Annotated in this window: 54 protein-coding genes and 1 tRNA gene; 33 read left to right on the top strand and 22 right to left on the bottom strand. The window is 65.9% G+C overall.

Annotated features, from left to right (window positions below; translation table 11 throughout):
• The first annotated feature begins 52 nt into the window (after positions 1-52).
• On the top strand, positions 53-649 hold the full coding sequence (locus tag BST40_RS08395; protein WP_180276483.1) for an alpha-ketoglutarate-dependent dioxygenase AlkB family protein: 597 nt from the start codon (positions 53-55) through the stop codon (positions 647-649).
• Positions 650-658: 9 nt separating this feature from the next.
• Here the strand turns inward: BST40_RS08395 and BST40_RS08390 are convergent, their stop codons facing one another.
• From BST40_RS08390 to BST40_RS08380, 3 genes are read right to left on the bottom strand one after another with little or no spacing between them, the layout of a single operon-like run.
• Positions 659-1,312: a DUF5642 family protein gene (locus BST40_RS08390; RefSeq protein WP_075549286.1), complete on the bottom strand. Its 654-nt coding sequence runs from the start codon at positions 1,310-1,312 to the stop codon at positions 659-661.
• A gap of 27 nt (positions 1,313-1,339) precedes the next feature.
• Positions 1,340-2,017, bottom strand: coding sequence for a DUF5642 family protein (locus BST40_RS08385; protein WP_075549229.1), 678 nt, complete (start codon positions 2,015-2,017; stop codon positions 1,340-1,342).
• 5 nt (positions 2,018-2,022) lie between these two features.
• Positions 2,023-3,024: a GNAT family N-acetyltransferase gene (locus BST40_RS08380; RefSeq protein ID WP_089025064.1), complete on the bottom strand. Its 1,002-nt coding sequence runs from the start codon at positions 3,022-3,024 to the stop codon at positions 2,023-2,025.
• 138 nt (positions 3,025-3,162) lie between these two features.
• Between BST40_RS08380 and BST40_RS08375 the strand changes: the two genes are divergently transcribed.
• The gene (locus BST40_RS08375; protein ID WP_075549227.1) at positions 3,163-3,909 is read left to right on the top strand and encodes a class I SAM-dependent methyltransferase; all 747 of its coding nucleotides are present in this window, start codon (positions 3,163-3,165) and stop codon (positions 3,907-3,909) included.
• Positions 3,910-4,208: 299 nt separating this feature from the next.
• Entirely contained in the window at positions 4,209-5,786 is a 1,578-nt protein-coding gene (locus BST40_RS08370; protein ID WP_244174319.1) for a phospholipase C, read from the top strand.
• 7 nt (positions 5,787-5,793) lie between these two features.
• Here BST40_RS08370 and BST40_RS08365 read toward each other — a convergent pair whose 3' ends face one another.
• On the bottom strand, positions 5,794-6,045 hold the full coding sequence (locus BST40_RS08365) for a hypothetical protein (protein WP_075549225.1): 252 nt from the start codon (positions 6,043-6,045) through the stop codon (positions 5,794-5,796).
• A gap of 205 nt (positions 6,046-6,250) precedes the next feature.
• Here BST40_RS08365 and BST40_RS08360 point away from each other — a divergent pair, with 205 nt between their 5' ends.
• From BST40_RS08360 to BST40_RS08310, 11 genes are all read left to right on the top strand, one after another.
• Positions 6,251-6,763 (top strand): hypothetical protein, encoded by a 513-nt coding sequence (locus tag BST40_RS08360; protein ID WP_075549224.1) that lies wholly within the window; start codon positions 6,251-6,253, stop codon positions 6,761-6,763.
• A gap of 100 nt (positions 6,764-6,863) precedes the next feature.
• Complete coding sequence (locus tag BST40_RS08355) at positions 6,864-7,490, top strand: TetR/AcrR family transcriptional regulator (protein WP_075549285.1); 627 nt, start codon at positions 6,864-6,866, stop codon at positions 7,488-7,490.
• Positions 7,487-8,311, top strand: a complete 825-nt coding sequence (locus tag BST40_RS08350) for a hypothetical protein (protein ID WP_075549223.1) — start codon at positions 7,487-7,489, stop codon at positions 8,309-8,311. The genes BST40_RS08355 and BST40_RS08350 overlap by 4 nt, the downstream gene beginning before the upstream one ends.
• Positions 8,312-8,567: 256 nt before the next feature.
• The gene (locus BST40_RS08345) at positions 8,568-8,996 is read left to right on the top strand and encodes a DUF5313 domain-containing protein (protein WP_075549222.1); all 429 of its coding nucleotides are present in this window, start codon (positions 8,568-8,570) and stop codon (positions 8,994-8,996) included.
• 453 nt (positions 8,997-9,449) lie between these two features.
• A complete protein-coding gene (locus BST40_RS08340; RefSeq protein ID WP_083153985.1) occupies positions 9,450-10,604 on the top strand; it encodes a PPE family protein in 1,155 nt (384 codons plus the stop codon).
• A 68-nt stretch (positions 10,605-10,672) separates the two neighbouring features.
• Positions 10,673-11,539, top strand: coding sequence for a WecB/TagA/CpsF family glycosyltransferase (locus tag BST40_RS08335; protein ID WP_232336920.1), 867 nt, complete (start codon positions 10,673-10,675; stop codon positions 11,537-11,539).
• Entirely contained in the window at positions 11,508-13,061 is a 1,554-nt protein-coding gene (locus tag BST40_RS08330) for a sugar transferase (RefSeq protein WP_082275622.1), read from the top strand. The genes BST40_RS08335 and BST40_RS08330 overlap by 32 nt, the downstream gene beginning before the upstream one ends.
• Positions 13,062-13,074: 13 nt before the next feature.
• A complete protein-coding gene (locus BST40_RS08325) occupies positions 13,075-14,538 on the top strand; it encodes a flippase (RefSeq protein ID WP_083153983.1) in 1,464 nt (487 codons plus the stop codon).
• Between the two features lie 124 nt (positions 14,539-14,662).
• Positions 14,663-15,220 carry a serine acetyltransferase gene (locus tag BST40_RS08320; RefSeq protein WP_075549282.1) on the top strand — a complete coding sequence of 186 codons (558 nt, stop codon included), beginning with the start codon at positions 14,663-14,665 and terminating at the stop codon, positions 15,218-15,220.
• Positions 15,221-15,347: 127 nt separating this feature from the next.
• Positions 15,348-17,348, top strand: a complete 2,001-nt coding sequence (locus tag BST40_RS08315; protein ID WP_083044278.1) for a glycosyltransferase — start codon at positions 15,348-15,350, stop codon at positions 17,346-17,348.
• Entirely contained in the window at positions 17,345-18,397 is a 1,053-nt protein-coding gene (locus tag BST40_RS08310; RefSeq protein WP_075549218.1) for a glycosyltransferase, read from the top strand. Before BST40_RS08315 ends, BST40_RS08310 begins: the two co-directional genes overlap by 4 nt.
• A gap of 19 nt (positions 18,398-18,416) precedes the next feature.
• On the opposite strand, the gene BST40_RS08305 is transcribed toward BST40_RS08310, so the two are convergent.
• Both BST40_RS08305 and BST40_RS08300 read right to left on the bottom strand, forming a co-directional pair.
• Positions 18,417-19,373, bottom strand: a complete 957-nt coding sequence (locus BST40_RS08305) for a class I SAM-dependent methyltransferase (protein ID WP_232336919.1) — start codon at positions 19,371-19,373, stop codon at positions 18,417-18,419.
• 13 nt (positions 19,374-19,386) lie between these two features.
• Positions 19,387-21,387 carry a hypothetical protein gene (locus BST40_RS08300; RefSeq protein ID WP_083153982.1) on the bottom strand — a complete coding sequence of 667 codons (2,001 nt, stop codon included), beginning with the start codon at positions 21,385-21,387 and terminating at the stop codon, positions 19,387-19,389.
• 670 nt (positions 21,388-22,057) lie between these two features.
• On the opposite strand from BST40_RS08300, the gene BST40_RS08295 reads away from it, so the two are divergent.
• A complete protein-coding gene (locus BST40_RS08295) occupies positions 22,058-23,080 on the top strand; it encodes a glycosyltransferase family 4 protein (RefSeq protein ID WP_082275621.1) in 1,023 nt (340 codons plus the stop codon).
• A 4-nt stretch (positions 23,081-23,084) separates the two neighbouring features.
• Here BST40_RS08295 and BST40_RS08290 read toward each other — a convergent pair whose 3' ends face one another.
• The gene (locus BST40_RS08290; protein WP_083044275.1) at positions 23,085-24,155 is read right to left on the bottom strand and encodes a polysaccharide deacetylase family protein; all 1,071 of its coding nucleotides are present in this window, start codon (positions 24,153-24,155) and stop codon (positions 23,085-23,087) included.
• Positions 24,156-24,406: 251 nt separating this feature from the next.
• Between BST40_RS08290 and BST40_RS08285 the strand changes: the two genes are divergently transcribed.
• Both BST40_RS08285 and BST40_RS08280 read left to right on the top strand, forming a co-directional pair.
• Positions 24,407-25,513 carry an FkbM family methyltransferase gene (locus BST40_RS08285; RefSeq protein WP_244174317.1) on the top strand — a complete coding sequence of 369 codons (1,107 nt, stop codon included), beginning with the start codon at positions 24,407-24,409 and terminating at the stop codon, positions 25,511-25,513.
• 87 nt (positions 25,514-25,600) lie between these two features.
• A complete protein-coding gene (locus BST40_RS08280; RefSeq protein WP_176357450.1) occupies positions 25,601-26,347 on the top strand; it encodes a class I SAM-dependent methyltransferase in 747 nt (248 codons plus the stop codon).
• 30 nt (positions 26,348-26,377) lie between these two features.
• Here BST40_RS08280 and BST40_RS08275 read toward each other — a convergent pair whose 3' ends face one another.
• The 5 genes from BST40_RS08275 to BST40_RS08255 form a co-directional block, all read right to left on the bottom strand.
• Positions 26,378-26,884, bottom strand: a complete 507-nt coding sequence (locus BST40_RS08275; RefSeq protein WP_240316685.1) for a class I SAM-dependent methyltransferase — start codon at positions 26,882-26,884, stop codon at positions 26,378-26,380.
• Between the two features lie 338 nt (positions 26,885-27,222).
• Complete coding sequence (locus BST40_RS08270; RefSeq protein ID WP_232336917.1) at positions 27,223-27,981, bottom strand: class I SAM-dependent methyltransferase; 759 nt, start codon at positions 27,979-27,981, stop codon at positions 27,223-27,225.
• A gap of 76 nt (positions 27,982-28,057) precedes the next feature.
• Positions 28,058-29,155 (bottom strand): glycosyltransferase family 4 protein, encoded by a 1,098-nt coding sequence (locus BST40_RS08265; RefSeq protein ID WP_232336916.1) that lies wholly within the window; start codon positions 29,153-29,155, stop codon positions 28,058-28,060.
• 20 nt (positions 29,156-29,175) lie between these two features.
• A complete protein-coding gene (locus BST40_RS08260; RefSeq protein ID WP_075549212.1) occupies positions 29,176-30,648 on the bottom strand; it encodes an O-antigen ligase family protein in 1,473 nt (490 codons plus the stop codon).
• On the bottom strand, positions 30,645-32,027 hold the full coding sequence (locus BST40_RS08255) for a tyrosine-protein kinase domain-containing protein (protein WP_075549211.1): 1,383 nt from the start codon (positions 32,025-32,027) through the stop codon (positions 30,645-30,647). Before BST40_RS08255 ends, BST40_RS08260 begins: the two co-directional genes overlap by 4 nt.
• Positions 32,028-32,366: 339 nt before the next feature.
• Here BST40_RS08255 and BST40_RS08250 point away from each other — a divergent pair, with 339 nt between their 5' ends.
• A complete protein-coding gene (locus BST40_RS08250) occupies positions 32,367-33,161 on the top strand; it encodes an FkbM family methyltransferase (protein ID WP_075549277.1) in 795 nt (264 codons plus the stop codon).
• A 13-nt stretch (positions 33,162-33,174) separates the two neighbouring features.
• On the opposite strand, the gene BST40_RS08245 is transcribed toward BST40_RS08250, so the two are convergent.
• From BST40_RS08245 to BST40_RS08225, 5 genes are all read right to left on the bottom strand, one after another.
• Positions 33,175-33,247 (bottom strand) — tRNA-Ala (locus BST40_RS08245).
• 52 nt (positions 33,248-33,299) lie between these two features.
• Positions 33,300-34,451: a divisome protein SepX/GlpR gene (gene sepX / locus BST40_RS08240; protein WP_075549210.1), complete on the bottom strand. Its 1,152-nt coding sequence runs from the start codon at positions 34,449-34,451 to the stop codon at positions 33,300-33,302.
• A gap of 199 nt (positions 34,452-34,650) precedes the next feature.
• A complete protein-coding gene (locus BST40_RS08235; protein ID WP_082275620.1) occupies positions 34,651-35,304 on the bottom strand; it encodes a GNAT family N-acetyltransferase in 654 nt (217 codons plus the stop codon).
• Between the two features lie 21 nt (positions 35,305-35,325).
• On the bottom strand, positions 35,326-36,615 hold the full coding sequence (gene glp, locus BST40_RS08230) for a molybdotransferase-like divisome protein Glp (protein WP_083044273.1): 1,290 nt from the start codon (positions 36,613-36,615) through the stop codon (positions 35,326-35,328).
• A gap of 85 nt (positions 36,616-36,700) precedes the next feature.
• Positions 36,701-37,609, bottom strand: a complete 909-nt coding sequence (locus BST40_RS08225; protein WP_063471203.1) for a UTP--glucose-1-phosphate uridylyltransferase — start codon at positions 37,607-37,609, stop codon at positions 36,701-36,703.
• A 77-nt stretch (positions 37,610-37,686) separates the two neighbouring features.
• Here BST40_RS08225 and BST40_RS08220 point away from each other — a divergent pair, with 77 nt between their 5' ends.
• The 4 genes from BST40_RS08220 (at position 37,687) to mscL (ending at position 39,970) form a co-directional block, all read left to right on the top strand.
• Complete coding sequence (locus BST40_RS08220; RefSeq protein ID WP_083153991.1) at positions 37,687-38,283, top strand: 5-formyltetrahydrofolate cyclo-ligase; 597 nt, start codon at positions 37,687-37,689, stop codon at positions 38,281-38,283.
• 69 nt (positions 38,284-38,352) lie between these two features.
• On the top strand, positions 38,353-38,664 hold the full coding sequence (locus BST40_RS08215; protein ID WP_083044272.1) for an FmdB family zinc ribbon protein: 312 nt from the start codon (positions 38,353-38,355) through the stop codon (positions 38,662-38,664).
• A 65-nt stretch (positions 38,665-38,729) separates the two neighbouring features.
• Positions 38,730-39,395, top strand: a complete 666-nt coding sequence (locus BST40_RS08210) for an SAF domain-containing protein (protein ID WP_083044458.1) — start codon at positions 38,730-38,732, stop codon at positions 39,393-39,395.
• Between the two features lie 116 nt (positions 39,396-39,511).
• Positions 39,512-39,970: a large-conductance mechanosensitive channel protein MscL gene (mscL, locus tag BST40_RS08205; protein ID WP_075549206.1), complete on the top strand. Its 459-nt coding sequence runs from the start codon at positions 39,512-39,514 to the stop codon at positions 39,968-39,970.
• Positions 39,971-39,991: 21 nt separating this feature from the next.
• Here the strand turns inward: mscL and BST40_RS08200 are convergent, their stop codons facing one another.
• The 5 genes from BST40_RS08200 to rpmF form a co-directional block, all read right to left on the bottom strand.
• On the bottom strand, positions 39,992-40,537 hold the full coding sequence (locus BST40_RS08200) for a MogA/MoaB family molybdenum cofactor biosynthesis protein (protein WP_075549205.1): 546 nt from the start codon (positions 40,535-40,537) through the stop codon (positions 39,992-39,994).
• Complete coding sequence (locus BST40_RS08195; protein WP_083153980.1) at positions 40,537-41,976, bottom strand: S1C family serine protease; 1,440 nt, start codon at positions 41,974-41,976, stop codon at positions 40,537-40,539. The genes BST40_RS08200 and BST40_RS08195 overlap by 1 nt, the downstream gene beginning before the upstream one ends.
• A gap of 95 nt (positions 41,977-42,071) precedes the next feature.
• On the bottom strand, positions 42,072-43,628 hold the full coding sequence (locus BST40_RS08185) for a HAMP domain-containing sensor histidine kinase (RefSeq protein ID WP_075549203.1): 1,557 nt from the start codon (positions 43,626-43,628) through the stop codon (positions 42,072-42,074).
• Entirely contained in the window at positions 43,628-44,314 is a 687-nt protein-coding gene (gene mprA / locus BST40_RS08180; RefSeq protein WP_075549274.1) for a two-component system response regulator MprA, read from the bottom strand. The genes BST40_RS08185 and mprA overlap by 1 nt, the downstream gene beginning before the upstream one ends.
• A gap of 107 nt (positions 44,315-44,421) precedes the next feature.
• The gene (rpmF, locus tag BST40_RS08175) at positions 44,422-44,595 is read right to left on the bottom strand and encodes a 50S ribosomal protein L32 (RefSeq protein WP_036409829.1); all 174 of its coding nucleotides are present in this window, start codon (positions 44,593-44,595) and stop codon (positions 44,422-44,424) included.
• A 293-nt stretch (positions 44,596-44,888) separates the two neighbouring features.
• Here rpmF and BST40_RS08170 point away from each other — a divergent pair, with 293 nt between their 5' ends.
• The 11 genes from BST40_RS08170 to BST40_RS08120 all read left to right on the top strand — a co-directional run.
• Positions 44,889-46,580 carry an acyclic terpene utilization AtuA family protein gene (locus BST40_RS08170; RefSeq protein WP_089025067.1) on the top strand — a complete coding sequence of 564 codons (1,692 nt, stop codon included), beginning with the start codon at positions 44,889-44,891 and terminating at the stop codon, positions 46,578-46,580.
• Positions 46,577-47,725, top strand: coding sequence for an acyl-CoA dehydrogenase family protein (locus BST40_RS08165; RefSeq protein ID WP_075549201.1), 1,149 nt, complete (start codon positions 46,577-46,579; stop codon positions 47,723-47,725). The genes BST40_RS08170 and BST40_RS08165 overlap by 4 nt, the downstream gene beginning before the upstream one ends.
• Positions 47,722-49,317, top strand: a complete 1,596-nt coding sequence (locus BST40_RS08160) for an acyl-CoA carboxylase subunit beta (protein WP_075549200.1) — start codon at positions 47,722-47,724, stop codon at positions 49,315-49,317. The genes BST40_RS08165 and BST40_RS08160 overlap by 4 nt, the downstream gene beginning before the upstream one ends.
• Before the next feature lie 5 nt (positions 49,318-49,322).
• Positions 49,323-51,308 (top strand): acetyl/propionyl/methylcrotonyl-CoA carboxylase subunit alpha, encoded by a 1,986-nt coding sequence (locus tag BST40_RS08155; protein WP_075549273.1) that lies wholly within the window; start codon positions 49,323-49,325, stop codon positions 51,306-51,308.
• On the top strand, positions 51,305-52,471 hold the full coding sequence (locus tag BST40_RS08150; protein ID WP_075549199.1) for an acyl-CoA dehydrogenase family protein: 1,167 nt from the start codon (positions 51,305-51,307) through the stop codon (positions 52,469-52,471). The genes BST40_RS08155 and BST40_RS08150 overlap by 4 nt, the downstream gene beginning before the upstream one ends.
• A complete protein-coding gene (locus BST40_RS08145; protein WP_083153977.1) occupies positions 52,471-53,328 on the top strand; it encodes an enoyl-CoA hydratase family protein in 858 nt (285 codons plus the stop codon). The genes BST40_RS08150 and BST40_RS08145 overlap by 1 nt, the downstream gene beginning before the upstream one ends.
• 102 nt (positions 53,329-53,430) lie before the next feature.
• A complete protein-coding gene (locus BST40_RS08140) occupies positions 53,431-54,033 on the top strand; it encodes a DUF1707 SHOCT-like domain-containing protein (protein ID WP_083153976.1) in 603 nt (200 codons plus the stop codon).
• A gap of 90 nt (positions 54,034-54,123) precedes the next feature.
• Positions 54,124-54,468: a hypothetical protein gene (locus tag BST40_RS08135; RefSeq protein ID WP_089025063.1), complete on the top strand. Its 345-nt coding sequence runs from the start codon at positions 54,124-54,126 to the stop codon at positions 54,466-54,468.
• The gene (locus BST40_RS08130; protein WP_082275619.1) at positions 54,449-56,143 is read left to right on the top strand and encodes an alpha/beta hydrolase; all 1,695 of its coding nucleotides are present in this window, start codon (positions 54,449-54,451) and stop codon (positions 56,141-56,143) included. Before BST40_RS08135 ends, BST40_RS08130 begins: the two co-directional genes overlap by 20 nt.
• Entirely contained in the window at positions 56,140-56,811 is a 672-nt protein-coding gene (locus BST40_RS08125; RefSeq protein WP_075549196.1) for an LppA family lipoprotein, read from the top strand. Before BST40_RS08130 ends, BST40_RS08125 begins: the two co-directional genes overlap by 4 nt.
• A 235-nt stretch (positions 56,812-57,046) precedes the next feature.
• Positions 57,047-57,671: LppA family lipoprotein (locus BST40_RS08120; RefSeq protein WP_083153989.1), on the top strand; the 625-nt coding region annotated here is incomplete at its 3' end.

The raw sequence follows: 57,671 nt of genomic DNA, 5'->3' as shown, positions 1-57,671 counted from the left end.
GGCAGGCGTCTCATACCCACTCCTCGAACTGGTGTGCGATAAACTTGCGGTCGTGGCGTTCGCGGTTCAGGGCTCACTGTTCGAGCACAACGAGCGAAGACAACTCGGCAACGGCGCCTTCATCGACATCCGCGCGGGCTGGCTCCACGGTGGCGACGACCTGCTCGCGGCGCTGCTGAGCACGGTGCCGTGGCGCTCCGAACGGCGCCAGATGTACGACCGGGTGGTCGACGTGCCGCGGCTGGTGAGTTTTCACGACCTGACGGTCGAGAACCCGCCGCATCCGCAACTCGCGCGGATTCGCCGGCGCCTCAACGACATCTACGGCGGTGAACTGGGTGAGCCGTTCACCACCGTCGGGCTGTGCTACTACCGGGACGGCTCCGACAGCGTCGCCTGGCACGGCGACACCATCGGCCGCAGCAGCACCGAGGACACCATGGTGGCGATCGTCAGCCTCGGCGCGACCCGGGTCTTCGCGCTGCGGCCGCGCGGCGGCGGAACCTCGTTGCGCTTCCCGCTGGCGCACGGCGACCTGCTGGTGATGGGCGGATCGTGTCAACGCACCTGGGAGCATTCGGTGCCCAAGACGTCGGCGCCGACCGGTCCGCGGGTCAGCATCCAGTTCCGGCCCCGCGACGTGCGCTAGCGGCCGCTGTCAACCCCGGATCGCGGCCACCGCCTTGACCAGCAGGTCGCGGGCACGCTGGACATCGACCGGCGCAACCGGCTGATTCGGAATCACCAGCGGGTTGGCGATCACGTTGACCTGGTAGTAGCCGAACTGCGCAGAGTAGTCGTAAAGTTCGCCGGTGCGGGTCGACCCGTCGACCAGGGCCTGCAGCACGCGATGCACGCCCAGCGTCTGGGCGCCGTCGATGTGCGGCGCGGCAACCACCTCGATGCCGCCTCGCACCTGTGCGCCGGAGAAGGCGATCCGGCCGCATTCTTTACCCGGGTCGTTGAACGGCAGCTGCTGTGAGGTCTCCACCGCGATCACCACGAACCGGTTCCCGTTGCCCTCGGCGGTGACGGCCGCCATATTGCCCTGCACACCGGACGGCATCTGTGGGCCCAGGGCCGCTTTCGCGCAGTTCGCCGGATCGAAACTCAGGCCGTCGGGCAGCTTGCGGGCCGCGAAGAACTGTGGATCGATAGCCCTCGGCGGGACGTCGTTGACCGTGAACCCCGGTCCGAAGCTGGACTTCACGTCGATGACCTTGGCAATGTCGGCCTTCGGCGACTGGGAGGCGCCCGGTGAACAACCGACGAGCAGGCACACCGCTGCCAGCGCCAGCACCACCTTCGACATCGTGGCCACCCTACCCAACGCGGTTGCTCAGCCCCGTAACGTCGACACCGTTTTGACCAGCAGATCGGCGGCGAACCGCGGTGGCAACGGCGGAAGCATGGACCCGGGGTCGGTGGTCAGCGTGGTGAACGCGTAGTAGTCGCCCAGGTAGGCGACGAAAATATGGGTGCGCGAATCGATTTCGGTGCCGGACTCCACGGATGTGCGGACATCGGCCACCATTCCGAGGGTTTGCGCGCCGTCGATCCGCGGCGCGTCGATGAGCCGGATGCCGGCGGTGGTGTGTCCGACCGACATCGTCCACTGGCCACAGCCGGCTACCAGGTCGCTTCCCGGCACCACCGGCCCCGGCCGCACGGCCACCACGACGGCGTCGACAATGCCGCCCTCCCCCGACCCGGAGACGCCCTGCGCGGACTGGTCGCGACCATCGCCGGGGTCGGCGAGGGTCGCGCATGGTGCGGGCTGGGCGGTCGCATCGGCGCCGAGGCCGAAAATCAGTCGCGGTGACGCCGTCACGGGAATGTCCCTGGTCACCTCGTAATCCGGCGGCAGCTCACGGCTGATTCTTTTGATGTTGGCCGGGTTGACGGTCGTGGGATGAGCCGACGGCGAGGTATGGGTCGGCGCGGTCACCGGCGCCGGCGATTGCGCACATGCAGCCGCCAGCGCCGTCGCCGTCACGCCAATCCACAACGGCCGCATGGCCCTCAGCTCACGGCCTCAATCACCTGGCGGGCCACCTGCCTGATCTGCTCGGCCATCTCACGCCCGAAACCCAGATCCCGCGGGCCGGGCACGTCGATGACCGTGGTGATGACCCCGATGTCCTCGCGCTGCCAGATCGCTCCGTGGCGGTCCATGATGGTGCGCATCGGCAGATTGTCCGACAGCATGCGCGCGGAGAACCTCTCGACGCCGCCGACGCGGGCGGCGACGGACAGCGCGCCGATCAGAAAGCTGCCGATCCCCCTGCCCTGATAGGCGTCGGCGACGGTAAACGCGATTTCGGCGACCGTCGGATCATGTTCGTCACGGATGAAACGCGCGTCGGCCACGGGGTCGACGCCGTCGATCATCACCCACACGAAGTGGTCGACGTAGTCCACCTCGGACAGGTAGTGCATCATCGCCTCGTCGGGAACGCGGGCCGACATGAACCGCCGATAGATCGTCTCGCTGGAGAAGTGGATGTGCCCGTGTACGGTGCGTTCGCTGTCGCCGGGCAGCACCGGGCGCAGCAGCAGTTGGGTTCCGTCGCGAATCCGTACCGGGACCGGGGTGATGAACGCGGCCAGGCGCTGGCGGACCGTGCGCACCAGCCGCTCCATGATCCCGGGGATGTTGACCATCCGGTCCAGCGCGTCGCTGCCACCGATCCAACCGGTCAGCGGCTCGACGGTGGTGACCGTCGCTGTCCGCGGGATGTCACGCAACAAGGCGATTTCCCCGACGATCATGCCCGGCAGCGCCTGCTCGACGATCACCGCGCCGTCGTCGCCGACATGGATGACCTCGGCACTACCCGACGAGATGAGCAGGAACGACACCGCCTGTTCACCCTGCCGCATCAGGACCTGGCCGGTCGGGGCACGCAGCGGAGCCAGGCGGGCGGCCAGTGGCAGCAGGTCGCCGGCCGGACATCCCGCGAAGATGTCCATTCCGGCGAGCTCTGCTGTCCTAGCGCCGGTCAATTCGGCCATCCCGTCCAATCCGCCACGGCGCCAAGCCCGGCTCGCGGTCCGATCCGCCCCAGGCTATGGCGTCGGCTACCGCTGCAGCAACACCGCACGGCGCAGATTAGCCTGACACCAGACAATTCAACCCCGGCCTCTTGGACCAGACCTGCGATGAACACCAGCCAGGATCCGCGCGAGTCGACCCGTGGTCTGCTCAATACGGCCGCCGTGCTGCGGCACGGCTTCCTCGACGTGTTGGGCGAATCGACGAGTTCGCCGGTTCCGACGTTTGCGCAGCGGGCGATGAACAGCCGGTTCGTGGCGACCGTGTACGAGCGGTTGTGGCGGCCGACGTCCTTCTACCTCGCCAGCGGTATCACCGCCCGGGCCGAGCAGCGCCGTGCCGCCGCGGCGTTGCGCCTTTCGACTGTTCACCGGTTGCTCGATGTAGCCTGCGGCCCGGGGAATTTCACCGCACCGCTGGCCCGCTGTCTGCCGCCCGGGGCTCTCGCGGTGGGGTTCGACATTTCCGAACCGATGCTGACTCGTGCCGTGGTGGACAACGACGGGCCGCAGACCTGTTACGTCCGCGGCGACGCCCGCGTGTTGCCGTTCGACGACGAAACCTTCGATGCGGTCTGCTGTTTCGGAGCGCTGTACCTGATGCCCGAACCGTTCCTGGTCACCGGTGAAATGCTGCGGGTATTGCGGCCCGGCGGGCGTATCGCGATCCTCACCAGCTATTCCGGACAAGCGGCGCCGGTCCGTAAGGCGCTGACCGCAACAGCCAACCTGATCGGGCTCACCATGTTCGACCGACACAGCTTCGTCGAGCTGTTCTCCTCGGCCGGTCTGGTCGACATCGAGCAGCAGACACAGCGGGCACTGCAGTTCGTCGCGGCCACCAAGCCCCGGTGAGCACCGATCCGCGGATTCTCGGGTGATTTGATCGGCGCGCAATCAGCGAAATCAGCGGAAAATGCCTTCTGGCGTTTGACGAGTCGAATGGAAAGCCCTGCGGCGCAACATCGTCGGTCAATCCAACGGCGCGACAACCCCGAAAGCCGGGGCCAGTGTGTGCCCGGAATTCCAGGAAGGCTCGGCCGTTTCGAAAACCACGCACCGCTTTTGGCGAACAACGCCAAAAAACGTCGCACGACACACCGGATTCGCGTCGTGGTGAATCGTCGCCGCAAATCTACCCTGAACCGCAATGTATGCGGGAGGACACGTTGGTGAGTAAGCACCCAGTCGATGGGATGTCGCGACGAGAGTTCATGGCTAGAATCGCCACCGCAGGCAGCGCCGGGGCGTTGATGTCGTTGGCCGGCCCGGTGATCGAAAAGGCCTACGGGGCCGGCCCCTGCTCCGGCCATTTGACCGACATCGAGCACTTCGTGTTGATGCTGCAGGAGAACCGCTCATTCGATCACTTCTTCGGCACGCTGTCCGGCGTCAATGGATTCAACACTCCCTCGCCGTCATTTCAGCAAAAGGGCTGGAACCCACAGACCCAATCGATTGACCCTGCCGGCGTGACCATCCCGTACCGTTTCGACACCACCAGGGGCCCAGTCCTCAATGGCGCGTGCGTGAACGACCCCGCCCACCAATGGATTACCATCCACCAGTCGTGGAACAACGGCGCCAACGACAATTGGTTGCCCGCGCAGGCTGCACAACAAACGCTGCAGGGCAACGTCCCGGTGTCGATGGGTTATTACACCCGCCAGGATCAACCGATCCATTACCTGCTGGCTGACACCTTCACCATCTGCGACGGCTATTACTGTTCACTGCTGGGCGGGACTTCGCCCAACCGGCTGTACTGGATAAGCGCCTGGATCGACCCCGACGGCGTTGCGGGCGGTCCGCTGCTGATAGACCCCAATATCCAACCGCAAGCCCAATTCAGTTGGCGCACCATGCCGGACAACCTCAGTGATGCCGGCATCAGTTGGAAGGTGTACCAAAACAAGCTTCTGGGAGCGCTCAACAACACGGTCATCGGTTACAACGGGATGCTCGTCGACTTCAAGCAGGCTCAGGATCCGCGCTCCAACATTGCCCGCAACGGCATCGCCCCGACCTATCCCTTGGACTTCGTCGCCGACGTCGCAGCCAACAGGCTGCCCCAGGTGTCGTGGGTGCTGCCCGGGTTTCAGGTCTCCGAGCATCCCGGCCTACCGGTAACGCCGGCCGTTGGTGGCACCGCGATCGTGAATATCCTCCGCATCTTGCTGTCCAACCCACAGGTATGGGAAAAGACCGCGTTGATCGTCAGCTTCGACGAGAACGGTGGCTTCTTTGACCACGTGACACCGCCTACGGCCCCCCCGGGAACTCCCGGCGAGTACGTCACGGTGCCCGATATCGACGCGGTCACGGGTTCGGGCGGCATCCGCGGGCCGATAGGTCTGGGCTATCGCGTGCCCTGCTTCGTCATCTCTCCCTACAGCCGCGGCCCGCTGATGGTGCATGACACCTTCGACCACACCTCGCAGCTGCGGTTGCTCGAGAAACGGTTCGGTGTGCCGGTCCCCAACCTGAGTGCCTGGCGACGAAGTGTGACCGGCGATATGACGTCGACGTTCAACTTCGCGGTCCCGCCCAACCCAGCGCCACCCAACTTGGACCACCCAGCGCTGCAAGCCATTCCGCCGCAGGTGCAGTGCGTTCCAGACACCGTGGCAACTTTCGCGAAGGTCACTCCTCCCTATCGGGTGCCCTTCCCTCAGGTAATGCCCACGCAGGAGACGACGCCCGCGCGCGGGATTCCCAGCGGTCCGTGCTGACGCCGAGCTACGAGGCGGCCTCGCAGACGCCGAGGAGCCGTACCACCGGTGTACCCGCTTCGTATTCCACGATCCACGGATCGCCGCCGTCAACTGGCTCCGAGGCGAGCCTGATCATCACCGGTTGGCCGCTGCGCCGCGACGATTGCGTGCAGTCGACCTGGAACAAGCGGTAGCCGCCGTCGTGCTCAACGGCCAGCGAAAAGCCCGGTTCCACCGATTCGACGGGCACTTTCTGCAGGTAGTACTTGGTGCTCATGCCCCGACTGTAGGGCCGCGGCAGTAGGCGGCGCCGCTCGCGAAACGCGGTCTTAGCAAATGTTCAGTCGAAATTTGGAACTTCATCAGACTTGTTACCGGATCCCCTCCGCCGCAACGCATTACCGTTATCGAAGGCACCGCGGCAACCTGGCTGGCGTCAGAGTAGCCTTCACGCTCATGATCGACCGCTGCAGCGTGCCACGGTGAGCGTCGCCGGATTCGTGCTCGGCCTGGTTGGCACCGTGCTCTCGGTGGCCCTGCTGACCTGGCAGCTATTGCGGCTGCGAACGGGCCCGGCAGCCAAACTTTCACCGGTCGTGGGTCTGTTGACGCCCGACGGGCTGGTGACCAACGACGCCGGCGGCCAGGCTCGGGCGTCGCTGGAAAACGCCGCGGAGCAACTTCCCGACGGCCGGTATGTCATCGGCGTCAGGGTGGTCAACACGGGGCGGACTCCGTTACCCGTGGCGGGCTGGGCGGTCCGCTGCGATCCCGACGGCGCGTCACTGCAGCCGACCCGGGCATTGGGCACCCCGGTGCCGTACGACATACCGCCGGGCCAGACGGCGCTCTTTCTCGCCGAGTTGCAGCACGTGACGGCATTCGCGGCCGCTATGGCGCAGCCGCGGCGCATCGTGCTCACCGTTTCGTCGCGCGGACGGACCCATGTTACCGGGGCCGTGGCACCCGGATTGTTGTCGCTCGGGTCGTCATAGCCTCGCGCCCAGGCTATGGCCCGTGGCGACGGTGACGACTACGAGCATTCGCTGACGACTGTCATTGACGGCTGCCAGTGAATGGACGTACGGTGTGCCGGTGCGGTCACCACAGGACAGCACCGCAGCGGAATCACCGGCCGGCATCCGGGAGGCTCGACGGCTCGAAACACGGGCACGCCTGTTCGACGCCGCGTTGGCGGAGATCGCGCGGAACGGAATATCCGGCGCCGACGTCAGCTCCATCGCCGCGGCGGCAGGGGTGGTAAGGGGGACGTTTTACTTCCACTTCCCCACCAAGGAACAAGTGCTGGTCGAATTGGAGCGAAACGAGGAGACCCGGATCGTCGCCGAACTCGTCGGCGCCCGGGCTGAGGACGGCGATCTGATATCGGTGCTTTCCCGGTTGGTGCGCCAGGTGCTAGATGCTGAACATCGTTTGGGGACAGTAGTTTTCCGGGACATGCTGGGTTTGCACTTCTCGTCGACGCGCCCGGGCGAAGACGAGTTGAGCCGGCACCCGCTCGCGGAGTTCTTGATTGGCGCGATCCGCCGGGCACAGGACGCAGGGCAGGTCACGCCGGATGCGGACGTGCGCGATCTCGCGGTGTTCTTCTTGACCGGGCTCTACGCCCTCCTTGCCACCGGTGCACACCATTCTCCGACACCGGATGCCGTGTTGAGCCGGTACGTAACCACGATTGTCAAAGGGATGGAGACACGATGACGGCAACCGGTATCGATGGCTACAGGGAGTTCCTGGCGCGGCGCGACGGCGAAGCCGACCTGCTCAACCGGCGCCTGACCAATCGGGAAAAGTTCATCAAAGACCTCGAGGCTCACCCGGTGCGGTCGGCCCGCCCGGCAGACCGATCGACGTTTCTTCGTAACCTGCGCCGGCGGCGACCCGAACCGGGTCTGGACCCAAAAATGCTGTTCCTGTTGGCGACGGCGAAGCTCAATCAGGCCGAACGCTTCGGCGTGGGACTTGGCGAAACCTACGGGCGCAACAGCGCTGAAGATGTGGCGCCCGAGCGGGTGTATGTAGAGCTCGAAGAGCACTACCACACCCGATTGCTGGCATACGCGTTGGACATCTTCGACCTGCCATTCCAGGTGGCCGCTCCGCCGTTCGTGATGCGACAGCTCGTCAAGCTGGGAGTGTTCCTGCCGGAAAGGTTCAGCTTCGTGTTCGTCGGCGCCGCGGAGATGGCGGGCTGCATCGTGTTCGACGAACTGCGCCACGTCGGCATCGAACTGTTCGACGACGAACTCGACGTCGCCGGGCGAATCGAACTGCTCTACAGCGAAATACTTACCGATGAGATCGGCCATGTCGGCTATTGCGCGTCGCGCTGCACGCCCGCCGAGCGCGCAATCATGCGCCGCATCTATCCGTTCATCGGGCGGCTGTTCGCCGAGCAAACCGCCGAAGTCCGGCTACTTCTCGATACACACCAGCTCCGCGCCCGGCTGCGCCGGCCGTTCGACGTCGAGGAACTGACCGCTGGTCTGAGTAACGAAACGTATCTCGCCGCGCATCCGTGACCGGTCGCCCGCACGGCGTGCGCGCGGGACGAAAGTGCCTTGCGGTTACCGGATTCGCACGCCGATAGGGCAGCGCCCGAGGTCCGGCTGCGTCGGGCCGCTGCGGTCACCCGGGTTGAGCCGCTCGCGATTGCCCCGCCCCCTTCTCCAGCGGATCATCGTTGGCAAGCACGTCCCCGGCGGTGCGACGGCTGGACCGCACGCCAACGGGTCTGCACGGGTATACCTGGGGACGACCGAACCACGGGGAGCGGCTATGACTTCTGCGGCTGGACGACCCAATTTCCTGCAATACCTCGCGTACTCGTACGGCCTTCGATGCCTGCCCCACTCGATGCGAAGTTGGGTCGCACGAGATCTGGCCGCCAAGGGAGCGGTCCGCCGGTTCATGCTCCTGATGGCGATACCGCCGCTGCTGGTATTGGCACCGTTCTGGCTATTGCCCGCGTCGCTGTACGTGCATCTCGAGATGACGCTACCGATCTACGTGTGGTCGTTGTTGATCTCGCTCGCGCTGAACAAGGTGTGGCGGCGGCACCGCCTGGCCCAGCATGGGTTGGACCCGAACCTGGTTGATGCGATCAAGCGGGAGAAAGACGCCAAGCTGCACGAGGAGTACATCCGGCGTTACGGCCCGCGCCCCGAAGAGGCGAAGCGGTACTCGAACAGCAATCCCTTTTTCTGAGGACGCTGCTTTCTGAGGACCCCGCATTCTGAGGACGCCGCTTCCTGAGGACGCCGCTCGCGGCGGGGTACCTGCCGCGAAATTGGACCCCGAGCCGGAAAACGGACTGCGGCATTGGCTCAGCGGTTCAAAACGATACGAATAGGATGTTAGAACCGCTATCATACGACTGTCAGTTTATTGACCCGCTGAAATCTTCACATCTATGAGGGTAGGTAACGAGTTCGGATACTGACGGTCGGAAAGAGCACCGTGGCTCGGCTCCCATATCCGTCAGCCTGCACGCGTTAGGGGAGAAGTGAATGTGTTTCGCCACCGAGGCTCCGCGATGACGGGCGGAAAGCCGACTTCTGCGGCGTCTGCGGCTGAAGTGCCGCCCGCGGCAGCCGACTCCGCCGCGAGGTGGTCGTGCTTCGCCGCAGCTGGGGAGCCTAGCCACGGCCAGGGTTTGACGTGATGGATTTCGGTGCCTTACCGCCGGAGATCAACTCCGCGAGGATGTATGCCGGCCCCGGCCCGGGATCGCTGGCGGCGGCCGCGGCGATGTGGGACAGCTTGGCCGCCGAACTGCACGCGACCGCAGGTCATTACCGGTCGGTGATCGCGGGATTGACCAGCGGACGCTGGCTGGGCCCCGCATCACTGTCCATGGCGTCGGCGCTCGGGCCCTATGTGGCGTGGACGGCCGGGGTGGCCGCACGGGCGGCGGAGACTGCCAGTCAGGCCGTGCTTGCCGTCGAGGGCTATGAGGCCGCTTTCGCGATGACGGTGCCGCCTCCGGTGGTCGCGGCCAATCGGGCTCTGCTGGCGGCACTGGTCGCCACCAACTTCTTCGGTCAGAATTCGACGGCGATCGCGGCCACCGAAGCCCAGTACGGCGAGATGTGGGCGCAGGATGCCGCGGCGATGTATGAATATGCCGCAAACTCGGCGACCGCTTGTGGATTGACCCTGTTGATCTCGCCGCCGGAGGTGATCAACCCGGTTGGTCTGGCCGGGCAGAGCAACGCAGTCGCCCACGCCGCGGCTGCCTCGGCAGCAGACCAACTATCGCTGGCCGGCCTGGTGTCCTCGGTTCCGGCCATGCTGGACGGGCTGGCATCACCCCTATTCGGGCTTGCGGAATCATCGTCGTCGCTGATGCCCACCCTCGCGACCGTCCCGGTTTATGCACTTCCCAGTTACTTCATGGCCGCGGCAACCCCGCTCTATTCGATGTCGTCCATCCTCGGAATGGCCCAAACAGCACAGGGTTTGGCGAGTGGGGCAGCTGCTGCTGCGCAAGCGGCAGCAGAAGGGGCCGCAGGGGCAATCAGCTCAGGGGTCGGTCTGATCTCGTCCGTGGGTCCAGGCGTGGTGGGCGGCATGGGCAACGCGGCGTCACTGGGCCCGTTGTCGGTGCCGGCGGGTTGGACCAGCGTGATTCCGACGGCGAACATGGGCGCCGCCGCCGCGTTGCCGAACGGCCTTGATGCCGCCACCGCGGCGCCAAGCCTGTTGGGCGCGGCGCCGCGATCCGGTTTGACCGGTCCGGGCCGATCTGTCGGTCCCCGATACGGGATTGTCCCCACGGTAATGACCCGTCCACCGGCCGCCGGATACACGTAGGCCGTTGACATGGCCGGTCTATGGCTAGGTTCTGCGAATCGCCAAAGCAGCGAGCAAGGCAGCGGCTCATGAGCGTGGACACGGTGCCCGAAACCGGTGTGCGGATGATCATCGGCGGCACCATAGTCGAGCGCCGGGAGTTCGACGACGTGCTGTCGATCATCGCGTCGCGACTGCAATCCTCACCGACAGCGAGCCTGGCCGTGGGCTCGGTGAACCTCGACCACCTGTACCACTTTCGCAAGGTCATGTCGGCGCCCGCGGGTCCGCTGGACTGGCTGTTACTGGCCGACGGCATGCCGATCGCCTGGCGGGGCAAGCTGCTCACCGGCAAGCCGTGGCCCCGGATCACCGGGGCCGACCTGCTTCCCGGCGTGTTGGCGCTGGCCGAAACGACAGGCCAGCGGGTCGGCTTTTTTGGCGGTAGCGCCGAAACCCACCGCCTGCTTGCCCCGATCTTGCGCAAACATCATCCAGCGCTTGCTATTTCGGGAATGTGGGCGCCGGACGCCGATGACATCGAGGCGCTTTCTGAGCGGTTGACGGCGATGATTCGCGCCGCGGGCACCGACATCCTGATCGTCAGCCTCGGCAAGCCGCGTCAAGAACGGTGGGTTGACCGGTACGGCTGCGCGACGGGTGCCCGGGTTTTGCTGCCCTGTGGCGGTGCCATCGACTTCCTGGCCGGCAAGACCAAACGAGCTCCGAGATGGATGCAAAAACTCGGCCTGGAATGGTTGCACCGCTTGATCAGCGAGCCGCGGCGGCTGGCCCGCCGTTATTTGCTGCAGGGCCCTATCGCCTTGCTCCGTGCCGCACGCGCGCAGCTGATCTGCTATCCCAGCCCATACTGCGTGGCCACGCCGCCACGTGATCACCCCGATTTCAGCGGCGCCGTCCGCGATGCCGCGCGGCCCGAGCCGGCAACCGTGTAAGGGAAAGCGAGCCAGCGTGATCCCGTCACCTCACCGCCGAACCGACAATTCGCCGGTAACTCTGGCTCCGGTGCGCACGCCCGATCGCAATGCAATCGGGCGATGGCAGCACCGATATTCACAGCGGCTGCTGATCACCGACTCGGTGATCGTCTTCGCCTCGGTCATGCTCGCTCAATACGTCCGCTTCGGCGATTCGCCGAACAAGTCGGGTTACCCGGGCCCGGTGATGACGCTGTTCTCCTTTCTCTTCGCAGCACTCTGGCTTTCGTCGCTGGCGATATTCCACACACGATCACCGCACGTGATCGGGGTGGGGATCGACGAGTACCGGCGAATCAGCAGCGCGTCATTTTGGACATTCGGGATCATCGCAATGGTGACGCTTCTCGCCAAGATTGACTTGGCCCGGGGCTATCTGGCGGTGGCGCTTCCCGTCGGCACCCTGGGATTGCTGACGAGCCGCAACAGCTGGCGCAGGTATGTCCGCCGGAAGCGAGCCCGGGGCGAATATCAGACGATGTCGCTGGCTATCGGAGACCGCCAAGGACTTTCACGCCTGGCACATGAACTGGACCGTAACCCACTCGACGGCTACGTCGTCGTCGGGGTCTGCATTCCCGGATATGGCGCGCCCCGCGGCGAAATCCTGACGGTCGAAGGCCGCAAAGTACCGATTCTCGGAGACGAATCCTATGCGGTGGCAGCGGTTGAGGCCTGCGGCGCGGACACTGTGGTGGTGACCCAGACCGAGCATTTCGGCGAGCACGCGATCAGGAACTTGATGTGGCAGTTGGAGACGATGGACGTCGATTTGGTGTTGTCGCCGGGGGTGATGGACATCGCGGAAGCACGATTGACCGTCCGGCCGGTCGCCGGATTCCCGCTGCTGCATGTCGAAAAGCCGCTATACACCGGTGCCCAGCGCTTTCAAAAGCGGACATTCGACTTCTGTTTCGCGCTGGCGGCGCTGATCCTGGTATCGCCACTTCTCATTGCGGCTGCTATCGCGATCAAGCTGACCAGCAAAGGACCGGTCTGCTACCGTTCCGAACGTATAGGTATTAATGGCGAGCCCTTCATGATGCTTAAACTCCGAACAATGGAGGTCGACGCCGACACCCAAATCGACCGCCTCTTGTCGATGAATCAGGGCGCCGGTGGAATATTGTTCAAGATGCGTCAAGATCCCCGGGTCACACCTGTCGGCAGATTGCTCCGCAGATTCAGCATCGATGAGCTCCCCCAATTCGTCAATGTCATCAAGCAGGACATGAGCGTGGTCGGGCCGCGGCCTCCGTTGAGCCGCGAAGTCGACAGCTACAACGGTGATGTGAAGCGTCGACTCCTGGTGAAGCCGGGCGTCACCGGAATATGGCAGGTCAGCGGACGCTCAGAACTCACCTGGGAAGAGTCGGTGCGGCTGGATCTGTCGTACATCGACAATTGGTCAATGGCAGGTGATCTCATGATCATCGCCAAGACGGTGAAAGCCGTCGTGACGGGGCACGGAGCATACTAGGTGGCCGTGAGCCATGACTGAGCCGACGGCACCCGGTGCGGTAGCACCATCGGTGCCGGTCGCGCGGTTGGCTCACGCGTTCTCGATCCAGCTGATCTGCCGGATGCTCGGGATGCTGGCCTCGGTGGTCTCGGTGGCAATGACCGCTCGTTATCTGGGCCCGGACCGCTACGGCCAGCTCACCATCGCGGTCGCATTCATCGGAATGTGGGCAAGCCTGGTCGATCTCGGCGTCGGGCGGGTGATCGTGCGTCGGGTGACCTCCGGCCACGACGATCTGGAGCGCCTGGTCCGGATCTACAACGGGATATCCCTGCTGTATTGCGTTCCGCTCGCGGCGTTGGCGGCGGGAACCGGCTTGCTGCTGTATCGCGACCACCAAGTGCGGGTGATGCTCGTGGTGTTGTCGACGCAACTGCTCATCGTGACAATGACGACACGGCTCGAGCCGGTGTTTCAGACCACCGTGCGGTTCTTCGCGGTGGCGGTCTCCGACGTCGTCGGGCGGTTGGCCACGCTGGCCGTGATCGCGTTTCTGGTGGCGGAACGAGCCGACGTCATCTGGTTCGCGGTAGTACAGCTCATTCCGACGACCCTGCAGGTGCTGATCCAGAGCAGCGCTGCCGCGCGTCATGTCTCGTTGCGTCCCAGCTTCGCGTTGCGCGAGGCCGCGGATCTGTTGCGGGAGAGCCTCTTTCCGATGGGCGTGACAATGATCACCGTGCTGTACTGGCGCGCCGACGGGGTGATCCTGTCCTTGGTGAACAACCATTCCGAGGTGGGCGTTTACGGCTTGGCGTCCTCGATCGCGCTCAACACCCTGGTGGTGTCGGTGTTCTTCCTCAAGTCCACGCTCTCGACGGCCACCGAACTGTTTGCGCGCGATGTCGCGGCATTTGCCGGCTTCATGCGCCGCAGTGTCGAGCTGATGTATTTCCTGGCGGTCCCGGGCGCGGTTGTCGGCGCGTTGCTCGCCGCACCGCTGATCAGGTTGTTCGGCAACCAGGCATTCGTTGGCCGCGGCACACCGACGCTGGCGCTGCTCTTCGTCGCGGTGGCATTGCGCTTCGTCACCACCACTCTGGGCGAGGGGCTGTTCGCCAGTCACCGCCAGCGGTTCTGGTTCTGGCTGTCGGTCGCCACCCTCGCGTTCAACGTCGTGCTCAACCTCGCCCTGGGCGGGCGGCTGGGCGCGGTGGGAGCCGGCATCGCGCTGGTGTGCACGGAGCTGGCCAACATGATGATTGCCAGCTGGTGCCTACACCGTCAGTGCGGTTACCACACGCCGGTGACGTTCTTGCTGCGGTTGCTGGTACCGACCGCGGCGAGTGTCGGTGTGACGCTGCTGCTTTCGGGTCAGCACGTGGCCCTGGTACTGGGTGCTGCCGCTGCCGCGTACCTGGCCACCAGCGCGGCGTTCGGCCCGGTCACCTGGCAGACTTTAGCCTTGCTGCGCCGCGATCAGCTGGCGGCGTGACCGTGAGAACGGACCGCGCGAATCTGGTGCATCCCGTCGGCGCTACCGATGCGCTGCCTCCGGGCCCGGCAATACCACAACTAAAGGCGGGCCACCTGATTGATGCATGTAGTACGGTGTGGCCGTGATCAGGACTCGCGAGGACTTGCGGGCATACCTGGCAGCGGACCTGAAAGCACACGGCTTGCAGCGTTGGCGGCTCCGTCACCGAATCTTGAAGCGTTCAGCCCATTTTCAGCGCCTGCTGCGAAAATCGGAGTATTGGACCAATACCGCACGGACCCCGACAGCACACGTGGTGGCCGCATATCTAAGGTTACGAACCAAGTTCTTGGGCGAACGACTCGGATTCGACATCCCGCGCAACGTCTTTGGCCCGGGTCTGTCGATCGCTCACGCCGGCCTGATAGTCGTGCACTACAAAGCTCGGGTCGGCGCGAATTGCCGGATTCATCACGGAGTGACGATAGGAGAGGGGCGGCCGGGCCAGTTCCCGACCATCGGCGACGACGTGTTCATTTCGCCGATGGCGATGGTGCTGGGCGCCGACGTCGGCAACCGCGTCGCCATCCGACCGGGCGCGGTGGTCACCAAATCGGTGCCGGACGACGTCGACGTCGCTGGGTATCCGGCCCGGATCGTCAACGACCGCCACCCGGGCACGGCGCTCACCGAGGACTGACGGTGCCGGTAGCAGAAGCGAATGTCGTTGCCGCGCTGCTACTCTGGTGTCGCCGCGGTTATCCTCACGGACGGTTGCGCGACGGGCTCCGCCGGCCCGCGGGCCTGGCGCGGGAAGCGGTGTGGGCATGACCCGCGAAATCGACCGGGCATATCTGCAACGCCCAATCGGCGACTCGCCCACGCTGCCGTCGGAGCGGTCACTTGCGGTGCTGATCGTGTCCGGCAAGAGCCACGACGGCCTCGAGATGTGCCTGCACAGTGTCGCCGAGCAGCTGCCCGAGCTACCGGTCTACGTCTATGACAGCCGCTGCCAGGGGTGCCCCGGCCGCGAGGAACTGGCCGCCGGCCACCCGACGGTCCACTGGGTGCCGGGTCCGGGGAACCGCGGCTTCGCCGCTGCCTTCAACGCGCTGGTGACCCACACCCCGAGCGACGCCGATCTGCTATTGCTCAATGCCGATGCCCGGATACGGGGACCGTTGACCCGCACCAGAGAATTGCTTCGCCGGCCTCGGGTGGCGGCAGTGTCGCCGATGGTGTATGACGACACCGCACCCGGTGGGCGACCGTGGGATATCGCGGCCCGCCGCGAGACCCTGATCCGGGCGCTGGTTGCCGCTGCCGGCTACTCCGACTCGCTGCGCAGCACGCCGGTGTCACCCCGCTACTCCCGCCAGCCACCCGAATCTAAAAGCATCGAAGGCTGTTTGGGAACTACCTGTCTGGCGATCAGCCGCGCGGCATGGAACACCATCGGCGGTTTCGACGAGGAGTTCTTTCGCTACGGCGAGGCGGCCGACTGGCAGAACCGGGCCCGCGCGGCGGGCTGGCGCGTTCTGCTGGCCGACGAAGTGGGCGCCGACCGGGTTAATCCGGTGACCGGCGCCGGCTCGACCCTCGAGGGTGCCGTCGCGGCTGCCGAACACCGCCGCAACCGAGACCTGGCGCGCACCAACGCCGCGCTGCTTCTCGAACATCAACACAGCGTTCACCACGCGGACGTCTACCTGGCCGCCACCAAGCTGGTGGAGCGACTGCATCGATCGAAGCGCTCCCCCGGCAGCAGCGCCCGGGCCGGCCGCCGAACCGACCCGCCGGCGATCGTGATCGTCACCAACCGCCTGGTGTACGGCGGTGCAGAGCGTCAAAAGGCGCTGCTAGCAACGGAATTAGACCGCCGGGGCTATCACGTCACCATTGTCTGCGTACAACGGTTCGGCCCGCTGATCAACGAAATTCCGCCCAGCGTGCGGGTGGTCCGCCAGCCCTGGTGGGCGCCGATCGTCGATATTCCGGCGGGCCCGGCGGTGCTCATCAGCGGCGACACCAATACCGAGACGGGATTTGCCACCCTGTGGCGCGCAGCTGCCAAGGGCCGGCGCTGGTTGGTCGCCGCGCACATTCCGCCGGATGACGGCCGGCCCATCTACTCCCGGCCACTGACCGCGGCGATGCGCCGTGCCGACGGATTTATCGTTCTGGCACAACGTCATTGGGAGATGCTGGCCGTACACCATCGACTTGGCGGACGCCGCTTCGTCGCACCCAACGGCGTCGCCACGGCCGGCGACCCGGCCCCCCCGATCCGGGGCGTCGGTGAGCCGCCGCACCTGGTGATGCTCTCGCGGATCGTCGAGCACAAAAACCCGCAGCTGTTGATCGAGGCGCTCGGCGGCCTCACCGAGATGCGATGGCGGCTCTCGATTTTCGGTGACGGCCCCGACCGGGAGCGGTTGCAGGCGCGCACTCCGACCAGGTTGCGCGACCGGGTTCAGTGGCGCGGCTGGTCGGCGGGCCCCGGGCAGGCATTGGCCGACGCCGATCTGCTATGCGTCCCAAGCCGTTCCGAGGCGTTCCCGCTGGTGATCCTCGAGGCGATGGCACGGGCGGTGCCGGTTGCGGCGTCGGCGGTGTGCGCGGTGCCGGAAATGCTGGACTTCGGAAGGGCGGGGTTCGTCGTCGAACCCGTGTCGGTGTCGGGATGGCGAGAACAGCTGGCCGAGATCCTGGCAGACCCCGCCGCGCTGCCATCGGTGGGACGGCGCGGCTTCCACCGGATGCAACAGCACTACACGGTTGCGGCAATGGCCGATGCCTACCTCGATGCGATCGCCACAGTGCTATGAATCCGCCTCGGGTGCTGTGGCTTTCACCGTGGATGCGGTCGCTGGCACGGGTGCAGGCGGAGGCGCTGATCCGCCGCGGCACCGAGGTCCTGCTGGTGACCTCCGACCAGCATCCGGAGTCGGGCGCGGCCCGTGACTACGAGTTGGTGCTCGATCCACGGTTTCGCACCGCGGCAACCTGGCCCGCGAGCCTCGCGGCGTGGCGCCGCGTCCGTGACTACCGGCCGCACGTCGTGATCGCCGAGCTGGTTCGCGATCCCCGCTGGATCGCGCTGGCCGGCCGGGCTCCGCGTATTCAGCTGGTGCACGACGACAGTCCGCACGACCCCGTCGAACACCGGCCGGCCTACGAACACGCCCTCTTTGACCGCTGGGGCGCCCGCTCGGTGGCCACCGTGACCTACAGCGACTACGTCGCCGCGGCCGTCGCCACCCGCCGCGACGTCGCCGGCACCCGGGTGCATGTCGTGCCGCTGACCAGCGACCTGGCCCCGGCCCTGGTGCCGCCGCTAGTCGGCCCGGAAGGACGCCATGACTTCGTCATGATCGGCCGGCTGCACCCCTACAAGAACGTCGAGGTGGTGCTGCAAGCCTGGCAGCGGCACGTCGGCAGCGGCTGGCGAGGTGACAACCTGGTGCTCATCGGCGGGCCACTGGACGCCGGCCCGCTGCCCAAACACACCCGCTGGCTTCCCGGCAGCTATCGCTACCGCGACGTGGTGACGACGCTGGCCGCCGCGAAGGGCTCGGTCGCCCACTATCGGCGCGCTTCACAAAGCGGTGTGCAGGTGCTCTCGATGCAGCTGGGCGTCATGCCGATCGTGTCCACCGCCGGTGCGCTGCCCGAATACCAGCCACCGGGCCGCCCACCCATCGGTATCGACGACGTGGCCGGTCTGGCGGCCGCCTTCGACGCGCTGGCCGACCCGGCCGTCGCGGCGCGACAGGGAGCCGCGGCGGCACGCCACTACACGCGGCGATTCGCCGTGGACCATACCGCGGATCGCTTGCTGGACGTCATCACGGCGGTGGCGCACCGCCGGCCTTGACCAGGGAACCGCGCGAATTTCATTTCTCGGCGACGATGGAGAGGGTTTCGGAGAAAACGCCGAACTTGGAAAGCATTTTTCCGCACCCGCGGCGCACGGCGGGAGCGCGTAAGACACGCAGAAATCTTTCCGCGACGAATTCGGCCCGTAGAAATGAAATCCCCGCCGCGTCCGGTCCACCAAATCTTCTCACGCCGAACGCCGTGAGGATCAGCAGGAATCGCCGGGGTACAAATCCATAATGTATGGAGCGGTAACCGGCCCGCCGGGCGGCGTCGACGAGTTCGCGGCACGTGTATTCTTTCAGGTGCATCCCCGCCGCCTCGCCGCATTTGAATACGCGCGAGACGTCGTGCGGCCCGGTATATCGATGGGGAGTATTGAAGATATATTTACCACCGCTTTTCAATATGTTGCGGACGCTTCGTAGATGACTATCCAGATCGTCGGGGTGGATATGCTCGATGAGCTGGTCGGACACCACGATATCGTAGGACTCGGGAGGTTCGAACTCATCGAGATGCACGCCGTCGGATATCGCCCAGGAAGGATTCGCGCGTGACTCGGGCATCAATTTCTGTCCCCGTTCGCGAGTGATCTCCGTTCCTCGGCAGTCATAACCACCAGCCGCCAGAAATGAAATCAGGCCGCCCTGGCCGGAACCGATTTCATAGATCGATTTCGGTGGCTGCCCGATCAGGTCGACCCATCTCCCGAATTTTTCGTGGGGATTTTGCGGGTCGGCTTTCTCGGAAAACTGGTTGAGCCACTCCAATTCCGCGTAGAGGCGGGTGTAGCAGTGATCGAAGGTATCCCACCGGTCTGCTGGAGCCGATTGACGCAGTTCTGACGTCAATTGTTTTTCCAGATCCCAATGAGCTAATATCATCTGCTCGGTGATGTTCACCTCGGCCGGAATGCCGTAGGTTTTCTTGTAGCGTGAGATTAACTTGTTTCCCCTGGGTTCCACCGACATTCCCGGTTGACTGTCAGCCCCGCAGCCTTCCGCGGCGGCCGCGCAGCACGATCACCGCTGCGCCGATGACGGCCAGCGCAGCCCACGCCCCGCCGAACCACCACAGCCATCCCCAGTCGGAGTGAGTCTGCGATGCCGGAACCGGGCCGGGCATGCCCAGGCGGTCGACGGTCACCGGGTCTTGCCCGGGTACGGCCACCAGCGCGACACCTTTGACGCCCGGCCACCGGGTGCTGTCGGCGTCGAGCCATCTGAGGAGGTCGTCGAGCTGCGCGGACGCGCCGTTGGAGGTGGCGATCAGCAGCGACCGGCCGCGGTTGAAGACCGTCTGAAGAGACGCGAACCGCAGTGTCGGGTCCAGTGTGAGCTTGGTGGGCTTGCCGTCGGATCCGAAGGCATTGATGGTGATTGGCCCGGTGGGCCCCGCGGACACCGGAAGCACGATGTCGGGGTGGTTCCACCCGTCAGCGGCGATCACGATCGCCGGATTTGACGAATCGATCGCTTGTCGCGGGCTCGTCACGGCGGTGTCGATGGGTATCGAGCTGGTTCGCTGCAGGCCGACCATGATGTCGACGGCGCGCGCGGTGTCGCTGAACGAGTGGGGCTCGATGCCCACCTGGACCGTGGGCATGAGCGCTTGCGGCACCGATGACAGCCCATCGGGGACCGGCGGTTTGGCGGGGCTACTCTGCACGGTGGTGTCGCCGTTGATGGTCAACGACAGCAGCTGGTCTCCGGCGCCGGCGACGTAGAAGTCTCCACAACGGCCAACGTTGCCCGAAATATCCAGCGTCACAGTAAGACCGGTCCACCGCTGCAGGAGCCGATCCGGGACATCGATCCAGCGGTCAATGGTGCCGTGGCCGTCGGTGGGCCAGTGGTCAATGACTTCCGGGCCGACTGTTACTTCTATCTGACCGCTCATCGTGGTCGGCGTCGGAGAGTAGGACCCCCGCAGATGGACGCGCACCGAGTGGATGGATCTGCCAAACCGGGTCTGGTCCAAGCCGATCACCACCCGTGGTTGCAGCCCCGTGGAGTTGACCACGGGCTGACCCAGATCCCGCAGCGTGGTGGTGTCGCCGGGCAGTTGGATGCCGCTCTGCAGCGATGTGGCGACGGCCTTGGCAGCCAGCGCCAACCCGGACAGGTTGCTGAACAGCAAAGCCGTGTCGGATGCGTTGCTCGGCCCGAGTGGTCCGGAGATCAACAGCCACGGCACGCCGGTGGCGCCTTGAAGGGAAAGCCCGTTGTCGGGTCCCTCTTTGACGACGACCTGGCGTTCCTGTGGTGACGGCGGCGTCGGCGGCCCGGCCTGCCCCTCTTTCAACGGCACCACGACGATCTCCGGGTTCTGTTTGCCGTAGTGCGCGGCGGCGGAGGTGGCCACTCGAATTGCCGTGTCGGACTCGGCTGCCGACGGCGATTCGGGCACAAATATGGTCAGTTTCCGCAGCACCGGCGGCAGGAAATGGGCCACCGTGGTGGGCGGCTGTTCAACCCCGGTATAGCCGACGGTTCCGTTGATCAGCCGCAACGGGCTCCATGGATAGACGCAGAATCCCTCTTGCGGCACCAGATGTGCGCGCAGCAACACCGTCGCCGAATCGTTGACCACTTGCGCTCCGGCCAGCGGGATGACGATCGGCGCTTGGTCGGTGATGGGCAGGCTCACCTTCGCGATTTGACGCTCGTCCTGCGTGACGGTGATGATCCCGGACCGCAGGTTGATCGGCGGTTCCACGATCGCGTTCAAAGCCGCCGGTGTCAGCCCGCGCGGGACCGGCACGCTCAGCGCGATCGTGCCGTCCAAGCCGTAGAAAGCCATGGTGGAACTGGAACCGATATCGGACAACGCCAGGGTCAACGAGGCCGTCGTTCGGGCCGGTTCGCCGGGCTCGGTCGTGGTGCCCGGTTCGGTGGGCTCGGCCCAGGATGCGGGGGCGCTGACGGTCAACAATCCGATGACAGCGGCCAGTGCAATGACTCTGCCCATATATTTCCGACCCATCACCGGAACAGTATGCAGTGTTGACGCCGCGTCGAAAGCAAATAGAGATGAATCGCGGGCGCCGCTCACTGGGTAGCCGCTGAGCCATCCGTAAGGGAAGGCCGAGCTAGCCAGGGTAAGGTCAGTGGCCAAGCCGAATGATGAACGGCTGAGCAAGATTAGCCGGTTTTTCGACGAAACCGAGACGCGCGATCACTCGCCGTCGGGGCGGGCAACCGATGTTTCACCCAAACCGCACGATTGACGGGCACGGCGCCGGACATACTTTCGCTGTCGCATTTCACACATTTCGGGGCTATCGGGCTGCAGCCGAGGCTGCGCCGAACTGGCCAGCGCTCCCCGCCCCGAGGTCCGGGGTAGCGGTCGACGGTGGCGCCTCGCCCGCTTGTATGCCCGTTCCCACGAAGTTCTTGTGGCTTGGGTCGGTTGGCTGAAAGTCCTCCGTGATGCTTGCTAGAGTTCCGGCTGATCAAGGTGTCGCGGTAGCAGCCGAGATGAGGTGGCCGCCCGGGGACGCAGCCAGAACTAGGAGGCCTCGTCGTTGCCTAGACTACGGCTCCGCGAGAACCATCCAGGTGGCAACCGATCGACACCATCAGGGCCGGTCCGCTATCCGATCCGGGTACTTACCGTCGGGACCGCGCCAACCGGACCCAACAGCCGCGGCGGCATGGCGGCGGTAACTCAGTTGCTGATCGAGGACAACGACCCGCGGTTCCACGTCCGCTCGGTGGCCACCTACGTCGATGACTCCCTGCCCGCTTGGCTATGGACGGGGATCTCGGGCATGCTCAAGGCTTCGGCGCTGCTGTTGGCCGGCGTGGTCGACGTACTGCACGTGCACTTTTCATTGCGCGGCAGCGTGGTCCGCAAATCCGTACCGCTATTCGTAGCGCGAATGCGGGGCATCCCGACGATTATCCATTGTCACAGTTCTCACTTCTTCACCTGGTTCGATGGGCTGCCGGCGCCGCTGCGCCGCGCCGTACGCGCGGCACTGCGCGCCGACTACGTGGTGCTGCTCGGTGAATCTCATATGGTGGCGTCCTCCGCGAGACTCGGATTCGAGGTGTCCAAAGCCCGACTCCTCTACAACCCCGTGGTCATGCCTCGCGACGCGCCGGCGCCGCGCACCCGCCGACCATTGTCGGTGGTGTCTCTGGGCAGACTGGGCGCCAACAAGGGAAGCTACGACCTCGTTCAGGCAATCGGCTTGCTGCCCAACGACATTCGGGCCAACCTGCGGGTGACACTGGCCGGTGATGGCGAGGTGGAGCAGCTACGTCAGTTCGTTCGCGCCAATGCACTCGACGACACTATCGACGTCGCCGGGTGGGTCGGTCCTGCGGATCGGGACCGGTTGTTGGCCGACTCGGCGATCTTCGTGTTGCCCAGCTACAGCGAGGGTCTTCCGATGGCGTTGCTGGAGGCGATGGCCAACGGGGTGGTACCGGTGACCACCCCAGTGGGCGCGATACCAGAAGTGGTGACCGACGGGGTGAATGGCGTGCTCGTCAAGCCCGGCAACCCAGCACAGCTGGCGGCGGCGCTGCAAGACCTCTTAGTCGATGCCGAATTGCGCGATCGGCTGGCCACCGCCGCCTATGCGCGTGCCAGCAAGTTCGACGTCTCGCGCTGGCGGGACGCATTGCACGACGTGTGGCTGGCCGCCGCCGCATCCCGGCGCCGCTAGGGTTTTAGCCTGCGCCGGCCGTCCCGCGGCTACCGCCATAGCGACGCGGCAGCCCGCCGGAGACCATCAACCGGAAGTAGTCGAACGATGAATCGCTGCCGACCGCCAACCGCGGCAATTCCAGTGGATCGCAGCGACGGTGAGCGAATCCCGCCGTGGTCGTCAACGCCCAGCGCACACCACGACCGCGCAGGACGTCCTTAGCGCGAGCATCGAAATCCCGCAGCCGGCCATTAGGGTACGCGAAAATTGTTGGCGCGCATCCAGTCTCGCGCTCGATCGCCGCACAGGACTGTGCGATCTCCCGCTCGACCTTGTCATCGCTGCAGCGGGCGAGGATCGGGTGGGTCACCGTATGCGGATGCAGCGTCACCAGGCCGTCGCTCGCCATCTCACGGGCTTCGTCCCAGGAGAGCATCCGGAACGGACCGCCGTCGCCGCCATCGCGGTAGCCCAGCACCCGGAGCATATCGTCCAGCACGGCGATCCGTTGCGGGTCGGCCATGTCTTTCATCCGTTCAACCGCGGCGGCGTAGACCGCGCCGCGGTTGACGACACCGTCGAGTGAACGAGTGCCCAGTCCCAGCACGGCCAGATCGATCTGGCTTGCTTTGGTGCGAGCGATCGCCAGCCAAAGCCGGTCGGGCCAGAGGGCTTCGTCGCTGCCAATCATGCCCGTCGCCAGGAATACCGCCGCGGGTAGCTTCAGATCGCGCAGCACCGGGATCGCGTGGGTGGCGAGGTTGCGGGTGCCGTCGTCGAACGTTATCGCCATGGCGCGCGGCGGCAACGTCCCCGCCGCAAGTCGATCGAGAGCCTCGTGGAGCGGAAGGACGTTGAAGTGCTTGCCGATGTACTCAAGTTGACGTCGGTACAGCGCTGAGCCGAGCACATGCCAGCATGCCGGCGACAGCGGTTCGCTTTCCACACCGTGGAACATCACGATGGCGAGCAGGTTGCGGTGTCGCCGCCGGGCAAGCGTCGGAACACCGGCGGCACACAACAATCCGGCCGCGAAGTTCTTGAGGGTCGCGCGGGTCGCATGCGACGCGAGGCCGTTGAGTCGTGCCTTCACCCATTGAACTCTAACGACCGCTCGCTAGGTCTGGCTGTAACGCATTTCCGGATTGTTCCGCAGGCGGCACGGTGTTTGGTGGGTGCCGGTCGAAACCGCGACGGGGATGGTCCAATGTCACTTGCATTTGCTGCAATGGCCGGCTTCCCGAAGGGGCGCCCGATATTGTGTGTCGGTGCTTGCCTTCGACGCGGACGTCGACGCGGACGGCTTTAGCCGCCCGCGCTGGGCCGCCTCGGTTGACTGTGCGGATGGCCCGTGGTGATGCGTCGACGGGGCCGAAGCAGTGGACTCTTCCGACGGTGTCAAGGGTGCCGCCGCTCGTCGATTTCAAGCGCAACGGCTCCGTCACGGCGTGGAATCTGCTGTCTTACCCGGGCACCACAGCAACCGGCGGTGATCGATTGAGCAGCGCGCTACCGGACATCATCTCCCCGTCGCGGCTCACCCACATAGTGGACGTCGGAGCCAGCCGCAACTGCGGCGACTGGCCGTATGCGTCGATGCTCAACGCCGGCCTGTGTTTTGTGACCGGGTTCGAGCCGGGTCGGGAGGCGTTGCTCGAGTTGCAAACCAGATGCGGCCCGAACGAGCGCTACCTGCCGTTTGCGCTGGGCGACGGTAGCTCCCAGACCCTGAAGGTCTGTCCGGCACCGGGGGCGATGACCAGCCTGCTCGAACCCGACCCGCGGACGCAGGGGCTGTTCAGTCTCTTCGATCGGTTCGGCCGGGTCATCGAGCGCGTCCCACTGCACACCCGCCGCCTCGACGACATCCGCGAAATCGAGCATGTCGATTTACTGAAGATCGACATCCAGGGAGGCGAGCTGGCCGTTTTTCACAATGGGCGCGGCAAGCTCGCCGACGCGGTGGCAATTCAGACCGAGGTGTCATTTATTACCCTGTATCAACACCAGCCCCCATTCGGAGAGGTCGATTTGGAGCTGCGCCGCCAGGGGTTTATTCCGCACTGCATCCCCGGCGGTGTGAAGAAGTGGGTGATCGGCGACTTCGCGGTCGGCGACCCCTTCCGGCCGCTGAATCAGATCTTGGAGACCGATATCGTCTATGTGCGCGACTTCGTCCGCCCGGACGGGATGACCGACGAGCAGCTGAAGCATCTGGCGATGATCGCGCATTACTGCTATGGGTCGTTCGACCTCGCGTTGCGCTGTGTGCGGTTGTTGGAGGACAGGCACGCGGTGGAGGCGGGAAGTTCGCCCCGCTATCTGCGGCTTTGCCGGAGGACCGTTGGTTACAAGCGAGCGATCTGGTGGGCGCAATACAGTGCGGCCCGGCTGACAAATCGGTTGCGGGCATGGGCAAATCCGGTCGCTTCCGCCGACGGTCCGAACTGAAGTGGCGCGGCCAACGAGTGCCACCCGCCGCTACGGTCCGGGTGACGGACGCGAAGCCGGACGTCAACGAAACGTGCGGAGGACCAAGTGAGTACTCGGACGGAATTGCAGACCGTCGACACCTACAACGAGGAAGTGACACTCGTTTCGTCGATTATCAAAGGTCTTGGCGGCCCACTGGAGATCCTCGAAGCCGGTTGCGGGCTCGACTGGCCCCTCGATCTCGACGGCGTCGACTATCGGCTGACCGGTATCGATCTCGATGCTGATGCGCTCCAAAGCCGGATCGACAAGATCGGAGACCTGCACGAGGCGATCATCGGCGATCTGACGGCGCCGGCGACCATTCCGGCCGGCCGCTACGACGTCATCTACAACTCGTTCGTGCTCGAGCACATACCTGACGCCGAGCGCGCGCTGGTGAACATGGTCAACGGGCTCAAGCCGGATGGGCTGCTGGTGCTGCGGGTCCCAGACCGGGACTCGGTGTACGGCTGGACCGCAAGGCGCATGCCCTTCGGGGTTCATGTCGCTTATTACCGGTACTTCGTTCGTTACCCGGGCGCCGGAAAGCCGGGCCACTCGCCGTTTCCCACCTACTATTCGTCCCTCATTTCCCGTGACGGGATACGCGACTTCTGCAGCAGAAACGGCTGCTCGATCATGGAAGAGCGAGGCCACACCTACTATGTGCGCGGCACCGGTGCACGGGTCAGGGTGATTCGGGCATACGCGAAAGCCTTGTCGGCCTTATCTTTTGGTGCTCTAGCGTGGCGGCACAACAATCTCACCTACATCATCCGCAAGTCGCAGCCCGGCCAGATCGACGGATGACCAATCTTCGTCCCCCGGTGACCGGAAAACCTACGCCGGTCCGGTTTGGATGGCGACCAACGACTTGATCAATCCGGCAAACCGTTCGTACCAGATGGTCGACGACGGGAAGTATCGACGCATCTGCGAAATACCAATCAAATCAATCTCATCGACCTGTTCCTGCGCCTGCGCACGAGTGTGCGTTCGAATGTGGCCGCGGTTCCAGTGCATCGATATCTGCACGCGCGCCTCGTAGGGCAACCATTGCATGCCGGGAAAAAGCCAGTGCGGTTCGATCGGAAAATACCGATACGGCGTCTGCACCCAATGTCGGTCGCCCAGCGAGCGGACGTTGTCAGCCAATCGTTGGCGCCGCACGTGACCGCCCACGTGTTCGAGCAGCGAATTGGAGTACACCAGATCGAAGTGGTCGCTCACGATCGCCGCGGGCAGGTCACACGCATCCGCGTGGATCGCGACAATACCCTTGACCTGGCCCTCGACCGGCGGTTCCTGGGGCAGCAGGTTTACCACCGTGACCGATTTCGGCAGCACCGGCGCCAATAGCCACGACTCGGGTGTTCCGCCGAGGTCCAGCACTCGCATTTCCCGAAGCGACGGGAAGGTCTCGATGAGGTGCCGCCACCGTCGCGCCCGAGCGCGCCCGGACAGCGATCGTCTGGAATTGACGCCCGTAGCGGCATCCCGCAACCAGGTTGACATTCGCCCCGACTCTTTGAGGTCGCCCGTCGGTGAATCTAGCATCGCGGCATTAGAACACCTGCAGCCGGCAAGTGCCGCGTAGCGAGAGTAATCTGTCGCGGCGGCCGTCCGCAAGAGCGCAATGTATTCAGACATAAAGCGAGACTGGGCAATTCCGGCCCGGAATCGGCCTACGACGATCGGACACCGAAGACGGCATAAATGCTGACCGTGGTAAATCGGTCCAGCCGCCGGAACCGCTTGCGGGCCTTCTCGAGTACCGGCAGTAACCGTTTGTCGCCGCAGTTGTAGGCGAGGTGAATGATCCGCAGCCCACTGGCGGCGAACGCGGCCCGGAACTGGTCGGGGGTATTGCCGTTGAGGCCGATGTCCAAGAGCGAGCCCACCGGATGTCCGTTGTGCCGGGCGGCGGCCGCATACACCACACGCTCGGGCAAAATTGCATGCGCCCACGGCACTTTCAGCCCGGTGCGACCATGGTCGCCGTAGGGGCTGTAATACAGCGGGCTGAAGCCTGCGTAGAGAATTCCCTGTGGCCGGGCCAATTGCTTGTCGAGCGCCTTGAGCAACGACGCGACGTCCGGGGCATGCTCGAAGGCGTCCTTGGAGACGATCACATCGAATGGTTCGGCTACCGGCAGGGACATCGCATCGGCCGCTCGAAAAGTCACCCGGTCGAGCAACTGCGGAAATTCCTGCGCCACCTTGCGGTTGGCGAATGCGATGAGGTTCTCGTCCAGATCGACGCCCAGCACACTGGCCCCCGCTTGAGCCATTTCGATGGACAGCGCTCCGAGGCCACAGCCGACATCGAGCACGCGTTTGCCGGTCCAGTCCGGGGCCGCGAATCCCAGCCGGTGCCAATACTCTTTGTTGGACTCCGTCTGCAATTCGAAGAACTGCTCGGCGAACTCTTCGCTTTGCGTCAACGCGGCACTTCCCGTCTGTGCGATGGTGTGGCAACTGAATCTAGCCGGTTCGCCGATACCGTCGACACGAATCCACCTACCGCGAATGCGCTGCCGACGTGCTCGCCAGGCGGGTCCACAGCTGTGTCAGCCGCTGATACCAGCGGTCGAGTCCGAAGTCGCTAGCCCGCTCGCGTGCGGCGCTGCCCAGGTGCGCCCGCAGCTGTTCGTCGGTCACCAGTGCGCTCAGCGCTTCCGCGATCTCACCGGGGCGGCCGGGGCGGACGATCAGGCCGTCGACGCGATCACTGACCACCTCTGCGATGCTGCCGACTATCGTGGTCACCGGCGCCAGCCCGTATGCCATTGCTTCCAGCAGCGCCACCGGCAGACCTTCGCTGTAGCTGGGTAATACGAAAACGTGTGCGCTGCCGAGTAATTCGTCGCGTGCCGCGGGGTCCAGCCAGCCCGCCACGCGGATCGTCGCATCTAGCCCGGCGTTGCTGACCGCCGCGCGCACCTCGTCGACGTCGCCGTCGCCGGCCAGCGTCACCCGCAGCCGACGGCGAACAGTAGCGTCGAGCGAGGCGACGGCGGCGATCACGTCGTAGCTGCCCTTGCGTGCCCCCAGCCGACCCAACGACACCGCATGGACCGGCTCGGCACCGCTCTGGGTCACCGGTGTGTCCGGAATCCGGACTGCGTTGTGTAACACGCCGATTCGGCTACCGGCCAATCGGAGCCGGCTGGCGTACTCCGCGGCGTGACGCTCGCCCAGCACCAGCCAGCAATCGGCGGCCAGCATCCGCCGCACCGCTGCCCGGACCAGCGGCGGCAGTTGATCGAACCAGCCGCCGAAGTCGTAGCTGTGGGCGTGCACCACCGTAGGTATGCCGGTCAGCCGCGCCGCCCACAGCGGGAATGCCTTGCGGATCACGCTGCCACCGTGCGCCAGATGAACATGCAGAACATCGGTGTGCCCGCGCAGCACCAGCCAGGTGGCGCGCACCATCCCGTGGACCCCGACCCGCAGCCGCCGCCATCGCGGTTCGTCGACGAACGTCGGCACCACCGTGACATGGATCCGCTCGTCGGGATGTGCCGCCATGAGCGCGATCACCGCGGCCATGCCGCCCCGGCTGTCCGCGGCGATCGGCGCCGGACCCACCACCAGCACCCGCAGCGGCCCCGGCACCGAAGTCTCCCCGGCCCAATTCACCCGAGCCCACCGGTGAGCACCGGCGCCCGGTTGGCGGCCGTCCCGTCCGCTTCCGCGCCCGTGGACCGCGCGCCGGCGAACCCCATCGTCGCTCCCAGGGCCAGACCCAGTGAAACGGCGTCGGTCGGCATCTCCGGCAACGGCCATACGGCGGACATCGCGAGGAGGCCGGCGCTGACCGCCGCACTGATCTTCGCCGGCGCCGATGCCCGGCGCAGCGCCCGAAACAGCGGCGTCAGCGCGAACACGGCAAATGCCGCCATGCCCACCGCCCCGGCCTTGGCAAGCCACCACAGGTAGAAGAGATGGGAGTAGGTCGGATAGAACTTCATGGTGAACTCGTCCGGGTCGTTCCCGTACGGCAGCTGGTAGGCATAGCCCAGACCGTGGCCGAACAGCGGCGCCTGCGCGATCGCGCGGTCGAGGTTGTCGACTTCGCGCAGCCTGTCCAGCGTCGATGGGTCCACTGCCAACGCACCCGTCGAAACCCCGCCGAGCACCCGGCGATTGAATGCGCTGAACTGCTCGGCGACCCACGCGCCGGTCGACGAACCCTGCAGCAAGAACAGCGACCATGCCAGCGTCGCCGCAACGACGACCGCACCGATCGCGGTAAGGGTGACCGATCGGCGCAGGGTTGACCAGCTGAACCCGGCAAGTAGGGCGACGACGGCGGCCACCGCGAACGAGATCAATGGGTTTCGGCTGAATGACAGCAGCGTGATGATCGACGCGGGTGGGCCCAGCGCCAGATACATTGCGGGCCTGGCTCCCCCGACGATCGCGGCGGCGATCAGTGCGGTCAGCACGGCGGTGGCCGGTGTCTGGGCCGACAGGATGATCCGCAGGGCCTCGCCGGCACCGGTGCCCTGCAGGGTTTCGGCCCGGCCGGCGAGCCGGATGGCATGAAACGAACCCACGATTGCCATGGCAGCCGAGAACCACAGAATCAGGACCATCGCATGGATCGACCCTTTGACGTAATTGCCCTTCACGATCAGCAACGCAAGGATGAATCCGGCGACCATTTCGAGCAGCGTCGTCGATTCACGGATCACCACCCAGGAGGCATGTCCGGCGGCCAGTCCGGCAACGGTCGAAAACACCACCATCAACGCGAACATCCCCGGCAGGACGAAGTCGGAGAATCGCGGTTTCACGACCGGGATCAGGTAACAGATCGCCAGCACCAGCGCTGCCTGGTAGGCGTAAATCACCGCCGGGCCGACGACCTTGCCGACGTGCAAGTCGGCCGGCAGTGCCGCGAACGCCCAGAAAAGCGCGACCCAGACCATCGCTTCGGGCTTTGCCCAGTACACGACCAGGCTGAATATCGCTGCGATCAGCATCAGTCCCTGACCGGTCTGGCGTACCGCGAACACACCCACCAGAAAGCATCCGAACAGAAAAGTGGCGAACACTGCTCCGGTCGTCACCAAGCGATGGCGATCCCGCAGGTAGAAAATCACGGCGACCCGCTGACCTTTGCCCGATAGATCCGAGCCGCGGCTCTGGTGTGCCGGGGCACTCGGGCGTCGGTCAGCACGGTGCCGGCGAGCTGCGCGCCGGCAGCGCGCAGCGCGGTCAGCGCGTCGTTGAGTTCCTCGACGGTGGTGCGCCCCGCCCGCACCACTAACACCGTGGCTTGAACGGCGCCGGCCAGCAGACCGGTGTCGGCTGTCGCCAGCACCGGCGGCCCGTCGACCACCATTCGGTCGAAACGCGACGACAGGTCCGCCAGCACGGTGTCGATCACTTCCGGTAGATAGGCACTGCAGGGCGAAGTCTCGCGGCGGACGAATCGGGACGCGAGAATGAACAGCTTCGAAATCGGCGTCCGCTTCACGGTTTCGGCGGCAATAGCGGGGTTGGCCAGCGCGTTGGCCAGTCCCTCCCCCGATTCGACTCGCAGCAAACCGGCGATCACGGGTCGGCGGGTATCGCCCTCGACCAACAGCACGTCTTCGCCGAATTCGGCAAGCGCCAGCGACAAGTTCAGCGCCGTCGTCGTGGTTCCTTCACCGCCGAACGGCGCTGCCACCAGCACGCGACGGGCCTCGGGTCCGATGGCCCTGAGCAGTCGGGTGCGCAAACCGCGCACCGCGTCGTCGACCGTGACGTCGGAGCCGAACCGCGGTGTGGTGCCGTGCTTTCCGGGCAATTCGGCCAATGTCGGCAGGCCGGAAAGTTGTTCCAACTTCCCGCGGCTGCGGACGGTGCGATCGCTGGCCTCCCGGGTCAGTGCCACCGCGATGCCAAGCAGCACCCCGGCGGTGAGTCCCATCGCCAAGTTGCGCAGCGGCATCGGCCTGATCGGACGGCTGGGTATCTCGGGCTGCTTGACGACGATCGCGGTGGCCGTCGGCATCGGCTTCGGCGGCTGGGGTGCGTCCCGGCCCTGCGGACGCGCGTTGAGGTCGAGTGTCGGGACCAGCGTGGCAAACGAATCGGCCATCGCTCCGGCGAGCAGCGCGGCACGCTTGGGATCGGTATCGGTGACGGTGATCGTGAACAGCATCGACTTCGGGGTGTATTTCACCTGGGTATTGCTCACCAGGGTGTCGCCGCTGATCGGGAGTTGCAGACGACTGACGGCGCGCTCTGCTACGGCACGCCCGCCGGCAATCTCGGCGTACGACGACAACCGGTCTTGTGCAGCCTGCCCGCCCCAGTAGACCTCGGTGACGTCGGTCGCGCCAGCAATCGAGATGAAAACGGTGGCCGACGATTGGTACGCCTTGTTCTGGAAGATCGTGACTGCTGCCGCACCGGCCAGACAGGCCAGCAGCGCGGCCGCGACGAGTTTCCATCGCATGAGGAGGGTCTGAACGAAGGTGCGGAAATCCATCCACTGCCCTTTCTTGACCCGACCTTGACCCGACGTCACACGAATAGGGCCGATACTGTCTACTGCGCACCCGCGGCGCCGACCGCGAGCACATTATGCAGCATTACCGTGCAACGCATCGTCAAGATCGCTGCGTAGGGCCGAACAATCGCGAATTTTGCTGACTCCCGGTATGCCGCGCCGCGGCTCGCCTGCCTGGCAGGACAGGTAGGGAGTCGGGCATAGCGTAGGATCCACGCCGCAGCGTTATCTTCACGCCCAGCAACGAGGTAGCCGGTAGCGAATGGCCATGGACGCACAGCCGGTGATCGCGAGGAAATGCTGCTGGAGATACGCCACATGCCCCTAGCGCGCTCGGTCAAACGCCGGCTGGCCCCGGCGGTGAAAGCTGTCGCGCCACGCTTGTTCTGGCGGCGGAAATACCGATTGCTCCAGCGTCTCGACGAATCCGGCACGGACGCGCGGCTGGCGGCGTCGTTATGCGATCCGAACCGCATTTCGCTGGATATCGGAGCCGACGTCGGCGACGTCACGATCGCGATGCTTCCGGCGTCGCGGTCGGTCATAGCGTTCGAACCCCGGCCGGCCCAGGCCCGCGATCTGGCGGCCATGTTCGCTGCGGTCGACGCCGCGGTGCGGGTGGAGGCGGTGGCGCTCTCGGACAAGTCCGGCGTGGCGGCCATGCGTGTCGTCGACTCCGAACCGGGCCGGAGCACGATCGACACCCACAATGTCCTGGGCGACGTGGATGGCAGCGGCATCCAGTGCATCGACGTGCCGGTCAAGCGCCTCGACGATCTGCGGTTGGACGGCGTCGGCCTGATCAAGATCGACGTCGAGGGCCACGAACTGGCTGTGTTGCGCGGCGCCGCGGAAACGCTCCGGCGCAACCGGCCGGTGATTCTGGTGGAAGCCGAGGAACGCCATCGCCCCAACGCCGTCGCTGACATCACCGCGTTGCTGACGGGCTTCGGCTATGCGGGCTACTTCGAACTCGGCGACACTCGGCGGCCGGTCGAAGAGTTCGACCCCACGCAGCATCAAAACCCGGCAAACATCGGCGGCCCGGACGACTCGTGGGCGGTCCACGGCGTGTACGTCAACAACTTCGTGTTCGTGCCGGTGGAGGGGTGAAGCTCAAACCCTGTGGAGCTAAGGGGATTCGAACCCCTGACCTACTCGATGCGAACGAGTCGCGCTACCAACTGCGCCATAGCCCCTGATCGCTAGCAGGCTACCAGCCGCGGCAGCCGATTACCGAACCTGCCGGGGCTACTGACCGACGGCGCGCGGTAGATCGCGCGACCACCCGTAGTGTCGCATCGGGACCGCGCTGTCCAGGTGCTCGAAGATCGGGTCCTCGTCGTCGATTTCCAGGACCACCGCGCCGGGACGCCGCAACCGGGACGGCACCACGTCGTAGTCGCGGTCATGAGCGTTCTCCACGCCGACCCGCGCCCGCGCCATCCGATGCATCCGGCGACGACGGACCTTCTCCTCGATGCGGGTTTGCCGGCGCAAATAGGCCAGGTAGAGAACGGTGACTGTGATGGCGCTACCGCACAACCACCATGCCAGCGGCGTCACCTCGAAGGCCGCAACCGCCGAGCCCACCAGGACCAACGCCATCGCCATCAGCATGCGCTTGCGAAACGCGTACTTGCGCGCGCTCACCGCGGCGGCGGTCTTGGTGTCGAACCGGCGCCGCCGTGAGGCGCCGGGGGTGAAACTGGCCGGCACGTCGTGGTCGTCCTCGGGATCCTCCGCAGGTTCCAGACCGGATGAGTCCTCGACGTATTCGTATTCGTCGTCCGCACGGCCGGCACGGTCGGCATGCTCCCGGCCGCCGGCCCGCACCGCGAACAGTTCTGCGGTGTCGAGTTCTGAGTCGTCAGCGGCGTCGTCCTCGACGGCGGGTTCATCCGCATCGGATCGGCCATCGACCGCCAGCGGCGTGGGCTCGGCCATTCGGGCGCTGGCCCCGACCGGAAGCGCTCCCGCGTTCTCCTCGACCACCTCGACGTCCAGGTAGTCCGGCCGGTCGTCCTCGGTTTCGCGAGCCGCGCGCGCGGCGCCGACCTTCATGACGACCGCCCCCCGGCTGGCGTCGTCGGCAACGTCGGCGTCCTTCGCCACATCGTGGACCGGAGCGGTGTCCTGCTCCTCGTCGTCTTCGGCCTGGCCAATGGGCTCGGCGCCCCACTCTTCCTCGGGTTTCCAGTGGGGATCACTGCGATGACCGGCGGCGGGACCCGTGCGCTTGAGCAGTCGCGCGCTGGCACCACCATTGAGCACCCGGGTCGCCAAGGCGACGTCGCTGGTGCGCCGCACCGCGTCGCGTTTGCTGATGAGCATGGGCACCAGCACGAACAGCCAGAGCACCACGAGCGATATCCACAAGAGCGACTGCGGGATGCTTGGCATGGTACCTGCTCTCTTCGGTTCCGATCTCCGCGCGGCCCTATCGTTGGCCAACGCGGCCGGGCCATGCGCCTGAGGCAATTACACACCTGTAATTTGCCTCTCACAAGCACCACGAGTCACACGTGTCGCGTCAGCCACAATTTTCCCGATCAACGGCGGCTCGCCCGAGCCTTGCTGAACCGCACTTCGCGGCTCCGGCTCAGGGCAAACTCGCCAGGCCGGCGCGGATCAGCCTCGACACCACCGACCCGTCGACCTCTTCCATGGTGATCGCCACCAGCAGGTGGTCGCGCCATGCCGAGTCGACCTGGAGGTAGCGGCGCAGCAGCCCTTCCTCGCGAAAACCGACCTTCGCCAAAACGGCACGGCTGGCGGCATTCTCCGGACGCACGGTGGCCTCCACCCGATGCAGTCCCACCCGGCCGAAGCTGTGGTCGAGGCCCAGCGCCAAGGCACCGGTGGCCACCCCACCACCGGTATGGGTGCTCGGCACCCAGTAGCCGATCCAGGCCGATCGAAGCGCCCCGTGAGTGACGTTGCCAATGGTCAATTGACCGCAGAACTTCCCGTCGAGCTCGATGACGTAGGGCAGCATGCGGCCTTTGCGAGCCTCCGAACGCAGACCCGAACACACCGCCGGCCATGCGGCGACCGAATGCCGGATCGTCCAGTCACCTTCCGCGCTCGGCTCCCACGGCTCCAGGTGGGCACGATCGGCCATCCGGATCCGGCTCCACTGCGCGCCGTCGCGCATCCGGACCGGTCGCAATCGGATCACTCCCGCCCGGACCCGCAGCGGCCCGACGTTCATCGGCCACCCGGGATGGCGGTAACTCGAGCGCAACAGGTTCACAAGAAAGTGCCGCGGTTGCGCCTAGCCGTGCTGGGCCAGGAAGGCGACGTCGACGATCTCGCCGGTGCGAATCTGCTCCGCTCCGGTGGGAACCACAACCAGACAGTTGGCCTCGGCCAAGGTGGCGAGCAGGTGCGACGATCCGCCCGCGGCCCCGCCAAGCGCTTGCACCAGGTACTCGCCGCTATCCTGATCGCGCATCAGCTGACCGCGCAGGTAACCCTTGCGCCCGGCCACCGAGGTAATCGGCGACAAGGTGCGGGCCTGCACGATCCGGCGCATCGGCTGCCGCTTGCCCAGCGACAGCCTGATCAGCGGCCGGACCATCACCTCAAAAACCACCAGCGCGCTGACCGGATTGGCCGGCAGCAGAAACGTCGGAACCCGATCGCGCCCCAACTGCCCGAACCCCTGGACAGATCCGGGATGCATCGCGACCCGGACGACTTCCATCTCGCCGAGTTCGGACAGCACCGCGCGCACCGCTTCGGCGGCAGCACCGCCGACCCCGCCGGCGATCACCACCAGCTCCGCGCGGTTGAGCTGACCCTCGACGATCTCGCCGAGTTCCTTGGGGTTGTTGCTGACGATGCCGACCCGGTTCACCTCGGCCCCGGCATCGCGGCCGGCGGCGGCCAAGGCGTAGGAGTTGACGTCATACACCTGCCCGTTGCCCGGGGTCCGACAGATGTCGACCAACTCGCCGCCGACGGCCATGACCGACAGCCGCGGACGCGGGTGCACCAGCACCCGTTCCCGGCCGACCGCAGCCAGCAGGCCCACCTGCGCCGGGCCGATGATGGTGCCGGCGCGCACCGCGACGTCACCGGGCTGCACATCGTCCCCGGCATGGCGCACATAGGCGCCCGACGGCGCGCCGCGCAGCACCCGCACCCGCGACATCCCACCGTCGGTCCAGCGCAACGGCAGCACGGTATCGGCCAAGGTGGGCAGCGGGGCCCCGGTCTGCACCCGGGCCGCCTGGCGCGGCTGCAGCCTCGTCGGGGTGCGCGCACCCGCTTCGATGGTGCCCATCACCGGCAGGGTCACCACCTCGCGGCCCTCGAGGCTCGCGTCGTCGGCAAAGAACTCGGTGGCCCCCGGGCCAAGGTCTTGGCCGACACCCATCACGTCGACGCTGCGCACCGCGTAGCCGTCGATCGCGGCCTGGTCGAAACCGGGCAGCGGGCGCTCGGTCACCACTTCCTCGGCACACATCAGACCCTGCGCCTCGGCGATGGCAACCCGGATCGGCCTCGGGGCTACCGCGGCGGCCGATATTCGGGCCTGCTGCTCCTCCACAGAACGCACAGCACGCCTTTCCGTCGAGCCAGGTGGGCGAGCTGGGCCCGATCACCCGGCTCGCCCCGAGGGCGGGTCGCCCCACGCTGCCCGGCTACTGCTCGGTCAGACCCAATCGCGCCACCAACCATCGCCGCAACTCCGGGCCGTAATCGTCGCGATCCAATGCAAAGTCAACCGCAGCCTTGAGGTAGCCGCCGGGATTTCCCAAGTCGTGTCGGGATCCCCGGTGCACGACCACGTGCACCGGATGGCCCTCGGCAATCAGCAGCGCAATGGCGTCGGTGAGCTGGACTTCCCCACCCGCTCCCCGGTCGATGCGGCGCAACGCATCGAAGATCGCCCGGTCGAGCACGTAGCGACCGGCTGCCGCGTACATCGACGGGGCGTCCTGCGCCTTGGGCTTTTCGACCATCCCCTTGACCCTCAGCACGTCGGCCATCTCGGCATCCGGGGCCGGTTCGACATCGAAGACCCCGTAGGCGCTGATCTCCTCGGGTGTCACCTCGATGGCGCATAACACTGTGCCGCCTAGCCGGGCCCGTACCTTCGACATGGTCTTCAGCACCCCGGTCGGCAGCACCAGGTCATCGGGCAGCAGCACCGCGACGGCGTCCTCGTCCGCAGCCAGCGCGGGCTCTACACAGCCGATGGCGTGTCCGAGTCCCAGCGGCTCCGACTGCACCACGGACTCCACCTTGATCAGCTCCGGAGCGCGACGCACCTTGGCCAGCATGGCCGTCTTGCCGCGGGCCTCGAGGGTGCCCTCGAGCACCAGATCCTCGACGAAATGGGCGACCACACTGTCCTTGCCCTCGGAGGTGACGATCACCAGGCGCTCGGCACCGGCGGCAGCCGCCTCGGCGGCCACCAGCTCGATTCCGGGCGTGTCGACGACCGGCAGCAGCTCCTTGGGCACCGTCTTGGTCGCGGGCAGAAACCGCGTGCCCAGGCCGGCTGCGGGGACGATCGCCGTGAAAGGGACCGGAACATCTGATGACATCGTTCACACGATAACTCTCACCGGATTTGCCGGGTGGGTTCGGCGTGGCGAATTCCCGGCCTGTCATCGTTGTGGGCGTGACAACCGCAGGCAAGGCAGCGTTGCGGCGACGGGTGCTGGCCGCGCGTCGCCTGGTTGCCGACGACGTCCGGGCCACCGAGGCTGGGCTGTTCATCCGGCATCTGGAGCCGTTGGTGAGCGGCCACATCACGGTCTGCGCCTATGTGCCGGTGGGCGGCGAGCCCGGGTCGATGGACATGCTCATGGCATTGCGGCACCGCGCGGCACGGGTGCTGTTGCCGGTGGCCCGGGTCGCCGCGGACAACGTCCCATTAGCGCTGTTGTGGGGTGAGTACCGCCCCGGCGAGCTGGTGCGGGGCCGGTGGGGACTGCTGGAGCCGCCCGAACCCTGGCTGCCGGAATCGGCGGTGACCGAGGCCGGCCTGGTACTCGTGCCGGCGCTGGCCGTGGACCGCCGGGGCGTGCGGCTGGGCAAGGGGCTTGGTTTCTACGACCGCTCCCTGGCTGGGATGAACCCGCACACATGGCTGATTGCGCTGGTCCGCGACGAGGAATTGGTCGACGAACTGCCGCAGGAAGCACACGACGTGCGAATGACCCATGTCGTCACACCCACATGCGGATTAATCGCGCTCCCGTGCGGGAATGACTGATGTCACGTGGTGGTTCTAGCACTTGAGAAGGTAGAGTGCTAGCCCAAGCCGAATTTTCCGGAGGTTCTTGTGCCGACTTACAGCTACGCGTGCACCGAGTGCGCCGACCGCTTCGACGTTGTGCAAGCCTTCACCGACGAAGCGCTGACCACCTGCGGGAAGTGCTCCGGTCGGCTGCGCAAGCTGTTCAACTCGGTTGGCGTCGTCTTCAAGGGCAGCGGTTTTTACCGCACCGACAGCCGCGAAACCGACAAGAAGTCGAAGAGCTCCACCAACGGGTCGTCATCCACCGAGTCCACGTCGAGCGAGACCAAGTCGTCGAGCCCGGCGGAGAAGTCCACCAGCACCGCCGCCCCGGTTACCGCGGGCGCTACGAGCTGACCGGTTATCCACAGGTCGCTTCCTGACCGGCATCGCCGGCGCTGCTTCGCGCATACGGTGTGTCGGTGGCCGAACCATCGCTGAACGCATCCCTGTTCAGCCGCCTATCGATGCTGCTGCGCCCGGACTGGACCCGGACCGTCCTGGCGCGGCGCATCGCCGCCGCTGGACTCGTCGTGCTGGCCGGCGTAGCAGCGCTGCGGTCGAATACCGAGGCCGAGGGTTCGCAGGTGGTGGTCGCCGCTCGGGACCTGCGCCCGGGCAGTGCTCTGACCTATGACGACATCCGGCTCGAAACGCGTTCGGCGGCAACGCTTCCCGATGGATCACGGGCCGACCTGGAGGCAGTGGTCGGTTCGACGCTGGCAGGCCCGGCGCGACGCGGCGAGGTGCTCACCGATGTGCGGATCCTGGGCAGCCGACTGGCCGAGTCGACTGCCGGTCCCGGCGCCCGCATCGTCCCACTCCATCTGGCCGATAGCGCGCTGATCGACCTTGTCCGGGTCGGCGACGTGGTGGACGTGCTTGCGGCGCCGGCTACCGACTCACCGGCGGCTGCGTCGCCGGTCAGCAAGGTCGTGGCCACCGACGCCGTCGTCGTGCTGGTGTCGGCCAAACAGGAACTTCAGTCACGCGATGACCGGGTGGTGTTGGTCGTCCTGCCGGCACGCCTGGCGAATACGGTCGCGGGCGCGGTGCTGGGGCAGACGGTGACGCTGACCTTGCATTGAGCCGGCAGCCACAAATAACCCGCATCTGAGATACCGTCTGCCTTCGACGTGCCGAGACAACGGCCCGGCATGCAAGCACAGGATCAGACGACATCGACTGGGGAAAGGCGCTACCCATGCTCAAAGGGTTCAAGGAGTTTCTCGCGCGGGGCAATATCGTCGACCTGGCCGTCGCGGTGGTCATCGGCACCGCGTTCACGGCGTTGGTCACCAAATTCACCGACAGCATCATCACGCCGTTGATAACCCGGGTCGGTGTCAACCAGCAGACCAGCTTCGGCATCCTGCGGTTGGACATCGGCGGCGGGCAGGCCATCGACTTGAACATCCTCGTGTCGGCGGCCATCAACTTTGTGCTGATCGCCGCCGTGGTGTACTTCCTGATCGTGCTGCCGTACAACAGGCTGCGCAAAAAAGGTGAGGTCGAGCAGGCGGACGACGCGCAGGTGGTCCTGCTCACCGAGATCCGGGACTTGCTGGCCCAAACCAACGGCAGCGGCACGTCGGGCAAGCATGGTTCGGCGGCCGCGGCCCTGTCGCCGCCGCCCAACCACGGGCCTCGCGCGGACACCTGATCCGCGGGTTACTTCCGAAACTCAGATTTCGAGACTCGACAACTGCCCGATGATCTGAGCGGCCAACGGATTCAGCGTCGCCATGCCGTCTCGGACGGCGTAGCGGGAACCGGCGAGATTAACCACCAGCGTGCTTCCCGATACTCCCGCCAAGCCGCGCGACAGGCCCGCGTCGATGATCCCTGCCGACAGTCCTGAAGCGCGGATGGCTTCGGCGATACCGAGGATTTCCCGGTCCAGGATGTCGCGGGTGGCCTCCGGCGTGACGTCGCGGGGCGTGACACCGGTCCCACCGACCGACACCACCAGGTCCACGCCGCCGATCACCGCGGTGTTCAGCGCGTTGCGGATCTCAACCTCGTCGGCCGACACCGCGACCACTCCGTCGACAACGAACCCGGCCTCGGTGAGCAGCTCGGTAACCAACGGGCCGCTGTGGTCTTCGTCGCCGTGGGCAGTGCGATCGTCGACGACGACGACAAGTGCCCGGCCCACCACCAACTCCGCACCCTGTTCCATGGGAGCAACCGTATATCCGAGCTCTGACAACGGAGGACCCGACTTCATCACTGCTCCGCCTTGCCTAGCGTTACCTGCACGGTGCGGCTGCCACCCGAGGGGTCCTGGAAGGTGAGCACCACCTTGTCGCCCGGCGCCTTGGACCGCACCGCGGCGACCAGCGCGTCAGCGCTGTTGATGGGGCGCTCGTCCACCTTGGTGACGATGACCCCCTTGGGCACACCGGCAGTTGCGGCGGCACCGCCTTGCACCACCTCGACCACCTTGGCGCCGGGAATGCCCTTGTCAGTGGTCACCTGCACGCCCAGCGAGGCATGTGTCGCCTTGCCGGTGCTGATCAGCTCGTCGGCAATGCGCTTGGCCTGGTCGACCGGGATCGCAAAACCCAGGCCGATCGAGCCACTCTGGGCATCACCGGAATCCGCGCCCAACGTGGCGATGGCCGAGTTGATGCCGACCAGCTGGCCGTTCATGTTGACCAGCGCACCACCGGAGTTGCCGGGGTTGATGGCGGCGTCGGTCTGGATGGCGTCCAAAACGGTGTTCTGGTTACCGGCCTCGCCGGTGGTCGACACCGGCCGGTTGAGGGCGCTGACGATTCCCGTGGTCACCGTGCCGGCCAGACCCAGCGGTGAACCGATCGCCAGGACCGGCTGACCGACCCGCAGATCCGATGACGATCCCAGCGATATGGGGGTGAGTCCGCTGACACCTTGGACCTTGATCACGGCGATGTCACTGGTCGGATCGGCACCGACCACCGTGAACGGCGCCGTCCGGCCGTCAGAGAAGGTCACCGTGGTTTTGGGCGGCGGAGCACCGGCGGGCGGTTTCGCGGCGGCCGCGACGACGTGATTGTTGGTCAGGATCAGCCCGTCGCTGGACAGGATGACACCCGAGCCCTCCTCAGATGCGCGCCCCAGATCGGTCTCCAGCATCACGACGCTGGGCACCACCTTGGCAGCCACCTGCTCGACCGAACCCGCCGGCATGTTTGCTGCCGGAATGCTGGGAGCGCCGCTGGCGACCACTCCGCCACCGTTGGTGCTCGCCGGTGACCGGGTCAATTCGACGACCGATGCGGCCGCGCCACCGATACCGGCCGACACTACGGCGATGGTGAGCGCGCCGATCGCCAGCATGCCTGCGCGGGGACGTCGCTGCTGAATCACCGTGGGAGGCGGTGACATCGGCGGAAGGATGCCGGTTATCGGGCCGGGACCAGTGCCGCCACCGACAGGGCCCTGACCGGTGCCGCCCAGGATCGGGCCCACCCCGGTACCGCCGGGCAGCGGGCGCGGCCCGGTACCCGCGAAGGGGTCATAGGGCCGACCATACTGCGGCTGCGATCGCTGGTGGCGCCAGTCGAACTGCTGGTTGTATGTTTGCGCAGACCCTTGCACATAAGCCGGCGGCACCGGTTGGTTCGGCGCGGCACGATATTCCGGCTGCTGCGGCGGTGGCGAATACCTCGGGTGATTCGTCATGTCGCTAAATTGCTCTTCCTCTACTGGGGCTTAGTGAGCCCTGTGCTTGGCCATGCGCTGCGGGCATGGGCTTGTTGTCAACAGTAACTGCACTACTACCTTGCGCGCGCGGACTGAGAATCCACTGAGATAACGTTCGTCGAACTCCGTGAGTTCGTGGAGTCCCCGGCGCCTTCATCAGATCGGCCGGCCTCGGCCCTGGCGCCGGTACCGGCTGAGTTCGCCGGGTTCGCCGGGTAGGTCGCACCCGGCATCGGGCGGCCCGGCAGCAGCACGGAAATCGACGTTCCCGGCGGCTGACCACCCGGAACGGTGTCTTCAACTCGCAGCGATCCACCGTGATTGAGCACCACCTGCTTGACGATCGCCAGGCCCAGGCCCGAACCCGGCATCGCCCGAGCCGACGCTGACCGGTAGAACCGCTCGAACACCAGACGCCGCTCTTGCGGGGGAATGCCGGGCCCGCGGTCCGAGACCACCAGCTCGGCGTGTGACGGGTCGAGTTGTCTCAGCGTGACGCCCACGTGGCCTCCCGGTGGACTCCACTTGGCCGCGTTGTCCATGAGGTTGAGCGCCGCCCGTGACAACCCGGCGGCGTCACCGTAGATCTGCCAGGGAATCACCTGGACATCGAAGTGAATGTCGTTGCGCCGCCGCCTGACCCGCTCCAGGCTGCGGTCGACGACGTCGGCCATGTCGACCGTTTCGTGCACCACTTCACCGGCGTCGCCGCGCGTCAGGTCCACCAAATCGCCTACCAGAGTGGATAATTCCTCGATCTGGGCCAGCACATCGGCACGCAGGCCGACCATCTCCTGCTCCGGCAGTCGCGGCGCTCCGGGCTCCATCGACGCCATCAGTAGTTCGACATTGGTGCGAAGCGACGTCAACGGGGTGCGCAACTCGTGCCCGGCATCGGTGACCAACCTGGCCTGTCGCTCCCGGGATTCGGCCAGCGCCCGCAGCATCAGGTTGAACGCCTCGGTAAGCCTGGCCAATTCGTCACTGCCGAATACCGGGATGGGTCGCAGGTCGTCGGTTCGCGCCACCCGCTCGGCCGCCTCGGTGAGCCGGCCCACCGGACGCAGCCCCGCTCGGGTGACCATGCCCCCTGCCACTGCGGCGACCGCCACGCCGACACCACCCACGATCAGCAGTACCGCGCGAAGTTTGGTCATGACCGCCTCGGTCGGCTTCAAACTCTTGGAGATCAGCAGGGAGCTGCCGCTGGGCAAGTGGATGGCAAGCACCCGCTGATCGGCCGCCGTGCGCCGCGACATGAACAACTCGCCGCGGATGACGGCCTTTTCCGGCGCTCCGACGGGCAGGTGCTGACCGGGCTGGTTGGCGGTATAGATCGAGTGGCCCGGGTTCACCAGCATTGCATTGACATCCGAATACGCTGTGCCCTCGATGGCCTTGCCCGGGTCGGCGGCGAGCGACCCGCTGGCGATCAGCAATTGCGCGCGGCTCTGCAGCTGATTGTCGATGTCGTTGTAGAGGGCGGCCGAAATCACCGCGTACACCGCGAACGACATGAGAACGACGACCATCGCCACCATCGACATCGCCAGCAGCATGACCCGCCACCGCAGGGACAACGAACTGGTCGTTCGCAGCGGTACCCGTGCTCGGCGGCGGAACCCGAGCATCAGGGCGGCGTTTCGCGTAGCACGTAACCCACTCCCCGGACGGTGTGGATCAGCCGCGGCTCGCCATCGGCCTCGGTTTTGCGGCGCAGATACCCCACGTAGACCTCCAGCGCATTGCCGGACGTGGGAAAGTCGAAACCCCACACCTCTTCGAGGATGCGGCTGCGGGTGAGCACGCGTCGCGGATTGGCGATCAGCATTTCCAGCAAGGCGAATTCGGTGCGGGTGAGGCTGATGCGGCGCTGCCCGCGGGTGACCTCACGGGTCACCGGGTCCAGGCTGAGGTCGGAGAAGTGCAGGGCCACCGACTCGGCGGTGTCGTCGGGCTTGGTGCGGCGCAGCAATGCCCGCATCCGCGCCAGCAATTCTTCGAGAGCGAACGGCTTCGGCAGGTAATCGTCGGCGCCGGCGTCGAGGCCGGCCACCCGCTCCGAAACCGAGTCGCGGGCGGTCAGCACCAGGATCGGCAGGTCGTCGCCGGTGCTGCGGAGCTGACGGCACACCTCCAAACCGTCCAGCCGCGGCATCATGACATCGAGCACGAGCGCGTCGGGCCGATCGCTGGCGATCATGTCGAGAGCCTCGAGCCCGTCATGGGCCAGTTCGACCGAGTAGCCGTTGAAGGAAAGCGACCGGCGCAGTGACTCGCGTACCGCACGATCGTCGTCGACGACAAGAATTCGCACGGACACTAGTTTCGTACGACCGCCTGAGACTGGCCTGAGAGGCGCGCCGGACCGGTGGGCTCGGCCGGCGGGCTCGTCACATGCGCCACAATAGCCCCTGCCGGGAGCTAGCGCCGGTCGAGGTCGACGAGGCCCAGCCGCGCCGCCTTGAGCAGCCTGCGGGGCACTTTGTGCTTCTGGCCGGCCACGGTGACACCCACCAGTTCGGTCGAGGTGGCCTTCCACTGCGAGCGCCGGCTTCGGGTATTCGCGCGCGACGTCCTGCGCTTGGGTACCGCCATGGTGGGGCCTTACTCCTCGATCGGGTTGGTCGGTGCGTGTCGCATCGCAGGACCGTGGACCTGCCGGGTCGGCCGGACGGCGACACTACCCATTTGATGGGTGCCTTAAGAGGGTAGTCGGTGAGCTCCAGCTCGCCAAAACGGAGCGCGACGTCGGCGAGAGAGGCGGGTATCACACCGCTCGAGGCTTACGGCTATGCTGACCTACCGGTTGGTTGGCCGGGTTCGGCCCCATCGGTAATCCCAATGAAGGGAGGACGCGCATGGACGCTGTTGGTGGCGCGTCCGGCACGGTGCGGATCGGCAACTGCTCGGGCTTCTACGGCGACCGCCTCCCGGCCATGCGTGAGATGCTCACCGGCGGTGAGCTGGACTACGTCACCGGCGACTACCTGGCCGAACTGACCATGCTGATCCTCGGTCGCGACAAGATGAAGCACCCCGAGCGCGGCTACGCCAAGACATTCCTAACCCAACTCGAGGACTGCCTGGGGCTGGCCTGCGACCGCGGGGTCCGCATTGTGGCCAACGCCGGCGGCCTCAACCCGGCCGGCTTGGCCGACGCGATCCGGGCCCTGGCCCACCACCTCGGCGTGCCGGCCCGGGTCGCCCACGTCGAAGGCGATGACCTGCTGGCGCGGGCAGCCGAGCTCGGCCTCGGCACACCGCTGACGGCCAACGCCTACCTGGGTGCGTGGGGCATCGTCGACTGCCTCAAGGCCGGAGCCGACGTCGTCGTCACCGGCCGGGTGACCGACGCCTCGGTGCTCGTCGGGTCGGCGGCCGCGCACTTCGGCTGGAGCCGCACCGACTACGACCAGCTGGCCGGAGCGGTGGTCGCCGGTCACGTCATCGAATGCGGGGTGCAGGCCACCGGCGGCAACTACTCCTTCTTCACCGAGATTCCCGCGGTGCCGGGCCTTGTGCACGCCGGCTTCCCGCTGGCCGAGGTCCACGCCGACGGCTCCTCGGTGATCACCAAACACCCCGGCACCGGCGGTCTGGTCAGCACCGACACCGTCACCGCGCAGCTGCTCTACGAGATCACCGGCGCCCGCTACGCCAACCCGGACGTGACGGCGCGGATGGACACCATCGCGCTCTCGGCGGACGGCCCGGACCGGGTGCGCATCAGCGGTGTGGTTGGCGAACCGCCGCCGCCCACGCTCAAGGTGTCGCTGAACAGCATTGGCGGCTTCCGCAACTCCATGACCTTCGTGCTGACCGGCCTCGACATCGAGGCCAAGGCCGATCTGGTGCGACACCAGCTCGAAGCCGCGCTGACCGTCAAACCCGCCGAATTCGAATGGACCCTGGCCCGCACCGACCACCCCGACGCCGACACCGAGGAGGCGGCCAGCGCCTTGCTGCGCTGCGTGGTCCGCGATCCCGATCCCGCTAAGGTCGGACGGCAATTCTCCTCGGCCGCAGTCGAATTGGCGTTAGCCAGCTATCCGGGCTTCACCGTGACCGCCCCGCCCGGCGACGGTCAGGTGTACGGCGTCTACACCCCGGGCTACGTCGACGCCACCCAGGTGCCGCACGTCGCGGTCCATCCCGACGGCACCCGCAGTGAAATCGCCTGCGCTTCCGAGACTTTGGAGCTGGCACCGGCGGCTCCCCCGCCGCTTCCCGAGCCGTTGCCAGCGGGACCGACCCGGCGTGCGCCGCTGGGTTTGATCGCCGGCGCCCGCAGCGGCGACAAGGGCGGTTCGGCCAACATCGGACTGTGGGTGCGCACCGACGAGCAGTGGCGCTGGCTGGCCAACACGTTGACCGCCGAGTTTCTCAAAGAACTGTTGCCCGAGACGGCAGAACTCGACGTCACGCGGTATGTGCTGCCCAATCTGCGGGCGATGAATTTCGTGATCGAGGGGATCCTGGGTCAGGGCGTGGCCTACCAGGCGCGTTTCGATCCGCAAGCCAAGGGGCTGGGCGAATGGCTGCGCAGCCGCCACGTCAACATTCCGGAGACGCTGTTGTGAATATCTGGACCACACCGGAGCGCGAGCAGCTGCGAAAGACCGTCCGCTCGTTTGCCGAACGAGAAGTCCTGCCGCATATCGACGAATGGGAGCGAGTCGGCGAGTTGCCGCGTGACTTGCACCGGCGCGCCGGGGCCGCCGGCCTGCTGGGAGCGGGTTTTCCCGAAGCCGTCGGCGGTGGCGGGGGCGACGCCGCCGACTCGGTGATCATCTGCGAGGAGATGCACCAATCCGGTTCGCCCGGCGGTGTTTTCGCGTCGCTGTTCACCTGTGGCATCGCGGTGCCGCACATGATCGCCTCCGGCGACGCACGGTTGATCGACACCTACGTTCGTCCCACCCTGGCCGGTGAGAAAATCGGCGCGCTGGCCATCACCGAACCCGGCGGCGGCTCGGACGTCGGGCACCTGCGCACCGGCGCCGTCCGCGACGGCGACCACTATGTGATCAACGGCGCCAAGACCTACATCACCTCCGGGGTGCGCGCCGACTACGTCGTCACCGCGGTGCGCACCGGCGGACCCGGGGCAGCGGGGGTGTCGCTGGTGGTGGTCGACAAGGGCACACCTGGTTTCGAGGTCACCCGCAAGCTGGACAAGATGGGCTGGCGCTCCTCGGACACCGCCGAGCTGTCCTACACCGACGTGCGGGTACCGGCCGCCAATCTGGTCGGCGCCGAGCACAGCGGATTCGCCCAGATCGCCCAGGCGTTCGTCGCCGAACGTATCGGTCTTGCCGCACAGGCATATTCGAGCGCGCAGCGATGTCTGGACATCACCGCGCAGTGGTGTCGCGACCGGGAGACGTTCGGGCGTCCGCTGATCTCGCGTCAGGCGGTGCAGAACACCCTGGCCGAGATGGCCCGGCGCATCGACGTCGCCCGGGTCTACTCCCGTCACGTGGTGGAGCGTCAGCTGGCCGGGGAAACGAACCTGATTGCGCAGGTGTGCTTCGCCAAGAACACCGCCGTCGAGGCCGGCGAATGGGTGGCCAACCAGGCCGTCCAGCTCTTCGGCGGGATGGGCTACATGGCCGAATCCGAAGTCGAACGCCAGTATCGGGACATGAGGATACTGGGCATCGGCGGCGGAACCACCGAAATCCTGACCGCACTTGCCGCCAAACTGCTGGGGTATCAATCGTGACCGTTTTGCGGTCCAGCCTCGACGCCCATGCCGGCGCGTACGCCGAAGCGGCAACGGCGACGGCGGCAAAGCTCGACGAAATCGCCGCCGAACTGGCGAAGGCGCTGGCGGGCGGCGGGCCCAAATACGTCGACCGTCACCACGCCCGCGGCAAGCTCACGGCCCGGGAACGCATCGAATTGCTCGTCGACCCGGATTCGCCGTTCCTCGAGCTGAGCCCCCTGGCGGCATACGGCAGCGCCTTCACGGTCGGTGCCAGTACGGTCGTCGGCATCGGCGCCGTGTCCGGCGTGGAATGCTTGATCGTCGCCAACGACCCGACGGTCAAAGGCGGCACCAGCAACCCGTGGACGTTGCGAAAAATCCTGCGGGCCAACCAGATCGCGTTCCAGAACCGGCTTCCGGTGATCTCGCTGGTGGAATCCGGCGGGGCGGACCTGCCGACTCAGAAGGAGATCTTCATTCCCGGCGGAGCAATGTTCCGCGACCTCACCCGGCTGTCCGCAGCCGGGATCCCGACTATCGCACTGGTATTCGGCAACTCCACCGCGGGCGGCGCCTACATTCCCGGCATGTGCGATCACGTGGTGATGATCAAGGAACGCTCCAAGGTGTTCCTGGCGGGCCCGCCACTGGTAAAGATGGCCACCGGCGAGGAGTCCGACGACGAGTCGCTGGGTGGCGCCGAAATGCATGCCCGCATCTCGGGTTTGGCCGACTACTTCGCGCAAGACGAACTCGACGCGATCCGCGTTGGACGTCGCATCGTGGCCCGGCTGAACTGGGTCAAGCGGGGGCCCGCGCCCGGGCCGGTCACCGAGCCGTTGTTCGACGCCGAGGAGCTGATCGGCATCGTCCCGGCGGACCTGCGCATTCCGTTCGACCCGCGGGAGGTTATCGCCCGCATTGTCGACGGCTCCGAATTCGACGAGTTCAAGCCGCTGTACGGCTCGTCGCTGGTGACCGGGTGGGCCCGGCTGCATGGCTACCCGCTGGGCATCCTGGCCAACGCGCGCGGCATACTTTTCAGCGAAGAGTCGCAAAAGGCTACCCAGTTCATCGAGCTCGCCAACCGCTACGACACGCCACTGTTGTTCTTGCACAACACCACCGGCTACATGGTTGGCAAGGTCTACGAAGAGGGCGGCATGATCAAGCACGGCTCGATGATGATCAACGCCGTGTCCAACTCGACCGTGCCGCACATCTCGCTGTTGATCGGCGCGTCATATGGCGCGGGCCACTACGGGATGTGCGGGCGCGCCTACGACCCGAGGTTCCTGTTCGCCTGGCCCAGCGCCAAGTCCGCGGTGATGGGCGGCGCGCAGCTGGCGGGGGTGCTGTCCATCGTGGCCCGCGCCGCCGCCGAGGCTCGCGGCCAGCAGGTCGACGAAGCGGCCGACACAGCGATGCGTGCCGCCGTCGAAGGCCAGATCGAAGCCGAGTCGTTGCCGCTGGTGTTGTCCGGGATGCTCTACGACGACGGGGTGATCGACCCGCGCGACACCCGCACCGTGCTGGGAATGTGTTTGTCCGCCATCGCCAATGGCCCGATCAAGGGAACGTCGAACTTCGGCGTCTTCCGGATGTGATGCAAATGCCGATCACTCGAGTACTGGTTGCCAATCGCGGCGAGATCGCGCGACGGGTGTTCGCCACCTGCCGCCGGCTGGGCTTGGGCACCGTCGCCGTCTACACCGAGCCGGATGCCGCAGCACCGCATGTCGCCGAGGCCGACGCCCGGGTGCGGCTGCCCAAGACCAACGACTATCTCAACGCCGACGCCATCATCACGGCCGCCCGGGCCGCGGCCGCGGATGCGGTACACCCTGGCTACGGGTTCCTGTCGGAGAACGCCGATTTCGCCGATGCCGTACAAGAGGCGGGACTGACCTGGGTCGGCCCACCGGTGGACGCGGTGCGGGCCATGGGTTCCAAGATCGAATCCAAGAAGCTGATGGCGGCCGCCGGAGTGCCGGTGCTCGACGAGCTCGACCCGGACACGGTCACCCAAGCCCAGCTGCCGGTGCTGGTGAAGGCATCCGCGGGCGGTGGTGGCCGCGGGATGCGGATTGTTCGCGAATTGTCCGATTTGCCGGCCGAAGTCGAGGCCGCCCAGCGTGAAGCGCAGTCCGCCTTCGGCGACCCGACGGTGTTCTGTGAGCGTTATCTGCCCACCGGACACCACGTCGAGGTACAGGTCCTGGCCGACATGCACGGCACCGTCTGGGCCGTCGGCGAACGGGAATGCTCCATTCAGCGCCGCCACCAGAAGATCATCGAAGAAGCGCCTTCTCCGTTGGTGGAGCGCATACCTGGTATGCGTGCCAAGCTGTTTGACGCCGCTCGACTGGCGGCCTCCGCCATCGGCTATGCCGGTGCGGGGACGGTGGAGTTCCTCGCCGATGATGACGGCGAGTTCTATTTCCTGGAAATGAACACCCGGCTGCAGGTCGAGCACCCGGTCACCGAGGAGACCACCGGCCTGGATCTGGTTGAACTGCAGCTCGTGGTCGCCGAAGGCGGCCGGCTGGATGCCGAACCACCTGTGGCCCATGGTTATTCGATCGAAGCCCGGCTCTATGCAGAGGACCCGGCGCACGGCTGGCAGCCGCAGGCCGGTCTGGTGCACCGCATCGACGTGCCGTCGGTGCGAGCGCAGTTCGGCAGGCTGGGGCACCGGACCGGGATCCGGCAGGACTCGGGAATCGTTGCCGGCTCGACGGTGTCGATCCACTACGACCCGATGCTGGCCAAGGTCATCTCGTATGCTCCGACGCGCCGGCAGTCGGCGTTGGTGCTCGCCGATGCGCTGGCCCGCACCCGTCTGCACGGCCTGCGCACTAACCGCGAGCTGTTGGTCAACGTGCTGCGCCACCCGGCTTTTCTCGACGGCGCCACGGATACCGCGTTTTTCGACACGCACGGGCTGGCGAAGCTGTCGGCACCGCTGGCCGACGCGACGGCGATCCGGTTGTCGGTGATCGCCGCCGCCCTGGCCGACGCCGCGCACAATCGGGCTACCGCCGGGGTGTTCGGCTCTATCCCCAGTGGCTGGCGCAACCTGGCGTCGGGCTATCAGGTCAAGACGTACCTCGACGACGGCGGCGAACAACACCGCATCGAATACCGGTTCAGCAGGAATGGATTGGAGCTGCCCGGCGACGGATCCGTCCAACTGGTATCGGCCACGCCGGACCAGGTGGTGCTGGCCGACGGTAACGGCGTGGACCGCGGCTTCACGGTGGCGCGCTACGGCCAGGACGTCTACGTCGATTCCGCCATCGGACCGGTGCATCTGGTCGCACTATCCCGCTTTCCCGAGCCGGGTTCGGCCGTCGAGCAGGGATCGTTGGTGGCGCCCATGCCTGGCAACGTCATCCGCCTGGGCGCCGAGGTCGGCGATACCGTCTCAGCGGGTCAGCCGTTGATCTGGCTGGAGGCCATGAAAATGGAACACACCATCAGCGCGCCGACTGACGGTGTACTCACCCAGCTCAACGTCCACACCGGCCAGCAGGTCGACGTCGGTGCCGTGCTGGCACGCGTGGAAGGACCCGAAGCACAAGGAGATTCACAATGACCGACACCAGCTTCATCGAAAGCGAAGAGCGCCAGGCGCTGCGCAAGGCGGTGGCCGAATGGGTGTCCCACTACGGCCACGAGTACTACCTGAAAAAGGCTCGCGCGCATCAGCACACCACCGAATTATGGTCCGAGGCAGGAAAACTCGGGTTTATCGGGGTGAACCTGCCCGAGGAATACGGCGGCGGCGGCGCCGGCATGTACGAGCTGTCGCTGGTGATGGAGGAGATGGCGGCAGCGGGCTCCGCACTGCTGCTGATGGTGGTGTCGCCGGCCATCAACGGCACCATCATCGCCAAGTTCGGCACCGATGAACAAAAGCAGCGCTGGCTGCCGGGCATCGCCGACGGGTCGTTGACGATGGCGTTCGCGATCACCGAGCCGGACGCCGGGTCCAATTCACACAAGATCACCACCACCGCCCACCGCGACGGCAGCGACTGGATTCTCAAGGGCCAGAAGGTCTATATCTCCGGCATCGACCAGGCGCAGGCGGTACTGGTGGTAGGTCGCACGGAAGAGGCCAAGACCGGCAAGCTGCGTCCGGCGTTGTTCGTGGTGCCCACCGACGCACCCGGCTTCACCTATACGCCGATCGAGATGGAGCTGATCAGCCCGGAACGCCAGTTCCAGGTGTTCCTCGACGACGTCCGACTGCCCGCCGACGCACTGGTCGGGGCCCAGGACGCGGCGATCGCACAGCTTTTCGCCGGTCTGAACCCCGAGCGCATCATGGGAGCGGCCAGCGCCGTCGGCATGGGGCGGTTCGCGCTGGGCAAGGCCGTCGACTACGTCAAGACGCGTCAGGTGTGGTCCACCCCGATCGGCGCGCATCAGGGGTTGGCGCATCCGTTGGCGCAGTGCCACATTGAGGTTGAACTGGCCAAGCTGATGATGCAGAAGGCCGCCACGCTCTACGACCACGGCGACGACGTGGGCGCGGCCGAGGCGGCCAACATGGCCAAATACGCTGCGGCCGAAGCCTCGACCCGGGCGGTCGACCAGGCCGTGCAGTCCATGGGCGGCAACGGGCTGACCAAAGAATACGGCGTGGCCGCGATGATGACGTCGGCCCGGCTGGCCCGGATCGCCCCGATCAGCCGCGAAATGGTGCTCAACTTCGTCGCGCAGACATCGCTGGGCCTGCCCCGGTCTTACTGATGGACGCTCTCGTAGAATACGCGGGGCCGGACGAGTGCGGCGGTCCGCTGGCACGGTTGACGCTCAACTCGCCGCACAACCGCAACGCACTGTCGAGCGTCCTGGTCAGCCAGCTGCATCAGGGATTGCGAGACGCTGCCGCGGATCCGGCGGTACGGGTGGTGGTGCTCACCCACACCGGCGGCACCTTCTGCGCGGGCGCGGACTTGAGCGAGGCCGGCAGTGGCGACCCGCGTGGTGATCGCGATCGCGAGGGCGGCGCAGCCGGGCGAAGCGGGTCGCCACCATCGGCATACGACATGGCGGTAGCGCGGGCCCAGGAGATGACGACGGTGCTGCGCGCCATCGTCGAGTCCCCACGGCCGGTCATCGGCGCGGTCAACGGGCATGTCCGAGCCGGCGGGTTCGGTCTGGTCGGGGCCTGCGACATGGTGGTCGCCGGCCCGCGCAGCACCTTTGCGCTGACCGAAGCCCGGATCGGCGTGGCCCCGGCGATCATTTCGCTGACGTTGCTGCCCAAGCTATCGCCGCGCGCGGCGGCCCGGTACTACCTGACGGGCGAGACGTTCGGCGCCAGCGAAGCCGCGGAGATCGGCTTGGTCACCATGGCAGCCGACGATGTGGATGCCGCGGTGGCCAAGCTGGTCGCCGAGGTTGGCCGCGGGTCACCGCAGGGCCTGGCGGCGTCGAAGGCCCTGACGACCGCCGCGGTGCTGGAAAGATTTGACCGCGACGCCCAACGGCTCACCGAGGAGTCGGCGCGGCTGTTCGTTTCGGAGGAAGCGCGCGAGGGCATGCTGGCATTCCTGCAGAAACGACCACCGAGTTGGGTCAAATCCGACCCGGCGAGTCGCTGAGCAGCACATTTGCCGGCTGGGCGACTCGGACTTGGCCGGGGGCAGGTTGCAGTTCAGCCAGCCAGCTTGCAGCAAATCCTGGACGTCGTACGCTCGTGGGTGATGAGCAACCCGGCCCAGCGCGACACGAAAGACACGCGTGACGATTCGTCGCTCGCGGCTGACACCGATCGCATTCAGATCGCGCAGTTGCTGGCGTACGCGGCGGAACAGGGTCGCCTGCAGCTCAACGAGTACGAAGAGCGGCTTACCAGGGCGTACGCGGCAACCACATACCGAGAGCTGGACCAGCTTCGAGCCGACCTGCCCGGCGCCTCGGTAAGCCCCCGTCGCGGCGGCAACTGCAACCCGGCCCCGTCCACCCTGTTGCTCGCGTTGCTCAGTGGGTTCGAGCGGCGCGGCCGATGGAATGTGCCGAAGAAGCTGACCACCTTCGCGCTCTGGGGAACCGGCGTGCTGGATTTGCGCTACGCCGACTTCACCTCAACCGAGGTCGAGATCCGCGCATACTCGATCATGGGTGTGCAGACCATCCTTTTGCCCCCCGAAGTCCACGTCGAAATCCACGGCCGCGGAGTGATGGGCAACTTCGACCGCGAAGTCGTGGGCGAGGGTAGCCGGGGTGCACCCAAGGTGAAGATCCGCGGCTTCTCGTTCTGGGGCGGCGTGGGCATCAAGCGTAAACCGCGCAAGCCCCGCAAGTAGCCCGTTACGGCCGCCAAAGGTGAATAGCCCGGTTGGCGGCTGTGTGCCATACTCCCCGGAGGTTTGCTTGCTGGCTGATCGGGAGGGTCGATGATGGAGACGTTGCGTGTCGTTCCTGAAGTCCTGACTCGGGTGGGATATGAGTTGGCCAATCACGGTGAGTCACTGCTGGTTTTGCACCAGTCATGCCACGGTGCAGCCGAAGGCGCGCGGTCGGGATGGGTCGGCTCTTCGGCTGGCGCCCTGTCGGGATTGCTGGGTAGCTGGGAGACGGTCAGCGCCACCCACGCCGATCGATTCGGTGAGCATTCCTGCGGCATGCATCTCGCGGCGGTCGGCTTCGCTGAGATGGACCAGAGCAACGCCGCGGCGCTGGCCGCGGTCCGTGCGCAGGCTGGCAGCAGCGGTCGATTCGATGGCGTTGACGTTAGCTGATATTGAGCGCTGGGATCCTGCGGCGATCAGGACGGTGTTTCAGGCAGCGATTGACCGTGCACACGGCACCCGCACCACATCGGCGGCACTCACTGACACCGTGCGGTTGCTGGACTTCGGTGGTGATGCCGCCGATGCGGCGCTGGCGGCAACGCACCGCACGACGTTGCTTCTCGACGACCATGCCGATGCGTGCGAGGCGGTCGCACGGGCCGCGGAGAAATCGGCCGACGAGGTGGCCGCAATCAAGTTGCGGCTGCAGGCCATTCGCGATAGTGCCCGGGATTACCACCTGACGATTGACAATGCGACCCCTGCGGCGTTGCCGCCCGCTGACTTGTCGTCGTACTCCCCTGCTGATCAGCAGTCGATTCTCAATGCCGCGATCAGGCTGACAGAAAACATCAAGCGTCTGCTGGCTGACGCCGAGACCGCCGATGAGGATCTGGCCGCGGCGATTCGGGGCGCCGCCGGGGACTTGTCACCCGAGCAGGTCAACACCCAACTCAGCCATGAGCCACCCAAGATGCCGCAGATGCCGCCACCGGGCAGCGATCCGAAGGAGGTGAGCAAGTGGTGGCATTCGCTGACACCGGGACAGCAGGATCGGGTCAAACAGTGGTTCCCCAACGCCATTCGCAACCTCGACGGCGTCCCGACCAGAGTTCGCAACGAACTCAATGTACCGGTGCTGCAACGCGAACTCGACCGGCTGCAGCGCGGTTGGCTGGATGGAAATGGCGTGTGGCATACGGATACCGAGAAGTTGGCGGACCTGCAGGCGCTGCAGCGAGCACTTACCGCCAACGCGGGCAGCAGCCTGATTCTGTTGGACACCACCAGTAATTCCCGCAAGGTGTTGGCGGCGGTAGGGATCGGCGACGTCGACAATGCAGAACGGGTCGGTGTCACAGTGGGCGGATTGAACACGCGAGTGAGTTCGAGCGTTGAAGCGATGGTCGGGGAAGCTAAAGCACAGCGCAACAAGGCGCTCGAACTTCGCTCCAACGCTAACGTGGCTAACCCTGGTGCGGTGGCATCTATCGCGTGGCTCGGATATGACGCACCCGACAGCCTCAAGGACGTGACGCATGACTGGTCGGCTCGCGATGCCGCGGGGCCGTTGAACCGCTTCTACACGGGCCTCGCGGCTGCCACCAATGCCTCGGATCAACACATCACCGCGTTCGGGCATTCCTATGGGTCCCTGGTGACCAGTCTGGCGCTGCAGCAGGGCGCACCGGTAAGCGACGTCGTACTGTACGGTTCGCCGGGTACCGAACTCACCAACGCTTCCCAGCTAGGAGTTCAGCCGGGACATGCCTACTACATGATCGGTGTCAATGATGATGTCTCTCAAGTGATTCCCGAGTTCGGCGCATTCGGTGCCGCACCACAGGACGTACCGGGCATGACTGAACTGTCCACCAGTACTGGGCTGGCACTGGGCGGTCACTACGGTGACGGCAACCTTCATGAGCGGGCCTACGGTCATTCGGAGTATGCCCGCATGGGAAGCAACGGCGAACTTCGGATGAGCGGCTACAACATGGCAGCGGTGCTGGCCGGACTCCCCGACGACCTCATCACACCCCGTGCCGTCGGCGTGGACCGGCTGCCCGGCGGCGCCGGCCCCTATGAAGTACCGCCTCCAATCCCGCGGCAGCACGTATGAACCGGCCACGCCGTTATTTGGTAAGTGGACTGCTGAGCGTTACTTTGCTGCTCACCAGCTGCATCAAACCCAACACCTTCGACCCTTATGCCAATCCCGGACGCCACGAGTTGGACCGCCTACAAAAAATCGTCAACGAACGACCCGACCTAGAGACGGTCCAGCAGCAGCTCGCCAACCTCGACGCCACCATCCGGGCGGTGATGGCCACATATTCGCCGCAGACCCAATTCTCGACAGTGCCATACTCCCATGCGATCATGGGCTGCAAGGACCCATTCACTCGGACCATTGGCCGTCAGCTGGACAGCGACCTCTTCGTCGGCCGTCCGGCGCCAACTCAGGGGCAGTGGCTGCAGATCGTCACTGAGCTAGCGCCAGTGTTCAAGGCGGCGGGTTTTCGGCCTAACAACGCCGCCCCGGGCGATCCCCCGCTTCCTTTGGGGTCGGCGAATGACTCGCAGATCCGCGATGACGGCGTGTTGATCGATTTGGTGAACGGCGACGCGAACAGCCCACTGTCCTACTCCTACGACACCGGCTGCCACCTCCCGGCCGCGTGGCGCACCGCGCCGCCACCGCCCAACATGCGTCCCCCGAACGACCCCGACGTCCACTACCCATACCTGTACGGATCCCCCGGCGGCCGAACCCGCGACGCCTTTTGACCAGCGATCGCAGCCAGGGCATACCTACCGAATCAATAGTGATGTGTCCCAAGTGATTCCCGAGTTCGGTGCGTTCCGCGCCGCACCGCAGGGGGCAACTGCGCGGCTACAACATGGCAGCGGCTGCTTGCCGGAAAACCGACGACCTCATCACGCCCCGCGCGGTCGGGGTGGACGCGCTCCCGGCTGGCGCCGGCCCCCACGAAATGCCGCCTCCAATCCCGCTGAGGACCTCATGAATCGAGCACACCGTCCCTTGACAGCCGGGCTGGTGTGCATCACGCTGCTGCTCACCGGCTGCGTCAAACCCAACACCTTCGACCCCTATGCCAATCCCGGCCGCCACGAGTTGGACCGCATACAAAAAATCGTCAACGACCGACCCGACCTGGAGACAGTCCAGCAGCAGCTCGCCAACCTCGACGCCACCATCCGGGCGGTGATCGCCGAATATTCGCCACAGACAAAGTTCTCCAGCACCCCTTTGAGTCATCCGACTAACGGCTGCAACGACCCCTTCGTCCGGACCATCGGCCGGCAAGAGGAAAGCGACCACTTCTTCGGCGAACCTGCACCCACCCCAGAGCAATGGCTGCAAATTCTCACCGAGCTGGCACCGGTGTTCAAAGCGGCCGGTTTTCGGCCCAACAACTCCGCCCCCGGTGACCCACCCTTGCCGTTGGGATCGGCCAATGATTCGCAAATCCGCGACGACGGCACACTGATCAATCTCGTAAACCACGGGCATTTGCTGGCCTACTCCTACGACACCGGCTGTCACCTCCCGGCCGCGTGGCGCACCGCCCCACCACCACCAAACATGCGGCCCCCCAACGACCCCGACGTCCACTACCCATACC

It is taken from the genome of Mycobacterium persicum, assembly GCF_002086675.1.
Taxonomy (GTDB): domain Bacteria; phylum Actinomycetota; class Actinomycetes; order Mycobacteriales; family Mycobacteriaceae; genus Mycobacterium; species Mycobacterium persicum.
The sequence above is the reverse complement of the archived record's forward strand: the minus strand, read 5'-3'. Positions and strand labels throughout refer to the sequence as shown.

Excerpts from the sequence above, each read along its gene's own strand:
- BST40_RS08390 (WP_075549286.1), bottom strand. The coding sequence starts at position 1,312 with ATGTCGAAGGTGGTGCTGGCGCTGGCAGCGGTGTGCCTGCTCGTCGGT.
- BST40_RS08385 (WP_075549229.1), bottom strand. The coding sequence starts at position 2,017 with ATGCGGCCGTTGTGGATTGGCGTGACGGCGACGGCGCTGGCGGCTGCA.
- BST40_RS08375 (WP_075549227.1), top strand. The coding sequence starts at position 3,163 with ATGAACACCAGCCAGGATCCGCGCGAGTCGACCCGTGGTCTGCTCAAT.
- BST40_RS08370 (WP_244174319.1), top strand. The coding sequence starts at position 4,209 with ATGCGGGAGGACACGTTGGTGAGTAAGCACCCAGTCGATGGGATGTCG.
- BST40_RS08365 (WP_075549225.1), bottom strand. The coding sequence starts at position 6,045 with ATGAGCACCAAGTACTACCTGCAGAAAGTGCCCGTCGAATCGGTGGAA.
- BST40_RS08350 (WP_075549223.1), top strand. The coding sequence starts at position 7,487 with ATGACGGCAACCGGTATCGATGGCTACAGGGAGTTCCTGGCGCGGCGC.
- BST40_RS08345 (WP_075549222.1), top strand. The coding sequence starts at position 8,568 with ATGACTTCTGCGGCTGGACGACCCAATTTCCTGCAATACCTCGCGTAC.
- BST40_RS08335 (WP_232336920.1), top strand. The coding sequence starts at position 10,673 with ATGAGCGTGGACACGGTGCCCGAAACCGGTGTGCGGATGATCATCGGC.
- BST40_RS08330 (WP_082275622.1), top strand. The coding sequence starts at position 11,508 with ATGCCGCGCGGCCCGAGCCGGCAACCGTGTAAGGGAAAGCGAGCCAGC.
- BST40_RS08325 (WP_083153983.1), top strand. The coding sequence starts at position 13,075 with ATGACTGAGCCGACGGCACCCGGTGCGGTAGCACCATCGGTGCCGGTC.
- BST40_RS08315 (WP_083044278.1), top strand. The coding sequence starts at position 15,348 with ATGACCCGCGAAATCGACCGGGCATATCTGCAACGCCCAATCGGCGAC.
- BST40_RS08310 (WP_075549218.1), top strand. The coding sequence starts at position 17,345 with ATGAATCCGCCTCGGGTGCTGTGGCTTTCACCGTGGATGCGGTCGCTG.
- BST40_RS08305 (WP_232336919.1), bottom strand. The coding sequence starts at position 19,373 with ATGTCGGTGGAACCCAGGGGAAACAAGTTAATCTCACGCTACAAGAAA.
- BST40_RS08300 (WP_083153982.1), bottom strand. The coding sequence starts at position 21,387 with ATGGGTCGGAAATATATGGGCAGAGTCATTGCACTGGCCGCTGTCATC.
- BST40_RS08295 (WP_082275621.1), top strand. The coding sequence starts at position 22,058 with ATGGCGGCGGTAACTCAGTTGCTGATCGAGGACAACGACCCGCGGTTC.
- BST40_RS08285 (WP_244174317.1), top strand. The coding sequence starts at position 24,407 with ATGGCCCGTGGTGATGCGTCGACGGGGCCGAAGCAGTGGACTCTTCCG.
- BST40_RS08255 (WP_075549211.1), bottom strand. The coding sequence starts at position 32,027 with ATGGATTTCCGCACCTTCGTTCAGACCCTCCTCATGCGATGGAAACTC.
- BST40_RS08250 (WP_075549277.1), top strand. The coding sequence starts at position 32,367 with ATGCCCCTAGCGCGCTCGGTCAAACGCCGGCTGGCCCCGGCGGTGAAA.
- sepX (WP_075549210.1), bottom strand. The coding sequence starts at position 34,451 with ATGCCAAGCATCCCGCAGTCGCTCTTGTGGATATCGCTCGTGGTGCTC.
- BST40_RS08225 (WP_063471203.1), bottom strand. The coding sequence starts at position 37,609 with ATGTCATCAGATGTTCCGGTCCCTTTCACGGCGATCGTCCCCGCAGCC.
- mscL (WP_075549206.1), top strand. The coding sequence starts at position 39,512 with ATGCTCAAAGGGTTCAAGGAGTTTCTCGCGCGGGGCAATATCGTCGAC.
- BST40_RS08200 (WP_075549205.1), bottom strand. The coding sequence starts at position 40,537 with ATGAAGTCGGGTCCTCCGTTGTCAGAGCTCGGATATACGGTTGCTCCC.
- BST40_RS08195 (WP_083153980.1), bottom strand. The coding sequence starts at position 41,976 with ATGACGAATCACCCGAGGTATTCGCCACCGCCGCAGCAGCCGGAATAT.
- BST40_RS08185 (WP_075549203.1), bottom strand. The coding sequence starts at position 43,628 with ATGCTCGGGTTCCGCCGCCGAGCACGGGTACCGCTGCGAACGACCAGT.
- rpmF (WP_036409829.1), bottom strand. The coding sequence starts at position 44,595 with ATGGCGGTACCCAAGCGCAGGACGTCGCGCGCGAATACCCGAAGCCGG.
- BST40_RS08155 (WP_075549273.1), top strand. The coding sequence starts at position 49,323 with ATGCCGATCACTCGAGTACTGGTTGCCAATCGCGGCGAGATCGCGCGA.
- BST40_RS08150 (WP_075549199.1), top strand. The coding sequence starts at position 51,305 with ATGACCGACACCAGCTTCATCGAAAGCGAAGAGCGCCAGGCGCTGCGC.
- BST40_RS08145 (WP_083153977.1), top strand. The coding sequence starts at position 52,471 with ATGGACGCTCTCGTAGAATACGCGGGGCCGGACGAGTGCGGCGGTCCG.
- BST40_RS08140 (WP_083153976.1), top strand. The coding sequence starts at position 53,431 with ATGAGCAACCCGGCCCAGCGCGACACGAAAGACACGCGTGACGATTCG.
- BST40_RS08135 (WP_089025063.1), top strand. The coding sequence starts at position 54,124 with ATGATGGAGACGTTGCGTGTCGTTCCTGAAGTCCTGACTCGGGTGGGA.
- BST40_RS08130 (WP_082275619.1), top strand. The coding sequence starts at position 54,449 with ATGGCGTTGACGTTAGCTGATATTGAGCGCTGGGATCCTGCGGCGATC.
- BST40_RS08125 (WP_075549196.1), top strand. The coding sequence starts at position 56,140 with ATGAACCGGCCACGCCGTTATTTGGTAAGTGGACTGCTGAGCGTTACT.